At 71.4% G+C, this 57671-nt stretch carries 47 protein-coding genes (2 of these 47 cut by a window edge); 17 read left to right on the top strand and 30 right to left on the bottom strand.

The window, feature by feature from the left end; genetic code table 11:
* A protein-coding gene (locus ACVBD7_RS15610; protein ID WP_458094152.1) for an ABC transporter substrate-binding protein crosses the window boundary here: on the top strand, positions 1-653 show its 3' portion. It extends 463 nt beyond the left edge of the window; 653 of the gene's 1116 nt are visible here — the last part of the coding sequence; its start codon lies beyond the left edge, outside the window; its stop codon occupies positions 651-653.
* A gap of 59 nt (positions 654-712) precedes the next feature.
* On the opposite strand, the gene ACVBD7_RS15605 is transcribed toward ACVBD7_RS15610, so the two are convergent.
* A complete protein-coding gene (locus tag ACVBD7_RS15605) occupies positions 713-1048 on the bottom strand; it encodes an FKBP-type peptidyl-prolyl cis-trans isomerase (protein WP_458094151.1) in 336 nt (111 codons plus the stop codon).
* A 250-nt stretch (positions 1049-1298) separates the two neighbouring features.
* On the opposite strand from ACVBD7_RS15605, the gene ACVBD7_RS15600 reads away from it, so the two are divergent.
* From ACVBD7_RS15600 to ACVBD7_RS15565, 8 genes are all read left to right on the top strand, one after another.
* Positions 1299-4559, top strand: a complete 3261-nt coding sequence (locus tag ACVBD7_RS15600; protein WP_458094150.1) for an alpha-1,4-glucan--maltose-1-phosphate maltosyltransferase — start codon at positions 1299-1301, stop codon at positions 4557-4559.
* Positions 4560-4575: 16 nt separating this feature from the next.
* The gene (gene treS / locus ACVBD7_RS15595) at positions 4576-7845 is read left to right on the top strand and encodes a maltose alpha-D-glucosyltransferase (RefSeq protein ID WP_458094149.1); all 3270 of its coding nucleotides are present in this window, start codon (positions 4576-4578) and stop codon (positions 7843-7845) included.
* Positions 7842-9989, top strand: a complete 2148-nt coding sequence (gene glgB / locus ACVBD7_RS15590) for a 1,4-alpha-glucan branching protein GlgB (RefSeq protein ID WP_458094148.1) — start codon at positions 7842-7844, stop codon at positions 9987-9989. Before treS ends, glgB begins: the two co-directional genes overlap by 4 nt.
* A 16-nt stretch (positions 9990-10005) precedes the next feature.
* Entirely contained in the window at positions 10006-12126 is a 2121-nt protein-coding gene (gene glgX, locus ACVBD7_RS15585) for a glycogen debranching protein GlgX (RefSeq protein WP_458094147.1), read from the top strand.
* On the top strand, positions 12126-13892 hold the full coding sequence (gene treZ / locus ACVBD7_RS15580; protein WP_458094146.1) for a malto-oligosyltrehalose trehalohydrolase: 1767 nt from the start codon (positions 12126-12128) through the stop codon (positions 13890-13892). Before glgX ends, treZ begins: the two co-directional genes overlap by 1 nt.
* On the top strand, positions 13892-15925 hold the full coding sequence (gene malQ, locus ACVBD7_RS15575; protein WP_458094145.1) for a 4-alpha-glucanotransferase: 2034 nt from the start codon (positions 13892-13894) through the stop codon (positions 15923-15925). Before treZ ends, malQ begins: the two co-directional genes overlap by 1 nt.
* A gap of 26 nt (positions 15926-15951) precedes the next feature.
* Positions 15952-18741 (top strand): malto-oligosyltrehalose synthase, encoded by a 2790-nt coding sequence (treY, locus tag ACVBD7_RS15570; RefSeq protein WP_458094144.1) that lies wholly within the window; start codon positions 15952-15954, stop codon positions 18739-18741.
* 68 nt (positions 18742-18809) lie between these two features.
* Positions 18810-20246: a sensor histidine kinase gene (locus ACVBD7_RS15565; RefSeq protein WP_458094143.1), complete on the top strand. Its 1437-nt coding sequence runs from the start codon at positions 18810-18812 to the stop codon at positions 20244-20246.
* On the opposite strand, the gene ACVBD7_RS15560 is transcribed toward ACVBD7_RS15565, so the two are convergent.
* From ACVBD7_RS15560 to ubiA, 3 genes are all read right to left on the bottom strand, one after another.
* Positions 20187-20630 (bottom strand): response regulator, encoded by a 444-nt coding sequence (locus tag ACVBD7_RS15560; protein WP_458094142.1) that lies wholly within the window; start codon positions 20628-20630, stop codon positions 20187-20189. The two genes, ACVBD7_RS15565 and ACVBD7_RS15560, sit on opposite strands and share 60 nt — an antisense overlap.
* Before the next feature lie 107 nt (positions 20631-20737).
* On the bottom strand, positions 20738-21385 hold the full coding sequence (locus ACVBD7_RS15555) for a class I SAM-dependent methyltransferase (protein WP_458094141.1): 648 nt from the start codon (positions 21383-21385) through the stop codon (positions 20738-20740).
* Positions 21386-21536: 151 nt separating this feature from the next.
* Complete coding sequence (gene ubiA / locus ACVBD7_RS15550; protein WP_458094140.1) at positions 21537-22472, bottom strand: 4-hydroxybenzoate octaprenyltransferase; 936 nt, start codon at positions 22470-22472, stop codon at positions 21537-21539.
* Between ubiA and ACVBD7_RS15545 the strand changes: the two genes are divergently transcribed.
* Positions 22465-23193 (top strand): 16S rRNA (uracil(1498)-N(3))-methyltransferase, encoded by a 729-nt coding sequence (locus ACVBD7_RS15545; RefSeq protein WP_458094139.1) that lies wholly within the window; start codon positions 22465-22467, stop codon positions 23191-23193. The genes ubiA and ACVBD7_RS15545 overlap by 8 nt on opposite strands.
* Positions 23194-23201: 8 nt before the next feature.
* Complete coding sequence (locus ACVBD7_RS15540; RefSeq protein ID WP_458094138.1) at positions 23202-24545, top strand: glutamate--cysteine ligase; 1344 nt, start codon at positions 23202-23204, stop codon at positions 24543-24545.
* A 22-nt stretch (positions 24546-24567) separates the two neighbouring features.
* Here ACVBD7_RS15540 and ACVBD7_RS15535 read toward each other — a convergent pair whose 3' ends face one another.
* The 7 genes from ACVBD7_RS15535 to ACVBD7_RS15505 form a co-directional block, all read right to left on the bottom strand.
* The gene (locus ACVBD7_RS15535) at positions 24568-26187 is read right to left on the bottom strand and encodes a methyl-accepting chemotaxis protein (RefSeq protein WP_458094137.1); all 1620 of its coding nucleotides are present in this window, start codon (positions 26185-26187) and stop codon (positions 24568-24570) included.
* Entirely contained in the window at positions 26177-27250 is a 1074-nt protein-coding gene (locus ACVBD7_RS15530) for a TRAP transporter substrate-binding protein (RefSeq protein WP_458094136.1), read from the bottom strand. Before ACVBD7_RS15530 ends, ACVBD7_RS15535 begins: the two co-directional genes overlap by 11 nt.
* 79 nt (positions 27251-27329) lie before the next feature.
* Positions 27330-27767: a GNAT family N-acetyltransferase gene (locus ACVBD7_RS15525; RefSeq protein ID WP_458094135.1), complete on the bottom strand. Its 438-nt coding sequence runs from the start codon at positions 27765-27767 to the stop codon at positions 27330-27332.
* The gene (locus ACVBD7_RS15520; protein WP_458094134.1) at positions 27764-28438 is read right to left on the bottom strand and encodes a TSUP family transporter; all 675 of its coding nucleotides are present in this window, start codon (positions 28436-28438) and stop codon (positions 27764-27766) included. Before ACVBD7_RS15520 ends, ACVBD7_RS15525 begins: the two co-directional genes overlap by 4 nt.
* 71 nt (positions 28439-28509) lie before the next feature.
* Positions 28510-29946 (bottom strand): metalloprotease TldD, encoded by a 1437-nt coding sequence (tldD, locus tag ACVBD7_RS15515; RefSeq protein ID WP_458094133.1) that lies wholly within the window; start codon positions 29944-29946, stop codon positions 28510-28512.
* On the bottom strand, positions 29943-31433 hold the full coding sequence (locus ACVBD7_RS15510; RefSeq protein ID WP_458094132.1) for a PAS-domain containing protein: 1491 nt from the start codon (positions 31431-31433) through the stop codon (positions 29943-29945). The genes tldD and ACVBD7_RS15510 overlap by 4 nt, the downstream gene beginning before the upstream one ends.
* A complete protein-coding gene (locus ACVBD7_RS15505; protein ID WP_458094131.1) occupies positions 31430-32662 on the bottom strand; it encodes a COX15/CtaA family protein in 1233 nt (410 codons plus the stop codon). Before ACVBD7_RS15505 ends, ACVBD7_RS15510 begins: the two co-directional genes overlap by 4 nt.
* Positions 32663-32832: 170 nt before the next feature.
* Here ACVBD7_RS15505 and ACVBD7_RS15500 point away from each other — a divergent pair, with 170 nt between their 5' ends.
* Both ACVBD7_RS15500 and ACVBD7_RS15495 read left to right on the top strand, forming a co-directional pair.
* A complete protein-coding gene (locus tag ACVBD7_RS15500; RefSeq protein ID WP_458094130.1) occupies positions 32833-33633 on the top strand; it encodes a glycosyltransferase family 2 protein in 801 nt (266 codons plus the stop codon).
* Complete coding sequence (locus ACVBD7_RS15495; RefSeq protein WP_458094129.1) at positions 33630-34352, top strand: TVP38/TMEM64 family protein; 723 nt, start codon at positions 33630-33632, stop codon at positions 34350-34352. Before ACVBD7_RS15500 ends, ACVBD7_RS15495 begins: the two co-directional genes overlap by 4 nt.
* Before the next feature lie 29 nt (positions 34353-34381).
* Here the strand turns inward: ACVBD7_RS15495 and ACVBD7_RS15490 are convergent, their stop codons facing one another.
* Genes ACVBD7_RS15490 through ACVBD7_RS15480 form a run of 3 tightly spaced genes read right to left on the bottom strand, consistent with a single transcriptional unit; the run spans position 34382 to position 36125 of the window.
* Positions 34382-34870 carry a hypothetical protein gene (locus ACVBD7_RS15490; protein WP_458094128.1) on the bottom strand — a complete coding sequence of 163 codons (489 nt, stop codon included), beginning with the start codon at positions 34868-34870 and terminating at the stop codon, positions 34382-34384.
* Positions 34867-35460 carry a hypothetical protein gene (locus tag ACVBD7_RS15485; protein ID WP_458094127.1) on the bottom strand — a complete coding sequence of 198 codons (594 nt, stop codon included), beginning with the start codon at positions 35458-35460 and terminating at the stop codon, positions 34867-34869. Before ACVBD7_RS15485 ends, ACVBD7_RS15490 begins: the two co-directional genes overlap by 4 nt.
* Positions 35460-36125, bottom strand: coding sequence for a hypothetical protein (locus ACVBD7_RS15480; RefSeq protein ID WP_458094126.1), 666 nt, complete (start codon positions 36123-36125; stop codon positions 35460-35462). Before ACVBD7_RS15480 ends, ACVBD7_RS15485 begins: the two co-directional genes overlap by 1 nt.
* 75 nt (positions 36126-36200) lie before the next feature.
* On the opposite strand from ACVBD7_RS15480, the gene ACVBD7_RS15475 reads away from it, so the two are divergent.
* The gene (locus ACVBD7_RS15475) at positions 36201-37031 is read left to right on the top strand and encodes an aldo/keto reductase (protein ID WP_458094125.1); all 831 of its coding nucleotides are present in this window, start codon (positions 36201-36203) and stop codon (positions 37029-37031) included.
* Positions 37032-37041: 10 nt separating this feature from the next.
* Here ACVBD7_RS15475 and ACVBD7_RS15470 read toward each other — a convergent pair whose 3' ends face one another.
* A complete protein-coding gene (locus tag ACVBD7_RS15470) occupies positions 37042-37455 on the bottom strand; it encodes a response regulator (RefSeq protein ID WP_458094124.1) in 414 nt (137 codons plus the stop codon).
* A 176-nt stretch (positions 37456-37631) separates the two neighbouring features.
* Between ACVBD7_RS15470 and ACVBD7_RS15465 the strand changes: the two genes are divergently transcribed.
* On the top strand, positions 37632-38438 hold the full coding sequence (locus ACVBD7_RS15465) for an aspartate dehydrogenase (RefSeq protein WP_458094123.1): 807 nt from the start codon (positions 37632-37634) through the stop codon (positions 38436-38438).
* On the opposite strand, the gene ACVBD7_RS15460 is transcribed toward ACVBD7_RS15465, so the two are convergent.
* Both ACVBD7_RS15460 and ACVBD7_RS15455 read right to left on the bottom strand, forming a co-directional pair.
* On the bottom strand, positions 38435-39379 hold the full coding sequence (locus tag ACVBD7_RS15460) for an NAD(P)-dependent oxidoreductase (protein ID WP_458094122.1): 945 nt from the start codon (positions 39377-39379) through the stop codon (positions 38435-38437). The genes ACVBD7_RS15465 and ACVBD7_RS15460 overlap by 4 nt on opposite strands.
* A 46-nt stretch (positions 39380-39425) precedes the next feature.
* Positions 39426-40856: a GTPase gene (locus ACVBD7_RS15455; RefSeq protein WP_458094121.1), complete on the bottom strand. Its 1431-nt coding sequence runs from the start codon at positions 40854-40856 to the stop codon at positions 39426-39428.
* A gap of 20 nt (positions 40857-40876) precedes the next feature.
* Here ACVBD7_RS15455 and ACVBD7_RS15450 point away from each other — a divergent pair, with 20 nt between their 5' ends.
* Complete coding sequence (locus ACVBD7_RS15450; RefSeq protein WP_458094120.1) at positions 40877-41605, top strand: hypothetical protein; 729 nt, start codon at positions 40877-40879, stop codon at positions 41603-41605.
* A 73-nt stretch (positions 41606-41678) separates the two neighbouring features.
* Here the strand turns inward: ACVBD7_RS15450 and ACVBD7_RS15445 are convergent, their stop codons facing one another.
* The 4 genes from ACVBD7_RS15445 to ACVBD7_RS15430 form a co-directional block, all read right to left on the bottom strand.
* Entirely contained in the window at positions 41679-42185 is a 507-nt protein-coding gene (locus ACVBD7_RS15445; protein ID WP_458094119.1) for a hypothetical protein, read from the bottom strand.
* 164 nt (positions 42186-42349) lie between these two features.
* Positions 42350-43759 (bottom strand): TRAP transporter large permease, encoded by a 1410-nt coding sequence (locus ACVBD7_RS15440; protein WP_458094118.1) that lies wholly within the window; start codon positions 43757-43759, stop codon positions 42350-42352.
* Positions 43760-43790: 31 nt separating this feature from the next.
* Positions 43791-44339 carry a TRAP transporter small permease subunit gene (locus ACVBD7_RS15435; RefSeq protein WP_458097712.1) on the bottom strand — a complete coding sequence of 183 codons (549 nt, stop codon included), beginning with the start codon at positions 44337-44339 and terminating at the stop codon, positions 43791-43793.
* A gap of 59 nt (positions 44340-44398) precedes the next feature.
* Positions 44399-45520 (bottom strand): TRAP transporter substrate-binding protein, encoded by a 1122-nt coding sequence (locus tag ACVBD7_RS15430; protein WP_458094117.1) that lies wholly within the window; start codon positions 45518-45520, stop codon positions 44399-44401.
* A 256-nt stretch (positions 45521-45776) separates the two neighbouring features.
* On the opposite strand from ACVBD7_RS15430, the gene ACVBD7_RS15425 reads away from it, so the two are divergent.
* Entirely contained in the window at positions 45777-45992 is a 216-nt protein-coding gene (locus ACVBD7_RS15425) for a hypothetical protein (protein ID WP_458094116.1), read from the top strand.
* A gap of 16 nt (positions 45993-46008) precedes the next feature.
* On the opposite strand, the gene ACVBD7_RS15420 is transcribed toward ACVBD7_RS15425, so the two are convergent.
* The 9 genes from ACVBD7_RS15420 to ACVBD7_RS15380 form a co-directional block, all read right to left on the bottom strand.
* Entirely contained in the window at positions 46009-47877 is a 1869-nt protein-coding gene (locus ACVBD7_RS15420) for a response regulator (protein WP_458094115.1), read from the bottom strand.
* Entirely contained in the window at positions 47874-49622 is a 1749-nt protein-coding gene (locus tag ACVBD7_RS15415; protein WP_458094114.1) for an ATP-binding protein, read from the bottom strand. The genes ACVBD7_RS15420 and ACVBD7_RS15415 overlap by 4 nt, the downstream gene beginning before the upstream one ends.
* A 13-nt stretch (positions 49623-49635) precedes the next feature.
* Positions 49636-50739 (bottom strand): chemotaxis-specific protein-glutamate methyltransferase CheB, encoded by a 1104-nt coding sequence (gene cheB, locus ACVBD7_RS15410; RefSeq protein ID WP_458094113.1) that lies wholly within the window; start codon positions 50737-50739, stop codon positions 49636-49638.
* Positions 50740-50769: 30 nt separating this feature from the next.
* Entirely contained in the window at positions 50770-53046 is a 2277-nt protein-coding gene (locus ACVBD7_RS15405) for a response regulator (RefSeq protein WP_458094112.1), read from the bottom strand.
* A gap of 13 nt (positions 53047-53059) precedes the next feature.
* Entirely contained in the window at positions 53060-54730 is a 1671-nt protein-coding gene (locus ACVBD7_RS15400) for a methyl-accepting chemotaxis protein (RefSeq protein WP_458094111.1), read from the bottom strand.
* 5 nt (positions 54731-54735) lie between these two features.
* Positions 54736-55329, bottom strand: coding sequence for a chemotaxis protein CheW (locus tag ACVBD7_RS15395; RefSeq protein WP_458094110.1), 594 nt, complete (start codon positions 55327-55329; stop codon positions 54736-54738).
* Positions 55330-56838, bottom strand: coding sequence for a CheR family methyltransferase (locus ACVBD7_RS15390; protein ID WP_458094109.1), 1509 nt, complete (start codon positions 56836-56838; stop codon positions 55330-55332).
* Positions 56831-57382: a chemotaxis protein CheW gene (locus tag ACVBD7_RS15385; RefSeq protein WP_458094108.1), complete on the bottom strand. Its 552-nt coding sequence runs from the start codon at positions 57380-57382 to the stop codon at positions 56831-56833. The genes ACVBD7_RS15390 and ACVBD7_RS15385 overlap by 8 nt, the downstream gene beginning before the upstream one ends.
* 97 nt (positions 57383-57479) lie before the next feature.
* Positions 57480-57671: the 3' end of a methyl-accepting chemotaxis protein gene (locus ACVBD7_RS15380; RefSeq protein WP_458094107.1), read on the bottom strand. 1497 nt of this gene lie beyond the right edge of the window; 192 of the gene's 1689 nt are visible here — the last part of the coding sequence; its start codon lies off the right edge, out of view — the gene reads right to left on this strand; it ends in the stop codon at positions 57480-57482.

Raw genomic sequence — 57671 nt, 5'->3', positions numbered from 1 at the left:
GCGACACCCGCCGCAGCATGGCCATCCTCGGTCAGGTGCTGGGCCAGGAGGAGCGCGCGGGCGCCTTTGACGCCTTCTATGCCGCCAAGCTGGAGGGCATCGCTTCCCGCCTTTCCGGACTGGGCGAGGCGCGGCCGAAGGTGCTGGTCCATGCCCATGCCGGCGGCGTGCCGTGCTGCTCCTCGCCGGGGAAGGGCGCCTTCGATTCGATGATCCGCTTCGCCGGCGGCCACAATATCGGCGCCGACCTGCTGCCGGGCGCGCTGGGGCAGCTCGCCCTCGAATACGTCCTCGCCCAGAACCCGGATGTGGTGGTCGCCACCGGCGGGCCCTTCGCGGGCCGCGGCGGGATCGCCCTTGGCCCGGGGGCGGATGCGGAGACGGCGCGGCGGGATCTCATCGCGGTGCTCCGGCGCGAGCGGCTGGACGTGCTGCCGGCGGTGAAGGCCGGGCGCGTCCACGGCATCTGGCACGGCTTCAACGACACGCCGGCGCATGTGGTGATGCTGGAAGCACTGGCACGCTGGTTCCACCCCGAGCGCTGCGCCGGGCTGAATCCTGCCGCGACGCTGGCGGAACTGAACTCCCGCTTCCTGTCCGTGCCGATGGAAGGGGCCTACTGGGCGGACCTGCCGCCCGGTGCCATCCGGTAGAGGGCGCGATCCGATAGGGGCCGTCCCGGCGATCCGGGGCGGCCCCTGCCGTTCCGGCGTCAGCCGACGCCAAGCAGTTCCACGTCGAACAGCAGAGTCGCATTCGGTGGGATGACGCCGCCGGCGCCGCGCGCGCCATAGCCCTTCTCGGGCGGGATGGTCAGGGTGCGCTGGCCGCCGACCTTCATGCCCAGCACGCCCTCGTCCCAGCCGCGGATGACATGGCCCATGCCGAGAGGGAAGGAGAAGGGCTCGCCGCGGTCGCGGGAGCTGTCGAACTTGCGGCCCTTGCTGTCGGGCTTGGAGGGGTCAAGCAGCCAGCCGGTGTAGTGCACCGTGACCTCCTTGCCGGACACCGCCTCGTCGCCCGTGCCGGCCTTGCGTTCCTCGATCATGCGTCCTGTTCCCTTGGTTGACGGCGCCGTTTCTATCCGCGCGCGACGGCATGGCCAAATCCGGGGGCGGCATCTTCTTCATGCCCCGCCGGCACTGGCGACATTTGCGTGAATTCGCGGTGCGCAACGCCGCTTATGACCGTGCCTCACGCCTTGTTGCGCCGGATACGGGCCGCGCGGGGTTGGCCCGCCGCACCGGGGCTGCGATCCCCTGGACCACTGCTGATCGACGAAGCCGGAGACGGGAACCATGACCGCCGACCACCGTTCCTCGCCGATGCGTCCCATCGCCCTTTATCATTTGAACCCCCTCCTGCTCGGTCCCCTGTCGGGCTGGCCGGCGGAACTGGAGCGCGTGGCCGCGCTCGGCTTCAGCGGCGTGTGCCTGCCACCGCCGCTCTCTCCTGGCCGTTCCGGCAATCCGCTGGACGTCGCGGACCATGACCGCGCCCATCCCATGCTGGATGCCGGCACGGACGGAACGGCCGCCATTGCCGCCATCGCCGCTGCTTGCCGCTCGGCGGGGCTGGAGCTGTGGCTCGACCTCTCCCCCGCCAATGTGGCGGCAGAGGGCGCGCTGCCGGCCCTGCATCCCGACTGGTTCCTGCGCCCTGGTGCCGCACTGCCCGATCCGCGCGGCGGGCCGGTACCGCTCGGCCTCGCGCGGCTCGATTTCACGGCCGAAGGTCCGCTCGCCTTCTGGGAGGCGCGGCTGCGCGACTGGGCGACGGCGGGCGCCGCAGGCTTCCGCGCCACGCGCCCGGCCGAGGTGCCCAGCCAGGCCTGGGGCCGGCTGGTCGCGGCAGCGCCCGAGGCGCAATTCATCGCCTGGAGCGCAGGCATGCCCTGGCATGAGGGCGCCGCGCTACGACAGGCCGGCTTTGGCTGGCTTACCTCCTCCATCGCGTGGTGGAACGGGCGCGATTCCTGGTTCCTGGGCGAACGGGAGGCGCTGGGCGCCCCGCTGCTCGGCTTCCCGGAAGCCCCCTTTGGCCAGCGTGCCGCGGTGGAGGAGGGCGACGAGGCCGCGCGCGCCCGCGCCGCCGCCCTCTCGCTCCGCCTTGCGGCGACGCTCTGCGACGGGCTGCTGGTGCCGCAGGGCTTCGAGTATGGCGCCCGCCGTCCGTCCGACCCCGCGCAGGGCCGCCCGGGAGACTGGGCCTGGGCGCGGGAGAACGCGCCCTACGATCTCTCGGCCGAGATCCGCGAGGCGAACTCGATGGTCGCCCGCCTGGCGCCGCTGACTGGGACGACGATCCGGCCGTTGAGCGGCCCTGGCGCACCCGTGCTGGCCGTGATGCGCGCGGCGGAAGACCCGCGGGTGGCGCAATCTGCCACGCTGGTGATCGCCAATCCCGATCGCCGAGCCTCCGTTACCCTGCTGCCCGAGACGGTGCTGCCCGCGATCGGTGGCGGCCCGTCCCTCTTCCTCGGCGTGGACGGCACGGAGAAGCTGACGCCCGGCGAGGCCGTGCTCCTCTCGCCCGGCGAGGTGCGCGTGATGGAAGCGGCCGCACCCAACCCGGTGATCCGCCCCGCCGCTACCCGGATCACGCCCGAGCAGGGCGTCACGATTCCGCGCATCGGCATCGAGGACGTGACACCGCTGGTGGAGGGTGGGCGCTTCCCCGCCAAGCGCATCGTCGGCGAGGTGGTGACGGTGGAGGCCGATATCGTGGCCGACACCCACGCCACCTTCGGCGTCGCGCTGCTGTGGCGGCCGCTGGACGAGAAGGGCTGGCGCGAGATTCGCATGACGCCGCTCGGCAACGACCGCTGGACCGCGAGCTTCCCGTTGGAGCGCATGGGCCGGCACGTTTTCGCCGTGGAGGCTTGGCTCGACGTCTTCGCCGGCTATCGGGACGAGCTGTCGAAGAAGCATGCCGCCGGCGTGCCGGTGACGCTGGAGCTGGAGGAAGGGCGCCGGCTGGTCGCGAAGGCCGCCAACCGCATCGGCGTCACCAAGCGCCCGCTCACCCTGCTGGCCAAGTCGCTGGAAGCGGCGCCGGATTCCGAGCGGCTGACGGCGCTGCTCTCCCCCGAGACCGCACGGTTGATGGCGCTGGCCGACGACCGGCCGCACCGCGTGCGCCAGAACCCGCATGGCGGGATCGAGGCCGAGCGGATCGCTGCGCGCTTCGCCAGCTGGTACGAGGTGTTCCCGCGCAGCCAGTCCGGCAGCGAGACCCGCCACGGCACGCTGGACGACGTGATCGCCCAGCTGCCACGCGTGAAGGCGATGGGTTTCGACGTGCTCTACTTTCCGCCCATCCATCCGATCGGGCGGAAGAACCGTAAGGGGCGCAACAACACCCTTACCCCCGGGCCCGACGATGTGGGCAGCCCCTATGCCATCGGCTCGGAGGAGGGCGGGCATGACGCGCTGCATCCTGCGCTCGGCACGATCGAGGACTTCCACCGGCTGCGCGATGCCGCGCACGCGCACGGGCTGGAACTGGCGCTGGACTTCGCCATCCAGTGCTCACCCGACCATCCCTGGCTGAAGCAGCACCCGGAGTGGTTCGACTGGCGCCCCGACGGCACGATCAAATACGCCGAGAACCCGCCGAAGAAGTACGAGGACATCGTCAACGTCGACTTCTACGCGGCCGGCGCCAAGCCGTCCCTGTGGGTGGCGCTGTACCAGTCCGTGAAGTTCTGGGTGGAGCAGGGGGTGAAGACCTTCCGGGTGGACAACCCCCACACCAAGCCGCTGCCCTTCTGGGAGTGGATGATCAGCGAGATCCGTGCCCAGAACCCGGAAGTGCTTTTTCTGTCGGAGGCCTTTACGCGGCCGAAGGTGATGTACCGCCTGGCGAAGTCCGGCTTCAGCCAATCCTACACCTACTTCACCTGGCGCGAGACCAAGGCGGAAATGGCGGAGTACCTGACGGAGCTCTCCACCACCGCGCCGCGCGAGTTCTTCCGCCCGCATTTCTTCGTCAACACGCCCGACATCAACCCGCGCCACCTGCAGACCGGCGGTCGCCCGATGCATCTGGTGCGCGCGGCCCTGGCCGCGACGCTGTCCGGCCTGTGGGGCGTCTACCAGGGCTTCGAGCTCTGCGAGGCCACGCCGATGCCGGGCAAGGAGGAGTATCTGGACAGCGAAAAGTACCAGATCCGCGCTTGGCCCGATCGCCGGCCTGGCGACATCGTGGACGAGGTGACGCGGCTGAACACCATCCGCCGGGAGAACCCCGCCCTGCAGACGCATCTGGGCGTGACCTTCCTGCCCGCCTGGAACGACAACATCCTGTACTACGAGAAGGCCACCGAGGACCGGTCCAACGTGGTACTGGTGGCCGTGAGCATGGACCCGACCGCCGTGCAGGAGGCCGGGTTCGAGCTTCCGCTCTGGCGCTGGGGCCTGCCCGATGGGGCCGGGCTCGAGGCCGAGGACCTGATGCGCGGCCAGCGTTTTGCCTGGACCGGCAAAGCCCAGCGCATGCGGCTCGACCCCGGCGACCTGCCTTTCGCCATCTGGCGCGTTCGCCCCTTCGGCGCCTGAGAATACGAGACAAGATATGCCCGACGACGCCGCCCTGCCGACCAACGACGCCCTTCCGAACCACCAGCCCGACCCGCGCGATCCGCAATGGTACCGGGATGCGGTGATCTACCAGCTGCATGTGAAGTCCTTCTTCGATGCCAATGACGACGGCGTCGGCGACTTCCCGGGGCTGATGGCGAAGCTGGACTACATCGCCGAGCTGGGCGTGGACACGCTGTGGCTGCTGCCCTTCTATCCCAGCCCGCGCCGTGACGACGGCTACGACATCGCCGAGTACACCGGCGTGCATCCCGATTACGGCGATGTGGAGGACGCGAAGCGCTTCATCGAGGAGGCGCATCGCCGCGGGCTGCGCGTGATCACCGAGCTGGTGATCAACCACACCAGCGACCAGCATCCCTGGTTCCAGGCCGCGCGCAACGCTCCCAAGGACTCGCCCGAGCGCAACCTCTATGTCTGGTCCGACACGGATGAGATCTACCAGGGCACGCGCATCATCTTCCTGGACACCGAGAAGTCCAACTGGACCTGGGACCCCGTGGCCGGCCAGTATTTCTGGCACCGCTTCTTCTCTCATCAGCCCGACCTGAACTTCGACAATCCGGAGGTGGTGGACCGGGTGATGGGCGTGATGCGCTTCTGGCTGAATGCCGGGGTGGACGGGCTGCGGCTGGATGCCGTGCCGTATCTGATCGAGCGCGACGGCACCAACAACGAGAACCTGTCCGAGACGCATGACGTCCTGAAGCAGATCCGCTCGGAGCTGGAGCGCGGCTATGCCGGCGCCGGCAAGATGCTGCTGGCCGAGGCCAATATGTGGCCGGAGGACACGCAGCAGTATTTCGGCCAGGGCGACGAATGCCACATGGCATTCCATTTCCCCCTCATGCCGCGCATGTACATGGCGATCGCGCAGGAAGACCGCTTCCCGATCACCGACATCCTGCGCCAGACGCCCGACATCCCCGAGGGGTGCCAGTGGGCAATCTTCCTGCGAAACCATGACGAGCTGACGCTCGAGATGGTCACGGACAAGGAGCGGGATTACCTCTGGAACACCTATGCGGCCGACAAGCGTGCCCGCATCAACCTGGGCATCCGCCGCCGCCTCGCGCCGCTGCTGGAGCGCGACCGCCGTCGCATCGAGCTGATGAACGGGCTGCTGATGTCCATGCCCGGCACGCCCGTGATCTATTACGGCGACGAGATCGGGATGGGCGACAACATCTATCTCGGCGACCGCGACGGCGTGCGGACCCCGATGCAGTGGTCGCCCGACCGCAACGGTGGCTTCTCCAAGGCCGATCCCGCGGGCCTCGTGCTGCCGGCGATTCAGGATCCGCTCTACGGCTTCCAGGCCGTGAATGTGGAGGCGCAGTCGCGCGACGCGCACTCCCTGCTCAACTGGATGCGGCGGATGCTCGCCACCCGCAAGCGTAGCCAGGCCTTCGGGCGCGGCTCCATGCGTCTGCTCTATCCAGGCAACCGCAAGGTGCTCGCCTATCTGCGCGAGATGGATGGCGAATCCATCCTCTGCGTCTTCAACCTTTCCCGCTCCGCCCAGGCGGTAGAGCTGGACCTGTCCGACCTCGCCGGCCGTGTGCCGGTTGAGATGCTGGGCGGCACGGCCTTTCCGGCGATCGGGCAGTTAACCTATCTGCTCACGCTTCCGCCCTACGGCTTCTACTGGTTCGTCCTCGCAACCGAGCAGGCGCTTCCGCCCTGGCATGTGAAGGCACCCGAACCCTTGCCCGACCTCCGCACCATTGTCTTCCCGACCACCGCGACCGAGATGGGCCCGGCGCAGCGCACCGAGATCGAGCGCGAGGTCCTGCCGGCCTGGCTGCCCAAGCGCCGCTGGTTTGCTTCCAAGGACGAGAAGCTCGAGAGCGTGAGCCTGCGGGCCCTCGCCCCCGTGCCGGGCAGCCAGCACAACCTGCTGGCCGAGGTGGAGGTGCGCCTTTCCGGCCGCACCGAGCGCTACTGCATGCCGCTGGCCGGCCTTGGCGAGGATGAGGCTGGGTCACTCGCCCAGCAACTCGCCCTCTCCCGCGTGCGGCAGGGGCGGCGCGTGGGCTACCTGACCGACGCCTTTGCCTCCGATACCTTTGTCCACCGCATTCTCGGTGCGCTCAGGGACGGCGCCGTGGCCGAGACGGCGGACGGGCCGGTGGTGTTCATCGGCGGCGAGCGCATGGCATCCCTCGAGCTTGGCGAGACGCCGACGGTGCGACGCCTACCCGGCGAGCAGTCCAACTCCTCCATCATCGTGGGCGAGGAGGTGGTGCTGAAGATCCTGCGCAAGGTCTTCTCCGGCATCCACCCCGAGGCCGAGATGACGCGGCATCTGACCGATGCGGGGTTCACCAACATCGCCCCGCTGCGCGGTGAGGTGGTGCGCAACGGGCGCGACGGCGAGCCCGTCACGCTGATGCTGCTGCAGGGCTTCGTTCGCAATCAGGGCGATGGCTGGGGTTGGACGCTGGATTGGCTGGCCCGCGCCGCCGACCAGACGGACGAGGCGGGTGATGCCCTGGCCGGCTATCTCTCCTTCATCGGCGCCCTCGGCCGCCGGCTGGGCGAGCTGCACGCCGTGCTGGCCCGCCCGAGCGACGACGACGCCTTCACCCCGGTGATGGCCGGCGAGGAATCCCGCACCGCCTGGGCGGAGGGCGCTATCGCGCAGCTCGACCCCGCGCTGGACCTGCTGGCTAAGGCTACGCTGGAAGGCGAGGAAAAGGTGCTGGCTGATGGGCTGCTCGCCCGCCGGGATGCGCTGAAGGAGGCCGCGCGGCGGCTGGCGCAATCCGCCGACGGTGCGCTGATGACGCGCGTTCATGGCGACTTCCACCTGGGCCAGGTTCTGGTGGCGCAGGGCGATGCCGTGATCGTGGACTTCGAGGGCGAGCCGGCGCGCACGCTCGAGGAGCGCCGCGCCAAGGGCAGCCCTCTGCGCGACGTGGCCGGGCTTCTCCGCAGTCTGGACTACGCCGCGGCGGCCGCGGCCGGGACGCAGACCACGGCGCCGGCCGAGCGGCGGGAAGCCCTTCTGTCCCGCTTCCGCGCGGAGGCGTCCGGCGCCTTCATGGCGGCCTATCGCGAGGCCGAGGAAGCTTCCCCCAACCAGTGGGCGCCGGAGGCGACGCGCGCCGCGCTGCTCGACCTCTTCCTGCTGGAAAAGGCGGCCTACGAACTGCGCTACGAGGCCGCGAACCGCCCGGCCTGGCTTCCCATCCCGCTGCGCGGCCTGGCCGCGCTGGCAGATCGACTGGTGACCGCATGAGCGACGCGATGAACGACGCGATCGGAGCTCTCGTCGAGGGGCGCCATGGCGACCCCTTCGCCGTGCTCGGCCGGCACGACGGGGTGGTTCGCAGCTTTCAGCCCGGAGCGAGCGCGGTGGAGATCGTGCCCGCGGGCGGCGCCCCCGTTGCGCTGCGTCAGCTGGACGACCATGGGGTATTCGAGGGCGAGGTGCCGGAGGGCCGCTACACTCTCCGCATCACCTGGCCCAACGGAGTGCAGGAGACGGAGGACCCTTACTCCTTCGGCCTGCTGCTCGGCGAGCTTGACCTCTACCTGTTTGGCGAAGGGCGCCATCGTGAGATGGGCCATGTCTTCGGCGCGCAAGCAATGAGCGTGGACGGCGTTCCCGGCGTTCGCTTCGCCGTTTGGGCGCCGAATGCGCGACGCGTCTCGGTGGTCGGCTCGTTCAACTCCTGGGATGGCCGCCGCCACGCGATGCGGCTGCGCGGCGCCACGGGCGTGTGGGAGATCTTCGTGCCGCGCCTCGCGCCGGGCGAGCACTACAAGTACGAAATTCTCGGCCCGCATGGCGTGCTGCCGCTGAAGGCGGACCCGATCGCCGCGCAGGCGGAGTTGGCCCCTGGCACCGCCTCCATCGTCGCGCGCCCGTCCCAGCACCCCTGGAATGACGCTGGCTGGATGGAGCGCCGCGCGGCGCTGCAATCGCCGGATGCGGCCATCTCCGTCTACGAGGTGCATCCCGGCTCCTGGTGGCGGGGCGAGGATGGCGAGGCGCCGGACTGGGACGGACTTTCCGCCCGCCTGGTCCCCTATGTGCGTGACATGGGCTTCACCCATGTCGAGCTGCTGCCGATCATGGAGCATCCTTTCGGCGGTTCCTGGGGCTACCAGCCGCTTGGCCTCTTCGCGCCCACCGCGCGCTTTGGCACGCCCGAGGGCTTCTCCCGCTTCGTCGATCACTGCCACGAGGCCGGGATCGGCGTGATCCTCGATTGGGTACCCGCGCATTTCCCGTCCGACCCGCACGGCCTCGGCCAGTTCGACGGCACGGCGCTGTACGAGCATGCCGACCCGCGCGAGGGGTTCCACAAGGACTGGAACACGCTGATCTACAACTTCGGGCGCACCGAGGTCCGCGGCTTCCTTATCGCCTCCGCGCTGCACTGGCTCGAGCACTACCATGTGGACGGGCTGCGCGTGGATGCGGTGGCCTCGATGCTCTACCGCGACTACTCCCGCAACGCCGGCGAATGGGTGCCCAACATCCACGGCGGGCGCGAGAACCTGGAGGCGGTGGCCTTCATCAAGGAGCTGAACGAGGCGGTGCGCGAGCGCTGCCCCGGCGCCATCATGGTGGCGGAGGAGAGCACCGCCTGGCCGGGCGTGTCCGCGCCCGTGTCCGAGGGTGGCTTGGGCTTTCACTACAAGTGGAACATGGGCTGGATGCACGACACCCTGCACTACATGCAGGAAGATCCGGTCAACCGCCGCTGGCACCACGGCCAGATGACCTTCGGCCTCGTCTATGCCTTCTCCGAAAAGTTCATGCTGCCGCTTTCCCATGATGAAGTGGTGCACGGGAAGGGGTCGCTGCTCCGCAAGATGCCGGGTGACGACTGGCAGAAGCGGGCAAATCTCCGCGCCTATCTCAGCTTCATGTGGACGCATCCCGGCAAGAAGATGCTGTTCATGGGGATCGAGCTCGCCCAGCCGACCGAGTGGAACCACGACTCCCAAATCCCGTGGCACCTGTTGGACAATCCCGGCCATCGCGGCGTGCAGGCGCTGGTGCGGGACCTGAACCGTGTCTACCGAGAGGTTCCCAGCCTCCATGCGAAGGACGCCGACCCCGCTGGCTTCGCCTGGGTCATCGGGGACGACGCGGCGAACAGCGTGCTCGCCTTCCTCCGCCTTACGGAAGGTGCTCCGCCCGCGCTGGTCGTCTGCAATCTCACCCCTGTCCCGCGGGAGGGCTATCGCGTCGGCGTGCCGCAGGGCGGCTGGTGGCGGGAGGTGCTGAACAGCGACGCAGCCGGCTATGGCGGCTCCAACATGGGCAATGGTGGCGGACTGGCGGCAACGGAGGAGGGGGCGCACGGTCATCCGGCGTCCCTCATCCTGACCTTGCCGCCACTCTCGACCATCATCCTGTCGCCGTAAGGAACCCCCCGCACCGATGACGACCGCACCGCCCCGCCTCGAGACCGGGAAGCCCTATCCGCTGGGCGCCACCTGGGACGGGCTGGGCGTGAACTTCGCGGTCTTCTCGGCCCATGCCGAGCGGATCGAGTTGTGCCTGTTCAATTCCGGCGGTCGTCGGGAGGTCGGGCGGCTCGACTTGCCGGATTGCACGGACGAGGTCTGGCACGGCTATCTGCCCGATGCCGGTCCGGGCACTGTCTATGGCTACCGCGCGCATGGGCCCTATGAGCCGGCGCGCGGTCACCGCTTCAACCCGACGAAGCTGCTGCTCGATCCCTATGCAAGGCAGCTCGTCGGCAAGGTCACCTGGTCCGACGCGCTGTTCGGCTACCGTGTCGGCAACCCGCGCGCCGATCTCACGATGGACCGCCGCGACAGCGCGGCCGCCATGCCCAAGGCCGTGGTGGTGGATGACCGTGCCTTCGAATGGGGCGCGGACCGGATCCTCGAGAGGCCCTGGACGAGCACCATCATCTACGAGGCGCATCTGAAAGGATTGACCCACCTGCATGAGGCGGTGCCGGAACCCATCCGCGGCAGCTTCCAAGCCCTCGGCCATCCGGTCGTCATCGACCATCTCGTAAAGATCGGTGTCACGGCGGTGGAGCTGCTTCCCGTCCACGCCTTCCTGCAGGACCGTTTCCTCGTCGAGAAGGGGCTGACCAACTACTGGGGCTACTCCACCCTCGGCTTCTTCGCGCCCGAGCCGGACTACCTCTCCACCGGCGCGCTGAACGAGATGCGCGCCGCCATACGCCGCCTGCACGAGGCTGGGATCGAGGTCATCCTCGACGTGGTGTACAACCACACCTGCGAGGGATCGGAGATGGGCCCCACCCTCTCCTGGCGCGGGTTCGACAACGCCTCCTACTACCGTTTGCTGCCGGATAACCCACGTCATTGCATCAATGACACCGGCACGGGCAACACGGTGAACATGTCGCATCCCCGTGTCGTGCAGATGGTGATGGACAGCCTTCGCTACTGGGTGGAGTCCTTTCATGTCGATGGTTTCCGCTTTGACCTCGGCAGCATTCTCGGCCGGGAGGAGGGCGGGTTCGACCCCGGCGCGGGCTTCTTCGACGCGCTGCGCCAGGACCCCGTGCTCTCTCGGGTGAAGCTCATCTCGGAGCCCTGGGACATCGGCCCGGGCGGCTACCAACTCGGCAACCATCCGCCCGGCTTCGCCGAATGGAACGATAAATTCCGCGACGGCGCGCGCCGGTTTTGGAAGGGCGACGAGGGCATGCGCTCGGACCTCGCCGCGCGGCTCACCGGCTCCTCCGAGCTGTTCGATCGCAGACGCCGCAAGCCCTGGGCAAGCGTGAACTACATTGCCAGCCACGATGGCTTCCCGCTGGAGGACATCGTCTCCTACAGCGAGCGCCACAACGCCGCGAACGGTGAGGACAACCGCGACGGCCATGGCGAGAACCACAGCTACAACTGGGGCGTGGAGGGCGAGACGGGCGACCCGGATATCGCGGAGATCCGCGGCCGGCTGAAGCGCGCCATGCTCGCCACCGTGTTCTTCTCCGCCGGGACGCCGATGCTGCTGGCGGGCGACGAGATGAACCGCACGCAGCGCGGCAACAACAACGCCTACTGCCAGGACAACGAGACCTCCTGGATCGACTGGTCCCGCGCCGCGACGGCGGATGGCGAGGCGCTGATCCGGTACACGGCGCGGCTGGCCCGGCTACGCCACCGCCTCTGCCCGCTGCGCCCGCCGCGCTTCCCGCATGGCCGCTCCGAGCCCGCGCCCGGCCTGTCCGACACGCAGTGGTTCGGCCAGGACGGCCAGCCCATGACGCCGGAGGCCTGGCGCGACCCCGTTGCCAAGACCTTCGCCATGCTGCGCGCCGACCAGGCCGCGGGCGACGGCCCGGATCGCGGCGTGGACACCGTTCTTTTGATGATCAACGCCGACAGCGCCGACCAGCCCTTCACCCTGCCCGCCACGGTGCAGAACTGGACCCTGGTGCTGGACAGCGCCAACCCCGACGAGGACGAGCGCGTGCTGGAGGAGGGCGAAACGGTCGTCCCGGTCAGCGCCCGCTCCGTCATGCTGCTCTGGAGCCGCTTGGACGCCTGATGACCACTTCCGACACCACCCTCTGGGGCCCGCTCCTGCGCCCGGACGGCGCGACCTTCCGCCTCTGGGCGCCCTCCACCGATTCTGTCTCGCTCGAGGTCGAGGAGATGCCGCCGATCCCGATGCGGGCGAAGGGGCAGGGATGGTACGCCATCGATGCGCCCGTCAGGCCCGGCGCGCGCTACCGTTTTCGCACCTCGCCCGACCTGCTGGTGCCGGATCCCGCCGCGCGTGCGCAGGCGGAGGACGTGCATGGCGCATCGGTGCTGGTGGACGACGCCTCCTATCAGTGGCGCAACACGGAGTGGCGCGGCCGCCCCTGGCACGAGACGGTGCTGTACGAACTGCATGCCGGCACCTCGGGCGGCTACAACGGCATCCGCGCCATGCTGCCGCGCCTGCGTGAGCTCGGCGTCACCGCCGTGGAGCTGATGCCGGTCGCCGCGTTCCCGGGCGGGCGGAACTGGGGCTATGACGGCGTGCAGCCCTTCACCCCTGACCCGTCCTACGGCACGCCGGACGAGCTGAAGGCGATGGTGGACGAGGCGCACGGCCTTGGCCTTTCCGTCTTCCTGGACTGCGTGTTCAACCACTTCGGGCCGGACGGCGCCTATCTGCACGCCTACGCCAAGGAGTTCTTCGACGAGGGCATCCACACCCCCTGGGGCGCCTCGATCGACTTTGCCCGGCCGGAGGTGCGCGCCTTTTTCGAGGAATGCGCGCTGATGTGGCTGCGCGACTACCGCTTCGACGGGCTGCGGCTGGACGCCGTGCATGCCATCGCCGACCAGCCCTGGCTGGACGTGCTGGCGCGCCGCATCCGCGCCGAGCTAACGGGGCGCGAGGTGCATCTCGTGCTGGAAAACGAGGGTAACACCGCCTCCAAACTCACCCCCGGCCTCTACGACGCGCAGTGGAACGACGACGGCCACAACGTGCTGCATCCGCTGCTGACGGGCGAGCGCGAGGGCTATTACGAGGACTTCGCCGATGACGGGGCGAAAAAGCTCGCCCGCGTGCTGGGGGAGGGCTTTCTTTTCCAGGGTGAGGAGATGCCGCATCTTGGCCGCGGGCGCGGCGAACCCTCCGCCCATCTGCCGCCCACCGCCTTCGTGCTGTTCCTGCAGAACCACGACCAGGTCGGCAACCGCGCCATGGGCGAGCGGCTGAACGCGCTGGCCGATCCCGAGGCACTGCGGGCCGCGACGGCGCTGCTGCTGCTCTGCCCGCAGATCCCCATGCTGTTCATGGGCGAGGAGTGGGGAGCCACAGCCCCCTTCCTGTTCTTCACCGGCTTCGGCGATCCGGAGCTCGCAAAGGCGGTGCGCGAGGGCCGGCGCAAGGAGTTCGCTCACTTCAAGGCCTTCCAGGACGAGGCCGCGCGCGCCCTCATCCCCGACCCAAACGACCCTGCCACCTTCGAGAAGTCGCGCCCCGATCCGTCCGAGGCCGGGCGCCCGCCGCATGACGCCATCCTGGCGCATCACAAGTCGCTGCTGGCCCTGCGCCAGGCGGAGATCGTCCCGCGCCTGCGCGGTGCGCAGGCGGAGGGCGCGGAACCCGTCGGCCCGGCCGCTGTCCTCGCGCACTGGCGCATGGGCGACGGTGCGCGGCTGACCATTGCCGTCAATCTCGGCAGCGAACCAACGCAGGTGAAAGCGTCGGCGGCCCGCATCCTGTTCGAGGGCGCGTCCGGCCACGCAGCGAGTCTCGCCGCGGGAACGCTGCCGCCCCACACGACCATCGTCCTTTTGGATCCCGCCTGATGAGTGACCACGATCTCCGCGATCTCGCCAGGGCCGCCGGCATCGCGGTGGAGTGGCAGGACGTGAACGGCAATGACAAGACCGTCGGGCCGGAGGCGATGCGGGCCATCCTTGCCGCGCTGGAACTGCCGGCCAGCAGCGAGGCGGAGATCCGCGAGAGCCGCGAGCGCCTGCGCCGCGAACAGGGTGGGCTCCCGCCCCTCTGCACGGCCATCCAGGGCCGCCCCGTGCTGCTCGGCCTGCCCGGCGAGCCGGAATTCCGCCTCACGCTGGAAGGCGGCGGTGTGCGGGAGGGACGTGCCTGGCAGGAGAATGGCCTCTGCACCCTGCCGGCTGTTGCGGAAGCAGGCTACCACCGCCTCGAGATCGGCGGGCACATCACCACCCTCGCCGTATGTCCGCAGCGCTGCCATGGCATCGCGCCGGGCACGCGGCCCTGGGGCCTGGCGGTGCAGCTCTACTCGCCGCGCCGGCGCGGCGATGGCGGGATCGGGGATTTCACGGGGCTGGCGCAGCTCGCCACCTCGGCCGCGCGCCGCGGCGCGGATGCGCTGGCCATCTCGCCCGTGCACGCACAGTTCTCCGCCGATCCCGAGCGCTTCTCGCCTTACGCCCCGTCCTCGCGCCTGTTCCTGAACGTGCTGCATGCCGACCCCGACGCGATGGGCGAGGAGGCCCTGCGTGCCGCCCTCGACGAAACCGGCTTGGCCGAGGAATTCGCGCGGCTGGAAACGCTGGACCTCGTGGACTGGCCGGCGGCCTCGCGCCTTCGCCTCGGCCTGTTCCGCGCCATCTTCGATCGCTTCACCGGCGATCCCGAGTTCGACCAGTTCCGCGAGGCCGGCGGCGAGGCGCTGGAGAGTCATGTGCGCTTCGAGGCGCTGCACGCGCATCTGTACGCGCGCGATCCCGCGCTCTGGCATTGGAAGGATTGGCCGGCCGAGTACCGTCGCCCAGATGCACCCGGCGTCGCCGCCTTCGCGCAGGAGAACGAGCGCGAGGTCACCTTCCACGCCTTCCTGCAATGGATCACGGATGCCGGCCTCGGCGCAGCACAGGCCGCGTTCAAGCAGGCGGGCGCGAAGATCGGATTGATCGCCGACCTCGCCGTGGGCACGGATGGCGGCGGCAGCCATGGCTGGTCTCGGCAGGATCAGATCCTGTCCGGCGTCGGCGTCGGCGCTCCCCCTGACATCTTCTCGCCGCTCGGCCAGTCCTGGGGCATCGCCGCCTTCTCTCCGCGCGGCCTGCGCGATGGCGGCTACACTGCCTTCCTGGAAATGCTACGCGCGGCCATGCGCCATGCCGGCGGCGTGCGCATCGATCACGCCATGGGCCTCGCGCGGCTGTGGCTGGTGCCGGAGGGCGTGGACGCGGCCGAGGGTGCCTATCTGCACTTCCCGGTGGACGACATGCTGCGGCTCGTCGCGCTGGAATCGCAGCGGCACGGCGCCATCGTGGTGGGCGAGGATCTTGGCACCCTTCCCGAGGGCTTCCGCGAGCGGCTGGACGAGACCGACCTGATGGGCCTGCGCGTCCTCTACTTCGAGCAGGAGAAGGACCGCAGCTTCACCCCGCCCGCGCAGTGGACGCCTGGTGCAGTCGCCGTGACCACCACCCACGACCTGCCCACCGTCGCCGGCTGGTGGAAGGGCCGCGACATCGACTGGCGCCGGGACCTCGGCCTGTTCGGCGAGGGCAAGGACGGCAGCGAGCAGCGCGAGGAGCGCGCGGAGGATCGCGCCCATCTCTGGGACGCCATGGTGAAGAGCGGCGCGGCCAGGGGTGAGATGCCCGGCGAGGAGGAGGGAGCCGTGGTCGCGACCGCCGCTGCCCGCCACGTCGCCTCCGCCGCCTGCGCCCTCGCCCTGCTGCCCTTGGAGGACGCCTTGGCGCTGGAAGAGGCGCCGAACCTGCCCGGCACCACCGAGGGCCACCCCAATTGGCGCCGCCGCCTGCCCGGGGAGGCCGCCACCATGCTGGACCAACCGGAAACCGCCGCCCGCCTCGACGCTTTCGCCCAAGCCCGCTGATTGGTCCCCCACAGATGCCCGCACCGATGACCCCGCGCGCCACCGCGCGCCTGCAATTCCACAAGGACTTCCCGATCGATGCGGCGGTGCCGCTGGTGCCGTATTTCCGCGACCTCGGCATCAGCCATCTCTACGCCTCGCCGATCCTGAAGGCGCGGCCGGGCTCCACCCATGGCTACGACATCGTGGATCCCGAGCGGATCAATCCGGAGCTGGGAGGGGAGGAGGCACTGGATCGCCTCGTCACTGCGCTGCGCGCCCATGACATGGGGCTGATCCTCGACATCGTGCCCAATCACATGGGCGTCGGCGGGTCCGACAATGGCTGGTGGCTGGACGTGCTGGAATGGGGCCCGCAATCCCCCTTCGCCCGGTTCTTCGACATCGACTGGAACCCGCCCGACCCCGCGCTGAACGACCGCATGCTCGCGCCCTTCCTCGGTGCGCCCTACGGCACCGTGCTGGAATCCGGCGACCTCGCGCTGCATTTCGAGCCGGAGAGCGGCAAGATCTACGCGGAGTATTTCGAGCACCGCTTCCCGCTCGCGCCCCGCAGCTACGCCACGCTTCTCTCCGCGACCGATGAGCCGCAGCTCGCCGGCCTCGCCCAGGTGTTCCGCGCGCTGGCCGTGGAGGGCGACCGCGACGCCATCCGCGCCGCCTCCGGCCTCGCGCTCGACATGCTGGCGCAGCACGGCGCCACCGCCGAAGGCCGCGCCCAGATCGATGCGGTGATTGCCGCGCACGACCCCAAGGACGAGACGGGCCGCGGCCGGCTGCACGCGCTGCTGGAGATGCAGAACTACCGCCTGGCCTGGTGGCGCGCGGCGACGGACGAGATCAACTGGCGCCGCTTCTTCGACGTCACCTCCCTCGGCGGCCTCCAGGTGGAGCGGCCACGCGTCTTCGAGGCGACCCACGCCCTCATCCTGCGCCTCTACACCGAGGGCAAGATCGACGGCGTGCGCGTGGACCATGTGGACGGCCTGGCCGATCCGCGCGGCTACTGCCGCAAGCTGCGCCGCCGCCTGGAAGGCCTCACCGCCCGCCGCCCGGCCGATGCGCCCAAGGGCCATCCGATCCTGCTGATCGAGAAGATCCTCGCGCCGCATGAGAAGCTGCGCCGCGACTGGATGGTGGACGGCACCACCGGCTACAACTTCATGGACGAGGTCTCCGGCGTCCTGCACGACCCCGCCGGCGCGGAACCTCTCGCCGCCACTTGGCACGCCATGACCGGCCGCCCCGCCGATTTCGGCGAGGAGGCGCGCGAGGCGCGGCGCCAGATCCTGCGCTACAATCTGGCCAGCGAGCTGAACGCCACCTCCTTCGCGCTGCGCCGCATCGCCATGCGCGACCTCGCCACCCGCGACTTCACGCTCACGGCCATCCGCCGCGCGCTGACCGAGGTGCTGGTCCACTTCCCGGCCTATCGCTCCTATCTCGGCATCGCCGGCCGCAGCGAGGCCGATCGTCGCCTGCTGGACTGGGCCATTGCCGGCGCCCGCCGCACCATCCGCGCCACCGACCGCCCGCTGCTGGACCTGCTGGATTCCTGGCTGGGGGGCGACCCGCCGCGCGGCCTGCCGCATGCCCAGCGGCGCGAGCGCCAGCGCGCCGCCATACGCTTCCAGCAGCTCTCGGCCCCCGTTGCCGCCAAGTCGGTGGAGGACACGGCCTTCTATCGCTACGGCCGTCTGATCTCACGCAATGAGGTGGGCTCGGAGCCGTCCCATTTCGCCATCACGCCCAACGCCTTCCACGCCGCCTGCCGAGAGCGCGCGAAGTACTTTCCGCGCGAGATGCTGGCCACCGCCACGCACGACACCAAGCGCGGCGAGGACACGCGCGCCCGTCTCGCCGTGATCTCCGAGATGCCAGAGGACTGGGCGGCCACGCTGACGCGCTGGACCCGCCTGAACTCCGTGCTGAAGAAGGAGGTGGAGGGCGAGCCCGCGCCCGACGCCACCGACGAGATCATGCTCTACGAGTCCCTCATCGGCGCCTGGCCGGTGGAACTGGAGCCCTCGGACGAGAGGGGCGTGGGCGAGCTGATGAAGCGCCTCGCCGCTTGGCAGGAGAAGGCGCTGCGCGAGGGCAAGCGACGCTCCGAATGGGCGGTGCCGAACGAGCCCTATGAGGCCGCCTGCCGCGACTTCCTCACCGCCATGCTGGCGGCCGACCGCCCCTCCCGCCTGCGGGAGGAGGTTGCGGCGCTCGTCCGCCGCCTCTCGCCCGCCGGCGCGGCGAACGGGCTGGCGCAGACCCTCATCCGCTGCACCTCCCCGGGAATTCCCGACCTCTATCAGGGCACCGAGTTCTGGGACTTCTCTCTCGTGGACCCGGACAACCGCCGCCCTGTGGACTTTCCCGCGCGCGCGGCGGCCCTGCAGGCGAACGAGGCTCCCGCCGACCTTCTGCCCCATTGGAAGGACGGCCGGGTTAAGGCGGCCGTCGTCGCCCGCGCCCTGACCCTGCGCGCCCGGCTGCCGGAGCTGTTCGCGGAAGGCGAGTACATTGCGCTGGAGGCCGAGGGCCCGATGGCGGCCCATGTGCTCGCCTTCGCCCGCCGCCAAGGGGATTCTGCCAGCCTCACCGCCGTCACTCGCCTGCCGGCGACCGTGCTGGGCGATGCCACCGATCCCCTGGTGCCGGCAGCGGCCTGGGGCGACACGGCGCTGATCCTTCCCCCCGCCCTGGCCAGGCTGGCCTTCCGCGACGCGCTTGGCCGCGATACGGTAGCAGGGCAGGGAGACCGCTTGCCCGTGTCCGGTCTCCTGGCCCGCCTGCCGGTCGCGCTGCTCGCCACGGGTTGAACGCGTCGCCCGCGTCGATTCCGGCCGATGGGGCGCGGGCCGGGCGGAATGGAGCTGAGTCGCGCCCCTTGTCTCCCAACCCGCCCACCGTCGAGACACGCCCGAGCTGGGCCGAGCAGCGCCTGGCCCTCGCGCTCGAGGCATCCGGAATCGCGGGCGCCTGGGACTGGGATGCGGAAACGGACCTGATCCACGGCGATGCCCGTGCCTGCACCTTGCACGGCATCGACCCCGGGTTCGGCGAGCGCGGCGCCCCAGGGCCGGAGCTGCTGGTCCATGTCGTCCCCGAGGACCGGCCGGCGCTGGACCGGGCCCTGGCCGCGGCACTGGCCGGCCGCGCGCCCCTCAACATTGCCTATCGCGTCTGGCCCCCCGGCGGCGACGTGGTCTGGGTGCTTCTGCGGGGCCAAGTGCTGCGCGACGCCTTCGGCTCCGCCACCCGCCTTGCCGGTGTCGCGCTCGATGTCTCGGAGCAGAAGGAGATCGAGGCCGCCCTGCGCGACAGCGACGCCCGCTTCCGCGCCATTGCCGACACCATGCCGCAGGCTGTCTGGTCCACGCGCCCCGACGGCTACCACGACTACTTCAATCGCCGCTGGTACGAGCTGACCGGCACGCAGGAGGGCCAGACCGAGGGCACGGGGTGGGAGCTCATCATCCACCCCGAGGACCTCGCCCTCACGACCGAGCGCTGGCACCACGCCCTGTCCAGCGGGCAGCCCTACGAGGTCGAGTACCGGCTCCGCATGACCGATGGCAGCTGGCGCTGGTTCCTCGGCCGCGCCCTGCCGGTGCGGGACGCGCGCGGGCGGATCACCCGCTGGTTCGGCACCTGCACCGACATCCATGACCTCCGTTCCGCCGCCGAGGAACGCGAGGTGCTGAGCCATGAGCTCAGCCACCGGATCAAGAACATCTTCTCCGTCATCTCCTCGCTCACCTCGCTCTCGGCGCGCGGCCATCCCGAGGCGGCGCCCTTCGCCGAGGAGCTGCGCGGCCGGATCAACGCGCTCGCTCGTGCACATGAGTTCGCGCGCCCACACAGCGACTCCAGCCGGCCCGGCACTGGCGGCTCCACCCTGTTCGATTTCCTGCGCGACCTGCTTTCCCCCTACGACCCCTCGCCGGGGGAGGAGGGCCGCATCGTCATCGCGGGCCGGGACCAAGGCTTCGATGACTCCGCCGCTACCCCGCTCGCCTTGCTGTTCCACGAGCTGGCGACGAACGCCGCGAAGTACGGCGCCCTCTCAAACCCCTCCGGCCGCGTGGCGATCGAGGTGGCGCGGGAGGGAAAGGAGGTGGTCCTGCGGTGGCAGGAGCGCGGTGGCCCGCCCGTGCCCGGACCGCCCGGCCATGAGGGCTTCGGCAGCCGTCTGGCCACCATCAGCGTGCAGGGTCAGCTGGGCGGCAAGGTCGTCCGGCACTGGCTGCCGGACGGCCTGAACCTAGAGGCGCGCCTGCCCGCAAACGCGCTCGAACGCCGCCGCGCCCGACAGCAGGCGTAGCTCGTCCGGCGGCACGGTGAGGCGGCCTGCCCGGAGCGACAGGGCAAAGCCCACCGCATTTTCCAGCGCGGCCAGGGTATAGGGCTTCGGCAGGATCCCCACCGGCCCGCTGATATCGGGGTTCACCTGCCGCGGATTGGCGGTGAGATAGATGACCGTCGCCCCGAACTCCTGCGCCAGCCGCTCGCCCAGCGCGGGCCCGGTCGGGCCGTCCCGCAGGTTCAGGTCCACCAGGGCAAGGTCCACGCCCTCATGCGCCACGGACAGCGCCTCCACGGAATCGGAGGCGGTGGCGATCACTTCATGGCCGAGTGCTTCCAGGCAAAAGGTGAGGTCGAGGGCGATCAAGGCCTCGTCCTCGACGATCAGAACACGCTGGGACATCCGATCTTAATCCAAGTGAATACGCTCGACAGAAACCAGGGCCCTGTGTGCGGGTTTCGCCTTGCCGATGAATTGCCGCGTTGCGTGCCCGCAGTGCCGCACAGGGTTCAGCGCCACATCATCCGCGACAACGTCACCACCCGCTCGTCCCGATCCTCCAGTTCGCGTGTCACCGGCACATGGTACCGCGCCACCGGCGACAGGCCCTCGCTCGGCACATAGGCGCGGCCCGGATCGGCCAGGATCACCTCTGCCCCTGTAGCGGCCAATCCGCGCAGCCAGGGTAGGATGTGCCGCGTCATCGGCGCCTCGTAGCAGACATCGCCGGCCAGCACCGTGTCCCAGCGGCAGGCGGCGCCCACCACGTCCCCAGGCGCCTCCGTCACCGTCACGCCGTTCAGCCGCGCGTTCAGCCGGGTGGCGGCATGCGCCAGCGGATCGATCTCCGCCGCCTCCACGGACGCCGCCCCGGCCAGCGCGGCCGCGATCGCCGCCAGCCCGCCGCCCGCCGCGAAGTCCAGCACGCGCTTGCCGGCCACCCGCGAGGGATCGTCCAGCACCCAGCGCGCCAGGGCTTGGCTGCCAGGCCAGGCGAAGGCCCAGAAGGGCGGCTCGATCCCCTGCTCCCCGAGCCAGGTCTCCGTTGCCTGCCAGATCGGCGTGATCTCGGTGGCTAGGTGGAGCGGGATCTCGGGCACCAGTGCCGGCCGGGCGATGGTGGTGTGGGTTGCGACGAAGGTCTCGGGGTCGGTCATCGGAAGAAGGCCGAGGGAGGGAAGTCCCCCGGACCCTCTCCTTTCTCTGGAGCGAGGCGCTGGCAATCCGGCTCAGCTGGCGTGTCCCAAGCCCGATGGACGCGATCAGGGGGCAGGGGGAATATCGCCGTCCCGAGCGTTCCGCGCTCCGTCACAGGCGCCCCAGCAGCAGCGCCAGCGCAATCAGCAGCCCGGCATCCCGGTTGGATCGGAACAGCCGCAGGCACAGCGCGGGGTCACGAATGTCCAGCCGCCGCACCTGCCAGGCAAAATGTGCTGCGGGCAGGGCCAGCCCAGCGAGAAATAGGGGGTTCAACCCAGCGGACAGCCCTGCCGCGGCCAGGAGCGCGATGCAAAGGGTGAAGGTGACGGCCAGGAAAGGCCTGGTTCGTTCCCCCAGCGTTAGCGCCGAGGAGCGATTGCCCACCAGCGCGTCGTCCTCGCGGTCCTGGTGCGCGTAGATCGTGTCGTAGGCGAGGGTCCAGAAGAAGCCGGCGGCCCAGAGCAATAGGGCAGGGGTGTCCAGGCCGCCCGTGGCCGCCGCCCAGCCTGTGGGTGCCGCCCAGGTGAACACCACGCCCAGCACCGCCTGCGGCCAGTCCGTCACCCGCTTGGCGAGCGGATACAGCGCGATCGGGATGAGCGAGGCGACGCCGAGAAGGATCGCGGCCGGCGGAAGCTGCAGCAGGATCACCAGCCCCAGCACCAGCAGCCCGGCCAGGAAGACCAGCGCCTGCCACGCCGAAACCGCGCCCGAGGCCAGAGGGCGCCCGCGCGTGCGCTCCACCTGCCGGTCCAGGTCGCGGTCCCACAGGTCGTTCACCACGCAGCCCGCGCCGCGCATGACCACCGCGCCCACGCCAAACAGCAGCGCCAGCCAAAGCCCCCGGCCCCAGGAGGGCGCCGCGACGGCGAAGGCCCAGGGCCCGGGCAGAAAGAGGAGCCAGGACCCGATCGGGCGATCCAGCCGCATCAGCAGCGTATAGGGCACCAGCGCCCCGGGCAGCCAGGCGGAGAGGCCTTCGCGGCGGATATCGGTGTATGGAGCCACGGCCTTCCTGTCCGACGGATCATCGCCCGTGTCCATCCCGCGCCTCTTCACCGCACATGACCTGCGCTCGGGCGAACCCATCGAGGGCGCACCGGGGCAGGGCCGCTATCTCGGCGCGGTGATGCGAAAAAAAGAGGGAGACGAAGTCCTTCTCTTCAACGGCCGGCACGGAGAATGGATGGCGCGTCTCACATTGATCCGGAAGGATAATGCCATCTTCACTCCGGAGACGCAGCGCCGCGCCCAGATCCCGGCCTCCGGCCCCGTCCTGCTCATCGCCGCGCTGAAGCGTGACGCGATGGAGTGGGTGGTGGAGAAGGCAACGGAACTCGGCGCCCGCGCCATCCGCCCCGTGCTGACCACCCGCGCGGTGCCGGACCGGGTGAACCGCGCCCGCCTCTCCCTCATTGCCCGGGAAGCGGCGGAGCAGTGCGAAAGGCTGGACGTGCCCGAGATCGCCGATGCCCAGCCCCTGCACAACGCCCTGTCCGGCTGGGACGGAACGCCCCTGGTCGTTGCCGCCGAACGCCGCCGCGCGGTACCGCTGGCGGCCCTGCCGCCCGGCCCCATGCCGGCCCTAATGGTCGGGCCGGAGGGCGGCTTCACGGGACCGGAACTTGACGCACTGGCAAGGCATCCCTTTGTTGCAATGGCCAGCCTCGGCCCCCGAATCCTCCGGGCGGAAACGGCGGCGGTCTCGGCGCTCGCGGTGATGCAGGCGATCCGCGGCGATTGGACCCACAAGACGGACGAGTAAAGAACAGCATGTCCAATCCTGGCGAGGCCGATCTCACGCCGATCGAATCCGCGCGTGACCTCGCCGGCTGGTTCGCCGCCGGCAGCAAGCCGCGCGACAAATGGCGCGTGGGCACTGAGCACGAGAAATTTGGTTTCCTCCGCGAAGGCTTCACCCCGCCGCCCTACGAGCCGAGCGGCATCGCGGCCCTGCTGGAGGGGCTGACGGCCAAGGGCTGGGAGCGCATCGAGGACACCGGCAAGCTCATCGGCCTCAAGCGCGGTGATGCGAGCGTCAGCCTGGAGCCGGGCGGCCAGTTCGAGCTCTCCGGCGCGCCCGTCGCCACCATCGGCGAGACCGAGGCGGAGCTGGATGACCATCTGCGCGACGTGCGGGAAGTGGCGGAGCCGCTCGGCATCGGCTTCGCCGGGCTCGGCTTCCACCCCATCGCCACGCGGGACGCGATGCCCTGGATGCCCAAGACGCGCTACGCGATCATGCGGAACTACATGCCGCGCGTGGGCGACATGGGCCTCGACATGATGCTGCGCACCTGCACCGTGCAGGCCAATCTCGACTTCGGTGACGAGGCAGACATGGTGCAGAAGCTGCGGGTTTCCCTCGCGCTGCAGCCGCTCGCCACCGCGCTCTTCGCCAACTCCCCCTTCCGCGAGGGCGAGGCGACGGAGTACCGCACGCTGCGCGGCCTGGTCTGGACGCGCACGGATCCTGACCGCACCGGCATCCCCGCCGTGGCCTTCGAGGACGGCTTCGGCTTCGAGCGCTTCGCCGACTGGGTGCTGGACGTGCCGATGTACTTCGTGATGCGCGAGGGCCGGTTCGTGGACGCCACCGGCACCACCTTCCGCGACTTCATGGCCAAGGGCCTGCCCACGGACGCCTCCGTCCGCGCCACCATGGGCGACTGGGCGGATCACGTGACGACGGTCTTCACCGATGTCCGTCTCAAGCGTTTTCTCGAGATGCGCGGCTCCGACATGGGCTCCGCGGCCATGGTCTCGGCGCTCCCGGCCTTCTGGGTTGGCCTGCTCTATGACGACGCGGCGCAGAAGGCGGCGGCGTCCCTCGTTCGCGGCTGGTCGGTCGCGCAGATGCAGGCCCTGCGCGCGGACGTGCCGACGCGCGCGCTGGATTCCGTGATCGGCGACGTGACGCTGCGCGAGGTCGCGCGCGAGGTGCTGACGATCTCCCGCGAGGGGCTGCGCGCCCGCGGCCATGGCGAGGAGCGCTTCCTCGCGCCGCTCGAGCGCATCGCGGCCTCCGGCGAGACGCAGGCGGACCACTGGCTGCGCCGCAATGCCGGCGACTGGGGCGGCGACATCTCCCGCGTGTTCGAGGAAGCGGCGCTGTAGGACAGGGCGTGGCCGGGCAGATCTAGCGCCCGTTCCCTGCCACGCCCTCCACCGCCGTCCGCGTCTCATCCGCCAGCCGCGACAGGTCGATCATCGTCACGGTGATCTCCTCCGCGGCTGTGGCGTTGGACTGGCCGATGCGCGTCAGCACCTCCACGCGCTCGGCGATGCCCGTCACCGTCGCCTCCTGCTGCTCCATGGCGATGGCGGTCGCGCCCGAGAGCCGCGCGCTCTCGCCCACCAGCCGCTCCAGCTCGTCCATCGAGGTGCCCACAGCCGCGGCGCCGCGCCGTCCCTCGCGGGCGCGGATGCCGGCCTGCACGACCACATCGGCGATCTCCTGCGCCAGCGCCTCGGTGTTCACCGCCAGCGCCCGCACCTCCTCGGCCACCACGGCAAGGCCGCGCCCGTGCTCGCCGGCGCGCGCCGCCTCGATGGCGGCGTTGATCGCCAGGATGTTCGTCTGCGTCGCGATGCGTCCGATCTGGCCGGCGATCCGCGTCACGCGCTCGGTGTCGTCGCCCACCGCATCCACCACCTCGACCAGCGCCGCGATCTTGCCCAGCCCTTCGGCCAGAAGGCGGCGGGCGGATTCCGTCTGGTCGTGCGAGCCCTGGGTGATGCGCCCGACCTCGCGGATCGCCTCCGTGCTGTGGCCCAGCATCTCGGCCAGCCGGCGCAGCTCCGCCAGCTGCGTCATCGCGCCGTCCGAGATCTCCCCGATCGCGTGTGACGCCTGGCCGGTCGCCACCGCCGTGCGCCGCGCCCCGTCCAGCGCCTGCTCGCCGAGGCGGCGGGTGGCGAGGAGGTTGTCGCGGAACACCATCAGCGCCCGCGCCATCTCGCCCACCTGGTCGCGGCGCTCGGTGCCCGGCAGCGCCGTCTCGGCCTGGCCATGCGCCAGCCGCTCCATCGCCTGCGCCACGGCCCCCAGCGGCCGCGCGGTGAGCCGCACGAGCACCAGCCAGGTGAGGAACAGCCCCAGCAACCCCACCGCCAGCCCGGCCATGTTCAGCCAGCGCCCCTGTTCGGACAGCCGCGTCGCGCGCTCGAGGTTGGACACCGCCTCCTCCCGCACCAGCCGCCGCGCCTCGCCCACCAGGCTGTTCAAGGTCACCGCCCGCACGCGCCAGGCGTCGTTCAACGGGCCGTAGCGGTCCCGGGCGTCCGCGGCGAAGGCCTGCTGCATCTCGCGCGCCAGTGCCGGCAGGCGCGCCATCATGTCCCGGGTGGTCTCGACCAGCAGCGGGTCCAGCCGCGGCCCGACGCGATCCAGCAGCGCGTTGTGGTAGCCGACCAGCAGCTCCGCCTGCCGCGTGACGCGCCGCGCCGCGACGGCCGGCCTTACCTCGCCCAGGATGACATTCCCGAGGAAGCCGCTGAAGGAGAAGAGGCTGGTAGCGAAGTCGTCCACCGCCTCGGTCTCGCCGCGCTGGCGCACGCCGAGCTCCTCGATGATGCCGGCCTGCCGCGCCCCGATCAGCGCCGCGCCGCCCGAGAGCACGCCGAGCACCAGCAGCATGAGCAGCAGGATCCCCGCCGCGCGCGTGCTGATCCGCCCCGTCCAGGCACCGAAACGTCCCTTCTGCCCGTCATGGCTCCCGGCCTGCGCCGGGCCGGGAGGCGTCGCGTCAGCGGGCACTGGCGCGGATCCCGAGGGTGGAGGCGACGGAGCGGTTCCAGCTGTCGGCGCAGTCCGGCCCGCAACGGTCGATCCAGCGCGGCAGCACCATCCAGGCCAGCAGCCCGCGCCGCCGCGCCTCGTCCGCCGGGGACATCGGCACGCGGGTGAGCTGCCCGCGCGGCCCGCCCGGGCAGTCCGGCGCGCCGGTGGCGCAGCGCATCCCGTCCACCGTCTCCCCCTCCGCCCCCGCCCAGACTGCGCCCTCCAGCGCCTCCAGCCCGCCACGGATGGCGGTGCGCAGGTCCTCCGGCAGGGCAGCCCAGGCCGCGCGGTTGGCGCCGAACATCGAGACGCCCCAGCTCAGCGCCATGTCCTGCACATGCGTCGCCACCTCCTGCAGCCCGATGGCATTGCCGGACAGCGCGCCCGTCACTGCGCATTCCACCGCGCCGTCGCGCATGGCGGGCACGATGCCGGCGAAGGGGATGGTCACGGGGGTGGCGCCCAGCGCCTCGAACACCTCCACCTGCCCAAGGGAGGAGGTGCGGATGCGCCGCCCTGCCAGATCCTTCAGCCCCGCGAAGGGCCGGCGGCACCAGGTGACCTGCGCGGGATAGGTGTAGATCGACAGCAGCTCGATTCCGTAACGCTCTGCCAGCAGCCGCTGCAGATGTGGGCGGTACAGCTGCACCGTGCGCCGCAGCGCCGGCAGGTCCGGGTTCTGCAGGGGCAGGTCGAGCGCCTGGAACTCCGGCTCTTCGGCTGCCGCCTGGGCGAGGAGGATGGTGCCGAAGGGCACGGTTCCGTCCTGCATCAGCCGCAGCATCTCATCCGGCCGGAAGCCGGATCGGTCTGAGGGCGTGATCTCGGCGCTGACTCGCCCCCGCGTCAATTCGGGCAGCCGTGTGCGCCAGAAAGGCTCCTCGTAGCGCAGGTACTGCGAGACCCCGGCAAGGCCGCCGACGACGCGAAGCTGCACCGGCTCCTGCGCCCGCACCCCTGTCCCGAGGAGAAGCGGGACCGCGACCAGGGCTGCGAAAGCCCCGGCCAGTGCCCGGGCCACGCCAACCGCCATCGCCATTTCCCGACTCCACCTCCGCCATCGAAACCATATCCCGGCGGGAGAGCGTGCCGCCAGGGCCCGGCCCCTAGCCGCGCCCCTACAGCCGGCGAAGCATGTGCACGCGCCGGAACCCGTCCGTCTCGCGCCGCTCCACCTCCAAGAAGCCAGCACGCGCATAGATCGCGATGTTCCGCTTCATCCGCTCGTTGGTCAGCAACCGCAGCGCAGGCAGCCCCAGCCGCCGCGCCTCCGCCTCGGCAAAGGCGAGCAGCATGCGCCCGATCCCCTGGCCGTGTAGCGCGGGCTCTACCGCCAGGTCGTCGATCCAGAGGTGGTCACCGCGCTCCTCGATCACCGCGAGCGCGACGAGGACGCCATTGCGCTCCAGCACATGCGCCTGCCCTTGCGCGATCCGCGCGGCGAAGTCGTCGTCCATTGGCGCCGGCCGCCGCCCGAGTAGCGGGACGTAGGCGGCATAGGCGCGCTCCACCAGCGCCTTGATGGCGCCCGCCTCCTCCGCCCGCGCCAGCCTCATCCCGCCACCACGAGCAGGCTGCCCGCGATCACCGCGAGCGTCACGATCCCCGCGCGCAGTCGCGGCCCCGTCAGCCAGCGCCGCGCCGGCCCGGACGCCGCCGCGCCCAGCGCCACCCCGGGCAGCAGCGCCAGGGAGAGCAGGGGCGTTCCCCAATCCGCGCGGCCGGAGGGGATCGCCAGCAGCAGGATCGTCCCCTGCGCGATCAGCCAGAACAGCCCCATGAAGCCCCTGATGGCGGCGGCCGGAAGATGGGCCATGGCCAGGCCGATCAGCGGCCCGTGCACGGCGGCCAGGCCCCCCATCACGCCGGAGACGAGCGCTACCCCGGCCAGCACCGGTGGCCGCGGCGGCAGCGGCCGGCCGAACAGGGTCAGCGCCGCCGCGATGAGGATCACCACCCCGCAGCCGCGCCGCGAGCCGAGCGCCGGCCACCAAGCCGCCAGCGCCATCCCGATCCCGGTCCCGATGACGACACCGATCACCGAGGGCAGCAGCAGCCCCCGGGGCACCTCCCCCGCATTCGCCCGCCACTGCCCGAACAGCAGCACCAGCGCCGCCCCCGCAAAGGCTGCCGGCACCAGCCGCGGGTCGATCGCCAGCAGGAGAGGCGCGCCGACCAGCGCGAGGCCGAGCCCGGCCGAGAGCTGCACGACGGTCGCCGCCGCCATCACCAGCGTGGCGAGAAGGAAGTCGAGCGGTTCCAGGGCCCGGGCCCGACCCGCGCCAGGGACCGCGCGGGCTAGACCGCCGTGCCGCCGATGGTCAGCCCCATCATCTTCAGCGTCGGCTGGCCCACGCCGACCGGCACGCCCTGGCCCTGCTTGCCGCAGGTGCCGATGCCGGCATCCATCGCCATGTCGTCGCCGATCATGGAAACCTGGGTCAGCGCGCTCGGCCCGTCGCCGATCAGCGTCGCGCCCTTTACCGGCGCGCCGAGCTTGCCATCCTCGATCATGTAGGCCTCGGACGCGGAGAACACGAACTTGCCCGAGGTGATGTCCACCTGCCCGCCGCCGAAGTTCACGGCATAGATGCCGCGCTTCACGCTGCGCAGGATCTCCTCCGGCGCGTGATCGCCGCCCAGCATCACCGTGTTCGTCATGCGCGGCATCGGCGCATGCGCATGGCTCTGGCGGCGCCCGTTGCCGGTGGGCGCCACGCCCATCAACCGCGCGTTCTGCCGGTCCTGGATGAAGCCGGTGAGGATGCCGTCCTCGATCATCACGGTGCGGCCGGAGGGCGTGCCCTCGTCGTCCACGGTGAGCGAGCCGCGGCGGTCGGGGATGGTGCCATCGTCCACCACCGTCACGCCCTTGCTCGCCACGCGCTGGCCCATCAGCCCCGCGAAGGCGCTGGTGCCCTTGCGGTTGAAGTCGCCCTCCAGCCCGTGCCCGATCGCCTCGTGGAGAAGGATGCCCGGCCAGCCCGGGCCGAGCACTACCTCCATCTCGCCGGCGGGTGCGGGCACGCTGTCCAGGTTCAGCACGGCTTGACGCAGCGCCTCGTCCACGGCGGATTTCCAGCTCGCCTCGCCCAGCACACGGTCATAGGCGAAGCGCCCGCCCATGCCGTAGCTGCCCGTCTCGCGGCGGCCATCCTTCTCCACCACCACATTCACGTTCAGCCGCACCAGCGGACGAAGATCGGCCACCTCGCGCCCATCCGCGCGCATGATCCGCACCGCCTGCCACTCGCCGTACAGCGAGGCCATCACCTGCACCACGCGCGGATCGCGCGCGCGGGCGAAGGCGTCGATCTCGGCCAGCAGCGCGGACTTTGCGGCGAAGTCCATGGCGTGCAGCGGGTTGGCGGCATCGTACAGCCGCGCATTCGTCGCGCGCGGCGGCTCGGCCACGCGGATCGTGCCATCGCCCGGAAGCCCGCGCACCGCCGCTGCCGCGCGCCGCAGCGCGGGCGCGGACACCTCGCCCGCATGGGCGTAAGCCGCCGCTGCCCCGCGCACCGCGCGCAGGCCGAAGCCGCGCTGGGTATCGAAGGTGGCGGAACGGATGCGGCCGTCCTCAAGGCTCAGCATCTCGCTCTCGCGGTACTCCAGGAATAGCTCCCCGTCCTCGGCGCCCAGGAGCGCCTCGGCGGTGATCCGCCCGGCCTCCCCGGCATCCAGCTCGCGAAAGAACAGGCGGGAGGTGGCGTCCAGCGGCGTATCGGCGGTCATGCCGTATTCTCCTCTACCGGCGGCAAGACGATCCGCGCGGTCGTGCCCTTTCCGGGCGTGCTGTCCAGTGTGAGTGTCAGGCCCATTGCCCCCGCCAGCGCGCGGGCGAGATACAGGCCGAGGCCAGAGCCCGGGTAGCGGCGGGTCAGCCCGACCTCGAGCTGGGTGAAGGCCTCGAAGGCGCGGGGGATATCCTCCGGCGCCATGCCGATCCCCGTATCGGCGACCGTGATCGTCGTCCCTGCCTCGCCCGGTTCGGCCGAGAGCGTCACGATGCCTCCCCTGGCCGTGAACTTCACGGCGTTGGAGAGCAGCGCGTCCAGCACCTGGCGCAGTCGCTGTTGATCGCCCCGGATCGGAGGCAATACCTGGGGGATCTGTGAGCGGAATTCGACCCCCGCATCGCGCGCCATCTTGCTCACGACGAGGGAGGCCGAGCGCAGCGTCGGCCCGGGGTCGAAGGCCGACAGCTGCAGCGACAACGCGTCCGCCTCGATCCGCGTCGCCTCCAGAAGTCCGTCCACAAGGCCGAGCAGCTGCCGCCCCGCCGCCAGAACCTCCTCCGCATGGGCGCGCATCGTCTCGGCCCGCCGCTCCTCCAGGATCGCCTCGGAAAAGCCGATCACTGCGTGGAGAGGCGTCCGCAGTTCATGCGTCATCGTCGCCAGGAAGCCGGACTTGGCGCGGGAGGCCGCCTCGGCCGCGTCGCGCGCCGCCTCCAGCTCGGCCCGGATGCGCCGCTCCTCCGTCACGTCGCGATAGGTGCGGATGATGCCGCCATCCGGCGTCGGATCGGTCCGAACCTCGAGCTGCATGCCGTTGGGTCGGTGGCGGATGTAGCGGCTGCCAGTGGCAAGCGGCTGCGCCCCGCGGGCTGCGATGAAGCCCTGCACCGCGCCCGCATCCCCGCCGAACTCGCCCACCGCGATCTGCTTGTCCCGCAGTTCCAGCAGGTGGCGGCCCGGCGCCATCTCGCCCTCCTGCAGCCCCGTCATGCGCTCTGCCAGCGCGTTGGCGGCGATCAGATGGCCGGAGGCGTCGAACAGCGCCACTCCGTCCGGCTGGTTGTCCAGCATGGCGCGCAGCGTCGCCGCGCGGCGCTCCGCCTGTGCCTCGGCGCGGGCGCGAGCGGTCACATCCGTCATCACCACCACAAGCCCACCGCCGGGTAGCGGCACGACCCGGACGGAGATGACCGTGCCGTTCGGCCGCACCCGCGTCCGCTCGAAGGGTTCGGAAGCGTCAGGCTCCTCCCGCAGCTTCTCCAGGGCGAGCGCCGACTCCTGCCCGTACTCGCCGGCCGCGACCCGCCGGGCCGCGATGTCCGCGTGATGCTCGCCAATCTCTACCTCGGCGCCGATCATGAGGCGCTGGTAGGCCGCATTTACCATCCGCACGCGCCAGTCCGGCCCGTAGACGCAGACGCCATGCGGAAGGGCGGCCAGGACGGCCTCAAGGGGGATTTCGGAGGCGACTGGACCGTTCAAGCGGACCGGCCTGCCGGCGCGGAGCCCGGATCGCGCCGGACGCCCGCGCCGGGCACTGCCGCCATCCTGCCTTGCGCCGGATCTGGGCGCCCGCCCTCCATGCCACCCCCGATCGAGCCACCCGCGGCCACTGCCAGGGCCGGCCGGGGCCGGCGAAGCGCGTGCAGCAGCACCATCACCGCCGCCAGCACCGCCACCGCCACCGTCTGGTGCAGCGTGCCCAGCCAGGCCGGCACCACGCTCAGCAGCGTGGCGACGCCCAGCGCGTACTGCGCCAGCACCGTCGCCAGCAACGCCACGGCCGCCTGGCGCGCGAAGCCCGCCGGCAGCCGCCGCAGCGCAAGCGCCCCGAGCGAGATGGCCGCGACCGCCGCCATGGTGGCGAGCAGCCGGTGGTTGAACTGCACCGTCGCCACGTCCGAGACCAGCGCATGGGCGAAGGACCCGGCGCCATACGCCCCGCCGTAACCCTCGGGCACGAGCTGCCCGCCCATGAGCGGGAAGGTGTTGAAGTCGAGCCCCGCCCGGATCCCGGCGACGAAGCCGCCCGCCAGCATGGTCAGCACCAGAAGCCCGGCCGTGGCATGGGCCAGGGGCCGCAACGCACGCGCCCCGGGAACATCCGCATCAGCCTCCGGCCGCGGCCGCAGCAGGCCGAGCGCCGTCCAGAGCAGCATGGCGAACAGGAACAGCGCGAGGCCGAGATGAATCACCAGCCGCCAGGGCGAGACCGCCGTCCGGTCCGCCTCGAAGCCCGAGGCGACCATGAACCAGCCCACCGCACCCTGTAGCCCGCCCAGGGCCAGCAGCATCAACAGCCGGGCGCCATAGCCGCGCGGAATGGCCCCACGCAGCCAGAACCAGACAAGCCCGGCCGCATAGACCAGACCGATCAGCCGCCCCCACAGCCGGTGCGTCCATTCCAGCCAGAAGATGCCCTTGAAGCCCTCCAGCCCGAAGCCGCGGTTCACCAGCTCGTATTGCGGGATGGAGCGGTACAGCTCGTAGAGCCGGTTCCACTCCGCCTCGCTCAACGGCGGCAGCGTGCCCCGCAGCGGCGCCCATTCCATGATGGACAGGCCGGAGCCCGTCAGCCGCGTCGCCCCGCCGAGCGCGACCATCACCCAGACCATCGCGGCCACGGCCAGCAGCCAGAGGGCCACCGCGCGCCCGCGCCCGGCCGAGGCGGCCAGGGTGGAGGGGTGAGGAGGGTGAGCGTCGAAGGGCATGGTCTCCCGCAAATGGTTCAGGCTGAAAGCAGCCGCAACCGCCGGGAAGTATGATCCGCCATGCGGCGCAAAAGCCAGAGGAACCCATAACCTTCCTATTATGACTTCACAACGAATGGGGGCGCCTGCGCTGGACGCATTCCCCGCCCCCTGCTACCCCCCGCCGCCGCATGTCCCCGCCTCCAACCCCGCCCGGCGCCCCCGCCACGGCGCCCCGCGCTGTCGGGGACGCTGTCACGGACAGCAACGGCGCCCCCCCTGCCATCAGCGTGGTGGTGCCCGTGCGGAACGAGGCACCGAACATCGCCCCCCTCGTCGCCGAGATCACCGCCGCCCTGGCCGGGGTCCCGCACGAGATCCTCTATGTGGACGACGGCTCGACGGACGACACCGCCGCAGCCGTCCGCGCCGCCTCCTCGATCGGTCCGGTCCGGCTGCTCCGCCACGCCTCCTCCTGCGGGCAGTCTGCCGCCATCGTCACCGGCATCCGCGCCGCCCGCGCCTCCTGGATCGCGACTCTGGACGGCGATGGGCAGAACGATCCGGCCGACCTGCCCCGTCTCTGGACCCGAGCCCGGGCGGAGGGGGCGGACACGCTCGTCGCGGGCTGGCGCACCACCCGCAAGGACACGGCGACCAAGCGCTTTACCAGCCGCATCGCCAACCGCGTCCGCGCCCGCCTTCTTGGTGACGCCACGCCGGATACTGGCTGCGGCCTGAAGGTCTTCCCGCGCGAGCTGTTCCTCGCCCTTCCGCATTTCGACCACATGCACCGCTTCCTGCCGGCTCTGGTGATCCGCGGCGGCGGGCAGGTGGTGAGCGAGCCGGTCGGCCACCGCCCGCGCACACGCGGCGTCTCCAACTACGGCACGCTCGATCGGCTGGCCGTGGGGTTAGTGGATCTGCTGGGCATGATGTGGCTGCAGCGCCGTTGGACGCGCCCCCGGCTGCTGCCGGACGAGCGCGCGTGAGCTCTTCGGCCGCCCCGGGCGGCCCCGACACCCCGGAAGGGCCAGTGCCCCGACGCGGGCTGGCCGCGGCCGGCCGGATGGCGCTGCTGGCAGGCGGGCTGGCCCTCGCCGGCTGGATCATCCGTACCCTCGGCCTCGGGCCGGGTGGCGAAACCGGCATGGCCTGGGTGGACCACTGGATCCGCGGCCAGGGCCTGTGGGGAGAGGCGATCTTCCTCGCCATTGGCACCGCCGCCGCGGCCGCCGGGCTGCCCCGCCAGGCCGTGGCCTTCCTCGGCGGCTACGCCTTCGGCGCGGCCCTCGGCGTGGTCCTCTCCCTCATCGCCCAGCTTCTCGGCTGCGCCGCCTCCTTCGGCTGGGCGCGGCTGGTGGGGCGGGACTGGGCGGCACGGCGGCTGGAGGGGCGCTTCGGCCGTCGGCTCCGCCCGCTGCACGACCGGCTGGTGGCCCGGCCTTTCGGCGCCACCCTCGCGCTGCGGCTGCTGCCTGTGGGAAACAATCTCGCCCTCAACCTGCTGGCCGGGCTGTCCGGCCTGCGGCTCGCGCCGTTCCTGGCCGCATCCGCCATCGGCTACCTGCCCCAGACCCTCGTTTTCGCCCTGCTCGGCGACGGGGTGGCGGTGGACCGCACGGCGCAGTTGGTCCTCGGCGGCGCGCTGTTCCTCGTCTCGGTCGTGCTCGGCGCCTGGCTGCTGCGGCGGGAGCCTCAGTCGGGCTGAAGAGGGCGGGCTGATCCGCGCGGCGATCGCTACTGCAGGCTGCCCCAGCGCGCCGTCGCCGGTTCCGCCGAGGCCCAGCGCCAGCGCCCGCCCTGCAGGCAGGCAGTGGTGAGGAACCACTGACGCGCCGCCCCGGGCTCGTCATCCTCGGCCACCGAGAACAGCGCCTCCCGGCAGCGGGCCAGCGCCGTGTCCATCTCCCGCACCAGCCGGACCTCGCCGCCCTGGTCACCGACCGGGATGCTGTGCTCGATCCGCCAGGGGCGGACCTCGCCGGGGGAGAGGCTGCCGATCACCTCCGCCACCGCGTCCTGCTCGCCGCGCTGCCGCACCCGCACCACCCAGTTGAGCCCGGCCGTTGCCGCTGCCCGCGTGGCGACGCCGACGCCGAAGCCCACCGCCGGGTTGGCGAAGGCCGTGCCGGCGGCGACGCCCGCGGCCGCGCCAGTCAGGTCCGCCGCCGCGCCGCAACCTGCCAGCGGTGCGGCGAGGAGGAGGAGCGCCAGGCGGACCTTCACTGCAGGCTGCCCCAGCGCTCCGTTGCCGGCTCGGCCGAGGCCCAGCGCCAGGCGCCGCCGTCACGGCAAATCGTGGCGGTGTAGAAGGCGCGGGGGTCCTCCGCCCCTTTCGGATCGACGGAGAAGACGATCTCCTTGCAGCTGATCGCCCCTGCCCCGATCAGCCGAGCCACCGTGACCTCGCCCGCCTCGTCCGGCTCGATGGGAATGGAATGGCTGACCGCCCAGCGCGCCACGCCGCCGACCGGCAGCGGCCCCGCGGCCTCCGCCACGCGCGACTGCGCCTCTCCGTGCGCCCGCCGCTGGGCGTAGCGCAGTCCGGCCCGCGCGCCCGCCTGCACGCCGAGGCCGATGCCCGTGGTCACCGTCGCGCTGGCGCCCACCGCATCCGCCACGGCCGCGCCGCCGAGGCCGGCCGCGGCCGAACTGCCTTCGGACAGCAATTCCCCGCAGCCGGGCAGGGCAAGGGCACCGAGCAGCGCCAGCAGGGGCACCCGTCCCCGCCATGCCCGAACGCCCGGGTATCCAATGCGATCCATCATCCCCTGGGCATGCCGTATTCCCAGCTCGCAAACAACGCGGCCGTCCATCACGGAGCGTTCAGCAGGCCCAGCAGCCGCGACAGCATCTCCCGAAGGTCCCACAGCCCCGAGGCGGCGGGGGGAGGGGCCGTGCCCTCGGGCTGGCGGGTGCGGAGGCGGGCCAGGGCGGCCGGGGTCTCGGCCAGGCGCAGCTCCGCCGGCTCCAGCATCGCCTGCGAATCCGGCACGAGCAGCCCGGTCACCCGCACCAGTATCCGGTCCGCCGCCGGCAGCTCCGATGCCGCCCTGGCCTGGTCGCCGTCTCGCGGGGCGCAGACGAGGGACCGGCCCTCCATCCCGCAGGGCAGCTCGAACAGGCGATTCGGCGGGAAGCGCAACTGCACGGTACCGGCCAGGGCCAGCACCCCGCGCGCCGCGCCCTCCAGCGACAGGTCGCGGGCGGTGATGAGGGGAACCAGCCGCCCGCCGCGCTCCTCCACCTCCAGCGCCAGGGCCGCAAGGCCGGGGGAGGCGGGTTCCACGGGCATCCGGTGCAGCATCCGGCAGCCGGACAGATCCGTCATCCGGTCGGTCGCGCAGGAGAGGATCCAGGACCCGATGGTCTCGGTTCCAGTCCCGGGGCCGCTCTCGGCAGCCGGGCCCTTGCCTTGGGCCAGCGCCGCGGGCGCCACCAGGAGGAGCAGAATCGGGAGAGGGGCGACAAGCCGCTTCATGCCGCCCATCTTCGCACGGACGCGCGGCCCCGTCGCGGATCACATCGGGCCGCGCGACCGCGTGAAGGAACCGCCATGAAGCATGTCACCCTGCCCGACGGCACCACGATCCCCGCCCTCGGCCAGGGCACCTGGCATATGGGGGAGCGCGGTGCGGACCGGCGCGCCGAGGCGAATGCGCTGCGCCTGGGCCTCGATCTCGGCCTGACGCTGATCGACACCGCCGAGATGTATGCGGATGGCGGTGCCGAGGAGGTGGTGCGGGACGCCATTGCCGGCCGGCGGGAGGAGGTTTTCCTCGTCAGCAAGGTCTATCCCCAGAACGCCTCCCGCACCCGCATGGCGAAATCCTGCGAGGCCAGCCTGCGCCGCATGGGGGTGGAGACGATTGATCTTTACCTCCTGCACTGGCGCGGCGGCGTACCGCTGGCCGAGACGGTAGAGACCTTCGAGCGGTTGATTGAGGCCGGGAAGATCCGCCGCTGGGGCGTTTCCAACCTCGATGTGGATGATCTGGAGGAACTGGGCGCCGCCCTGCCGGACTGCGGGACGGACCAGGTGCTCTACAACCTCGAGGCGCGCGGCCCGGAATACGACCTGCTGCCCTTCTGCGCCGACCACCGAATGCCCGTGATGGCTTACTCCCCCGTGGGGCAGGGCGGGCGGCTGCTGCGGAACCCCGCGCTACGGGCGGTGGCGGCGCGCCACAGCACCGGCCCCGCGGCCATCGCCCTGGCTTTCACGCTGCGGCGGGAGGGAGTGATTGCCATCCCCAAGGCCGGCGACCCTGCCCATCTGCGCGAGAACGCCGCGGCGCAGGACATCGTGCTGACGGAGGCCGATCTGGCAGAGCTGGACGCCGCCTTTCCGCCGCCGCGTCGCAAGCAGGCGCTGGCGATGCTCTAGCTTCGGGGTTCTAGTCGGCCGGGAGGGCGGCCACGTCCGGCGCGGGCGGGTTCACGCCGAGGCTGCGCATCGCATCCACCAGTTCCCGTGTGCGGAAGGGCTTGCGCAGGAACCGCTCGTTCGGCCCGAACAACCGGTTGTTTCCATAGGCCGGCTGGCCGGTGAGATAGATAATCGGGAGCTCGGGATGCCGGGCCTGGGCGGCCTTCGCGGCCTCGAAGCCGTTCGGCCCGGGGCCGAGGTCGATATCGGTCAACAGCAGGCTGCAACCGGCGCTCAATTCCAGATGGGCGAGGGCAATGTCCGTGGTCGCGGCGGGACGAACGGCGAACCCCTCGGCCTCGATGATGTCGGTCAGGACATCGCGAACCAGGTCGTCGTCTTCCAGCACCACTACGTCGAACATCGGTTCTGCCAAGGCCATCAGAAAACCCCTCTGCGGCCATTAACGCCTGATGGGTAGAAATGTTGGACCGTTGAGAACTGCAGGTCCAGGTGTGGCGGAGGTGTCACGCACGCCGTCCCCATGCGCCGCGGCCCGATCTCCGCTATGCCCGCCCGCGTGCCGGGCCATCCCGGAATTGAACGAGAGGAGCCATCATGAGCACCAGACCGCCCCTGCGGATCGCCGTCGCCGGTCTGGGCGCCGTCGGCATGGCTGTCGTCGCGGCGCTGGAGGCCGGAATTCCGGGCTGCGAGCTCACCGCCGTCTCGGCGCGGGACATGGAGGCCGCCCGGGCCCGCCTGCCGCGCCCGGTGCCGGTCGTGCCTGTGGAGGAGCTGGAGCCGTTGGCCGATATCGTGGTGGAAGCCGCCCCGGCCGCCTTGCTGCCCGCCATCGCCGAGCCCTTCCTGCGCGCCGGCAAGGGCGTGGTGGTGCTGAGCGCCGGCGCGCTGCTGCGGGCCGAGCACCTGATCGACCTCGCCCGTACCCATGGCGGCCAGATCACCGTGCCGACCGGCGCGCTGCTCGGGCTGGACGCGGTGGTCGCGGCCGCGGAGGGCACCATCCATTCCGTCCGCATGATCACGCGCAAGCCCGTACGCGGGCTGGTGGGCGCGCCCTACCTCGTCGAGAACAACATCGCGATCGAGGACATCAAGGAGCCGCTGCGCATTTTCCAGGGCACGCCGCGCGAGGCCGCGATCGGCTTCCCCGCCAATCTGAACGTGGCGGTCGCGCTGTCCCTGGCCGGCATCGGCCCGGACCGCACCGAGCTGGAGATTTGGGCAGACCCCGCGCTGACGCGGAACACGCACCGCGTTGAAGTGGACTCGGATTCCGCCAGCTTCTCGATGACGATCGAGAACATCCCGAGCGAGAACCCGAAGACCGGGCGCATCACCGCGCTCTCGGTCATCGCCTGCCTGCGCAAGCTGGGCGCGCCGCTGCGGGTGGGAACCTAGGCCACCACGCTCGAGAGGGGGCGGCCGGCGAAGAAGGCCGCAAGGTTGCCCAGCAGCACCGCCTGCTGGGCGGCCTGCGCGGATTCGGCATAGGCGCCCATATGCGGTGTCAGCACCGCGTGGCCGATGGCGCGCAGCCGCTCCGGTACCTCCGGCTCGTTCTCATAGACATCGAGCGCGGCGCCCGCGATCACGCCGCCCTCCAGCGCGTCGCACAGCGCGGCGGTGTCCACCACGCTGCCGCGCGAGACGTTCACCACATGCCCTGCCGCGCCCAGTGCGGCCAAAATGGGCGCGTTCACGGCGTGGCGGTTCTCCGGCGCGGCCCGCACGGTGACCATCAGCACGTCGCACCACCGCGCCAGCGACTCCAGCGTCTCGTGATAGGCATGGGTCACACCCTCGGCCGGGCGGCGATTGTGATAGCCGATCTCCATCCTGAAAGCGGCAGCGCGGGTGGCGACGCGCCGGCCGATCGCGCCCAGCCCGTAGATGCCCATGCGCCGCCCGAGCAGACCGGCCACCAGCGGCATCCGCTCAATCGCATGGCCGCGCCAGCGCCCGGTGCGGACGTACCGGTCACCCTCCGCGATCTTGCGGGTAGAGGCGAGCGCGAGACCCATGGCGAATTCCGCCACCGCCTCGGCATTGGCCTCGCCCGCATTGGTCACCGCGATGCCGCGTGCGGCGGCCGCGGCGCGGTCCACTCCCTCGAAGCCCGTGCCGTAGCAGAGGATGAGGCCGAGCTGCGGCAGCGCCCCGATCAGCACCTCGCCCGCGCCCAGGCTGCCCAGGGTGACCAGCGCCCGCGCCGCCTCCGCCCCTGGCGGCAGGCGGTCCACCGTGGCGCCCTCCATCGGGCCGAGAAGGGTGTAGTGCTCCGCCAGCCGGGCCACGAGCGGCTCGGGCAGGCGCGGGGCCATCAGGATCGCGGGCTTCATCGGGGCTTCCGGGCCGGTTGACGCGGCGCAACATGCACCCGCCGCGCTACCCCCGGAAGCGCCCGAGGAAGGCCACGACCTCCCCGAGGCTCGGCGGATGGTGCAGCACCGCCCAGCGATCCTTCAGGAAGGCGAGATAGGCCTGGCCCAGCGCCGTGGTCAGCCCGTAGGCCACCCCTGCATTCAGCGCCCCGCCGGCCACCGTACCCACGCCGGGGATGAATTTCAGCAGCGTGCCGACCGCCCGCGCCGCCACGCGCCCGCCCACCCCGGCGGCGGCGGGGCCGAGCAGGGCGGCGGCCACCGCCTTAACCGGCATCTCGGCCGCCGGCGTGCCCATCCGCACCGTCACGTCCACGATCATCTTGGCCTGCACGCCGAAGACCAGTGCGGCATCGGCAAAGGGAATTGGGGTGGCAGCCAGGGCAGCAGCGATCCGGGCATGGGCGGCAATGGCGGCCTCAGCCTCCGCGATCTTGGGGGCGAGGGTGACGAGGTTGGCCGCCGCGGCAGCCGCCCGGCGCGCCTCGGGCAGGGCCTCCACCGTCGCCTCCACCAACGCCTCCAGCCCCTTCGCTTCCACCCGCGCTCCGCCCGGGAACAGGCGGGGGGCCGAGACCACGCGCAGCACGGCCGAGGCCTCTGGGATCAGGCTGCTGACGGTGTCCGACAGCCGGTCCTCGCCCCAGGCCTTGGTGAGCACCACGATCACGGGCACGCCATTCCTCGCCAGCAGGCGTGCCAGGTCCTGGTCTGCCGGCTCCAATCGCTCGCCCGCCGCGTCGATGCACAGCCAGGCCAGGTGCAGCCGCTCCTCCTCGGGCAGGGTCGCCAGGCGGGCCAGCTCGGCCTCAACCGCCTCCCGCGTCTCCCGGTAGGCACCCGGCTCTAGCCCACGCGTATCAGCAAGGTGGAGCGGCGCGCAGGGATGGCGGTACCAGCTGGCGGCGGCGGAGACGGGCGCGCCTTCCCCAGTCTCGGCCACCACCCGGCCAAAAACGGCGTTTACCAGCGTGCTCTTCCCCGCGCCGGACCGGCCGGCCAGCAGGACGTTGCAGCGGCGCATCCCGGCCAGCCGCTCCTCGATTCCCGGCACCGCGCCCACTGCCTCATCCAGCAGGGTGGTGCCGCGGCCGAGCAGCCGCCCCACCCAGCTGCCCCGCCGCGGCGCCGGCCGGGTGAAGCCGCGCGCCACCGGCGAGGTATCGCCCAGGGCCGAGAGCTTTCTCACCCGCAGGGCCGTCAGCAGCGCCAGCAGGGCCGGGGGCGCGCCGGCTCCCTCCACCAGCAGGGGGCGCAGGGCGGTAGCGAGCGGCAGCGGCTCGGTCTCCACCAGGTTCGCGGCGGCCGCGATCTCCGCCCGCTCGGCCCGGGTGCAGACCAGCAGAAGGGGCAGCGGATCGCCGCCCGCCACGGCCCTGCGGGCGTGGTCCAGCGCGACGGAGATTGGATCCGGCTTGACGGTGTTGCTGAACATCGGGGAGGAGTCTGCCCGGCATGGCCCCACCCGTCCAACCCGAGACCTCCCGCCTCTCGGCACCCCTGCCGGAAGGGGGCAGCACATCCCTCATCGCCGCGCTTCTGGCGGGCAGCGAGGGGGAGCTGGCAGCCGAGCTGGAACCGGCGGTGGAGGCCTTCATCGGCAACGCCGTGTTCCGCTACGTCGCCGAGGAAGCGCTGGTGGCGATCGGCGTCACCGCGGTGTTCTTTGGCCTGGCAGCTATCGCGCCCTACCTGCCCAGCCTTACCTGGGCGGTGGTTGGGGCGGGGCTGGTGCTGTTCTGGTACCTCGTCCACTTCGCCCAGGGGCTGGTCTCCACCTGGCCGCTGGTGCGGGCGCTGGTGCTACTGCGCGGCGCGCCGGTGTTCCGCTTCGCCCTGTTCGTCCTCGCCCGCTACGCCCTCACTACGCTGGAGGCGAAGATGGAGGAGATCGGCCGCAACGCCACGCTCATCCCGCGCTTCGGGCTGCGGCTGGCGCGCGTGGTGTACCAGGACGACCGGGACCGGGTAGCCCTGGCCCTGGCCGATGCGCTGGGCAAGCCGGTGCGGCGCGAACTGCTGTGGACGGCGGCGCTGGGCCTACTGCCGATGCTGGTGGTGATGTTCGGCTTCCGCTCCGCCCTGATGTGGAAGGCGGGGCTCTACGGCGTGGCCCATATGGCGTGGTGGGAACTGCTCATGCTGCCCTTCCAGGGCGGGCTGCCGGGGCTGGGGCTGCCCTGACCGCGACGGGGGCGAGGCGCTGGCTGGCCCGAGGTGATCGGCAGAATGCGGCCCGGGCCGCCGGCGCCGTGGATCAGCCTGCCGCGGGCAGAAAGGGCCGGGAGGCCTCCCACAGCGCGTCCACCCCATGGGCGGGGATCAGCACCGTGCCATCTTCCCCGACCAGCGGCCGCGTGTTCACGGCGACCACCGGCGCCTCGCCCATCACCGCCCCGATCTGCGCTCGCAGCCCCGCATGGGCCTCGGCGCCCGGCTCCGCATGGGTCAGCACGACAAGGTAGGGGATCGATTCCCGCAGCAGCGTGGTGGCCAGGGCGGCCAGCGTGCCCTCGCCGGCGAAAGCCCGCCCGCCCTCGGCATTGATAACCAGCCAGACGAGATCGGGCCGCCTAGTGGGGCCGAGCGCGGTCAAGGCCGCCTCGAAGGCCGCCACCTGCGCCTCGCTCTCGGCGGCCTCGAGCCCGCGCGTGTCGCCGAGGGCGACGGGAAGGCCGGAATCCTGGCCATACCAACTGGTGCCCGCCGTCACAGGCGCCCCGGCGCCGGAGAGCGCCGTTCCCTCGCCGAGCAGGGCGTTCACCAGTGCGCTCTTGCCCGCCCCCGTCGGCCCGACGAGCAGGATCCTCGCGCGCCCTGCCGCCCAGTCGGGCGTTCGGGCGGATGCGGTGGTGCCGGAACGGAAAAGGCCCGGGATGGCGCCGCGAAGCGCCCCCCAGGCCCATCCAAGAGCTCCTGCCACTGGTGTCAGTTGAAGGTGATGGGCGGTGCGTCCTCGCCCATATCGGGCATGGGGACCTCGATGCGGACGGAGTTGGGATCCACGCCGGTCCCCTTGTCGATCCAATAGGTCACGCTCTCCGGCCACAGGATCACCACGCCCACCAGCACCACCTGCAGCAGCAGCCAGGGGATCGCGCCCCAGTAGATGTCGCGGGAAAGCACTGATTTCGGCGCGATACCGCGCAGGTAGAACAGCGCGAAGCCGAAGGGCGGATGCATGAAGCTGGTCTGCAGGTTGATGCAGAGCAGCACGCCGAACCACACCAGGTCGATGCCGAGCTTGGCGGCCACGGGGGCCAGCAGCGGCACGATGATGAAGGCGATCTCGAAGAAGTCGAGGAAGAAGGCCAGGAAGAAGACGAAGATGTTGACGAAGACGAGGAAGCCGATCTGCCCGCCCGGCACCTTCGCCAGCAGGTGCTCCAGCCACAGCCCGCCATCGACGCCCTGGAAGACCAGCGAGAAGACCGTGGCGCCGAGCAGGATGAAGATCACCATGGAGGTGATCCGCATCGTGTTGCCCATGGCTTCCCGCAGCAGCGGCCAGGAGTAGCGCCCGTTCGCGACGGCCAGCGCCACCGCGCCCACCGCACCCATGGCGCCCGCTTCCGTCGGTGTCGCCAGGCCCATGAAGATCGTGCCGAGCACGAGGAAGATGAGCACGATCGAGGGCACCATGCCCTTGGCCACGCGCCAGATCAGCGGCCAGCCGCGGGTGCCCAGCGCCTCGTCCGGCAGGGGCGGTACCTTGTGCGGCGCGAAGATCGACACACCCGCAATGAACAGGATGAACAGCACGATCTGCAGGATCGAGGGCCCGATCGCGCCGGCATACATATCGCCGACCGAGCGCCCGAGCTGGTCGCCCAGCACGATCAGAACCAGCGACGGCGGGATGAGCTGCGTGATGGTGCCCGACGCCGCGATCACACCTGTCGCGATCCGCATGTCGTAGCCGTACTTGATCATGATCGGCAGGCTGATCATGCCCATTGCGATGACCGAGGCCGCCACCGTGCCGGTGATGGCGCCGAGCACGGCGCCCACCAGGATCACGGCATAGGCGAGGCCGCCCGGGATCTTGCCGAAGAGCTGCCCGGTGCCCTCCAGCAGGTCCTCCGCCAGCCCGCAACGCTCGAGAATGGCGCCCATGAGCGTGAAGAAAGGGATGGAGAGCAGCAGGTCGTTCGACAGCGTGCCGAAAACGCGCAGCGGCAGGTTGCCGAGATAGGCTGTCGTGAAGAAGCCCAGCTCGATCGAGATGAAGCCGAAGAACAACCCGACCGCGGCCAGCGAGAAGGCCACGGGGAAGCCGATCAGCAGGAAGACCACCAGCCCGCCGAACATCAGCGGCGGCATCAAATCCTCGGTCATGAGAAGTCCGATCCAGTCGTCGTCCGGTGGTTCACTGTAGCGGCCGCTCATAGGCGACGACCGCGTCGCTCTCGGGCCGCAAGCCCCGCAGCAGGGCGATGCGCTTGATCAGCTCAGACAGGCCCTGCAGCGCGATCAGCGCGAAGCCGATCGGCAGGATGAGCTTGACCGGCCAGCGGATGAGGCCGCCCGCGTTCTGGCTACCCTCGCCACGTTGCCAGCTGTCGAGGAAGAAGGGCCAGGTCATCCAGGCCAGCAGAATCATCGCCGGCATCAGGAAGACGATGATGCCCAGGATATCCACCCAGAGCCGCGCCCGCTCGCCGAGATTGCCGTAGACGATGTCCACCCGCACATGCTCGTTGCGGAACAGCGTGTAGCTGGCACCCAGCATGACCATGCCGGCGAAGAGGTACCACTGCACCTCCAGCCAGGCATTGGAGGAGTAGGACACGCCGTAGCGCACGAAGGCGTTGCCCGCGCTGATCGCGCAGGCCAGCAGCGTCATCCAGTCGGCCAGACGGCCGATCCGGGCGTTCAGATCATCCACGACCCGGCTGAAGGTGAGCAGGGGCTTCATCGTCACTCCACATTCTCAGGGGCCGCACCCCGGGGGCGCGGCCCGCTTACCGTTCCGGCTCAGCGCCGCGGCTGGTTGGCCTGCTGCTGCTGCTCCTGCGCCTGCATCAGGTAGACGAAGCTGTCATAGGAGTTCTCGGCCACCCGGAACCACTGAAGCTGGGTATCGCGGAACGCCTTGAAGTGATCGTACACCTTCTTGAAGCGCGGGTTGGCGGCCGCCGTCTCGTCATACAGCTCGAAGGTCGCGCGGTAGCAGGCCTGCATCACCTCGCGCGGGAAGGCGCGGAGCTGGGTGCCAGCCGCCAGCAGGCGCCGCAGCGCCGGCGGGTTCTGCGCGTCGTACTTGGCGATCGTCTCGACAGTCGCATCGCGGCAGGCGCTCGTCAGGGCTTCCCTGTAGAGCGTCGGAAGCTCGTCATACTTCGCCTTGTTGATGTGGAGCGACAGGTTCAGCCCGCCCTCCCACCAGCCCGGGTAATAGTAGTAGGGCGCGACGCGGTTGAAGCCGAGCTTCTCGTCGTCATAGGGGCCGATCCACTCGGCGGCGTCGATCGTGCCGCGCTCGAGGGAGGCGTAGATGTCGCCGCCCGCGATCTGCTGCGGCACGGAGCCGAGCTTCTGGATGACGTTGCCGGCGAAGCCACCGATGCGGAACTTTAGCCCCTTCAGGTCATCGACGGTGCGGATCTCCTTGCGGAACCAGCCGCCCATCTGGGCGCCCGTGTTGCCGGCCTGGAGGGAGACGATGTTGTAACCCTCGAAGAACTCGCGCATCACCTCATGCCCGCCGCCGGCGTTCAGCCAAGCGTTGAGCTGGCGGAAGTTCATGCCAAAGGGGACGGTGCCATCGAAGGCAAAGGTCGGGTCCTTGCCGACGAAGTAGTAGGACGCGGTATGGGCGCACTCGACATTGCCCTGCTGCACGGCATCCACCGTGCCAAAGGCGGGCATGATCTCGCCGGCGGCGAAGGTGCGGATCTGGAACTTGCCGTCCGTCAGCGCGGCCACGCGCTTCGCCACGATCTCCCCGGCGCCATAGATCGTGTCCAGGCTTTTCGGGAAGGAGGAGGCCATGCGCCAGCGCAGCTCGGGCGCGGGCTGGGCAATGGCAGGGGCGGCGAGCGTGGTAACGGCCGCGGCGGCCAGAGGCGCGCCCGCGACGAAACGGCGTCGGTTCATCGGATGTTCAGCTCCCTCGCGGCCCGTCATTGCGGGCGCTCATTCCGCCATTAACGCTCCGGGCCCTCGCTGCCTAGCGCCCATCGCGCCCCCGAGAGGCCGGGGGCGGGTTACGGCTCGGTCATACTGCGAGAGGGCCAGGGAACGGTGCAGCCAGGCGCAAACCGCGCGCATCCGTTCACCCTCCGTTCATGATCGATGTGGAGACTGACCGGGCCGGAAGATCCGGCGACCTCTCAGGATGAGACCGACAGCCATGCTCCTGTCCCAGACCCGCTCGGCCCAGCCCGCCATCCTGCGGCCCGTCCATTCCGCCGCCCTGTTGGAAAGCCCCTCCGGCGTGGCGCTGCACCTGCACGGGGCCGATGGCGCGATGACCCAGGTGCCGCTCACCATCGCCGCCCTGCGCGAGATCGCCGCCCTGGCCGGCGCCGCCATGTCCGTTCATGCCGAGCTGCCGCCAGGCAGCTGAGGCGCCCGGCCGGGGCTCAGGCCAGCAGCGCCGCGACCTGCTCTGCCAGATCGGCTTGGCGATAGGGCTTGTGCAACACCGGAATATCGGCCGCCAAACCGGCCAGTTCGGCATAGCCTGTCACGAGCAGGATCGGCAGGTTCGGCCGCATCGCGCGCGCCCGCTCAGACAGTTCCGCACCGGTCATCCGCGGCATGGCGAAGTCCGCTACCATCAACCGGATGGAGGGATCGCCCTCCAGGACATGCAGCGCCGACAGGCCGTCGTCCGCCTCCACCGTGTCGTGGCCGAGATCGGAGAGAAAGCCGGCCGTCACCTCGCGCACGGTGGCGTCGTCATCCACCACCAGCACCCGCACGGGATCCTGGGCCGGGGCGATCTCCTGCACGTCGCCCGCCTCCCGCGCCGCTTCCGCACCGCCGGCAGGCAGATAGAGGGACACGCGCGTCCCAAGGCCGGGCGTGCTGTCGATGGTCATTCCGCCGCCCGACTGCCGTACCAGGCCATAAACCATGGGCAGGCCGAGGCCGGTGCCCTTGCCGACCTCCTTGGTAGTGAAGAAGGGTTCGAAGACCCGGGCCAGCACCTCCGGCGTCATTCCCGAGCCCGAATCGTCCACCGTGACGCAGACATAGTTTCCCGCCGGCAGCTCCGGCACTTCCTCGGCCCCGAGAACGGCATTCCCGGTGGCGAGGGTGATGGTGCCGCCAGCCGGCATCGCATCCCTGGCATTGATGCAGAGATTGAGGAGGGCAAGCTCCAGCTGCCCGGAATCCACCATGACAGTGCCCGGATCCGCCGAGAGTTCCCGCCGTACTGCGACGGTGCCGCCCAGGGTGCGGGCCAGCAGGTCCCCCATGCCCAGGATGAGGCGGTTCACCGAGACCGAGCTCAGCGACAATTCGTTCTGGCGTGAGAAAGATAGCAGCCGCCGCGTAAGGGAGGATCCCCGCTCCGCGGCCATGGTGGCGTTGCGCAGCAGCCGCTTCAGTCCCGACTCGTCGTCCGGCACCCGCCGCCCGGCGAGTTGCAGGCTGCCGAGGATGGCGGTCAGCAGGTTGTTGAAGTCGTGCGCCACGCCGCCGGCCATGGTGCCGAGCGCCTGCATCTTGTCCGCCTGGCGCAGCCGCGCCTCCATCTGGCGGGCCTCCGTCACGTCGCGCCCAATGGTCACCAGCACACCGCCGCCCAGCGCCACGCGGGTCACCTGCGTCCAGCGCGGCATGCCCTCGGGCCCCGGCCGCTCCTCCAGCTCCGAGACCGCGCCCTCCGCCATGGCCGCGCGCTCCGCACGCGCCAGCCGGGCGGCCGCCTCGGTATCCAGGAAGGCGTCCTCGCGCTGGCCGAGGCAGGCCTCCACCGTCGCCCCCAGCGCCGCCGCCTTCGTCGCGTTCAGCCGCAGGAAACGGCCCTCGGCGTCCTTGAAGCAGAGCTGGTCGGGCAGGTTCTCCAGCAGGCCGCGCATCAACGCGCGCTCGGTCTCCAGCGCGCGGCGCAGGGCGTGGCGGTCCCGTGCCGCGGCGACCATGGCCAGCAGCCCGGCGGGTTCCCAGGGCTTGGCGGCATAGCCCGCGATGCGTCCGCGGTTCACCGCGCCCACCACCGCATCCAGCTCGGCATAACCGGTCAGCAGCAGAGCCTCAGCGTCCGAATGCGCGCGGGCGCGCTCGAGAAAGGCGTCGCCCGTCAGCCCGGGCATGCGCTGGTCCGATAGAATGACGGCAGGGTCCAGCCCATCCGCCAGCATTTCCAGCGCCCGCTCCGGCCGGGTGGTCGAGACGACCTCGAACTCATCCTCCAGCAGGTCGGTCAACGCGGTGAGGATCTCCGCCTCGTCATCGACGAGGAGGATGGTGGCCCGCTGTCTGTCGAGCACGATGCTCACCCCGTGCCCTCCGCCGGCACGCGGATGGTGAAGCGCGCGCCGCCATCCGGCGCGTCATCCACCAGGATCGCGCCGTGATGCGCCTCTACCACGGCATAGGCGATGGACAGGCCGAGCCCCGTGCCGGACCCAACCGGCTTTGTGGTGAAGAAGGGCTCGAAGATGCGCGCGCGGATGGCTTCTGGCACGCCCGGGCCGCTGTCGCTCACCTCGATGACGTAGTCCCCGTTCTCCAGCCGCGTCGCCACTCGGATTCGCCCGGATCCCGCGATCGCATCGGCCGCGTTGCCGACGATGTTCATCACCACCTGGTTCAGCAGGGCCGGGGAGCAGTGGAGGACGCGCGGCGCCGCCAGTTCCTGCTCCACCACGATGCGGTCGGAAAGCTTGTGGGTCAGCAGTACGAGCACCGTGCCGATGGCTTCCGGCACATCCACCTCCTGAGCGCCGCCCTCGTCGAGGCGGGAGAACTTGCGAAGGTTCAGCACCAGCTCCTGAATGCGGCGCAGACCGAGCGTCATGGACTCCGCCCGTGCCGATGCCTTTTCCACGGCGCGCGCCGCCTCGGCATCGCCGGCCACACGCGGCCCCACCTGGGCCAGCAGGCGCGTCACCGTGCCCTGATGCGCCAGGATGAAGGCGAGCGGGTTGTTGATCTCATGCGCGATGCCCGCCACCAGCTCGCCGAGCGAGGCCATCTTGGCCGCCTGAACCAGCTTGCCTTGGGTGTCGCGCAGCGCTTGGTTGGTCGACTCCAGTTCGGTGTTGGCACGCGCCAGGGCGCCGGCGAGCGCAGCGCGCGCCTCGGCGGAGGCAGCCTCGGCGCGGGCGCGTTCTACCTCCCGCAGGCGCTCGCGCATGGCGCCCTCGATATGTCGGTTCTCCTCGCGCAGCAGCTTGCGGCGGACCAGGGCGCGCACCCGCAGCCGGATGGCCTCCGCCCCGGCCTCTGCCGGCAGCACGTCGTCGGCGCCGGCCTCGAAAGCGGCGGCGGGGGTGGAGCGCGCACCCTCCAGCGCGACGATGCGGAAGTCTCCGCCCTCGCCGCGCGCGCGCACGGAATCTAGGCGGCGGCACAGCGCCAACCCCTCCGGCCCCAGTCCGGCCAGATTCACCAGCACCCCATCCCAGGGCTCCCCGGAGGCGCCGGCGCGGGTGGCCGCGGCCTCGGCGCCGGCGGTGCCCACGGCTTCCACGCTATCGCCATCGCCGCGCAGCAGGGAGGAGAGCCACAGCCGGTGCGTCGGACTGTCATCGACCAGCAGCAGCCGGGCGCGGCGGAAGCCGGCGCCGGGCGAATCCGGCATGGAATCGGCCTCGTCGCCGCCGCGCCGAAGCAGCGCGCGCAACCGCAGCAGGATCAGCTCCCGCCCCGCCGATTTCGGCGCATAGGCGTCGGCGCCGCTCTCCAGCCCCTGCCGCTCCAGCTCGCCGCCTTCGGCGCCGTCCGGCGCGTCAGTCAGCATCAGCACGGGCAAGGCGCGGGCGCGGACATTCAGCCGGATGCGGCGCACCAGCTCGTCGCCATTCATCCCGGGCAGGTGGTAGTCAGCGATGACAAGGGCAGGCAGGGGGCCGTTCAGCCCGTCCAGCGCCGCCTCGGCCGTGGCGGCGCGCGAAACGGAAAATCCCTCGGCCTCCAGCATCCGGCGGAGCTGAAGGGCCTGGGTCTCGGAATCCTCGACGAGCAGGATCCGCGGGGCCTCGCCCGCCGCGCCGTCCTGCCATGCCGCCTCTGCGCTCAAGATGGCTCCGTTATCACTGGGATTCAGTCCAGGCATCGGGCCTGGTGGCCTTCAGAAGCCGCGGCCCTATCAGGTCCAGCGGTAGTTGGGCCGAAACCCCGCCCATCCGCGCGGCGGCCGCCGGCATGCCATACACCACGGCGGTCGTCTCGTCCTCGGCCAGGGTCAGGCCACCGGCCTCGTGCAGGGCGGTCAGGCCGCGCGCCCCGTCCTCGCCCATTCCCGTCAGGAGGATTCCCATCCCGCGCGGGCCGAGATGGCGGGCCATGCTGGCGAACATCACATCCGCCGCAGGGCGCTGACCGCCCACCGGCGGCGTCTCACTCACCTGCATCAGCCCGCCCGCGGTGATGGCCAGGTGCCGGTCGCCGGGCGCGACATAGACATGGCCAGGGCGCGGAATGGCACGATCCTGGGCGATCTGCACACGGGGCGCCACCAATCCGTCGAGCCAAGCCGCGAAGCCCTCCATGAAGGGCGCGCCCATGTGCTGGACCAGCAGCACCGGCACGGCGAAATCGGCAGGCAATGCCCCCAGCACGCGCGCGAGTGCCGGCGGCCCGCCGGTCGAGGCGGCGATCCCGAGCAGGGCCGGGCGCGTCCTCGGCGCCGCTAACCACTGGGAGCCTGCCAGCGCACCGGGCGCGGGGCTGCCTGTGGCACCGCCGGCCACCCCAAAGCCGAGGCCCGCCGGGCGGCGCCGGATCACCGGCACCTGGCTCATGATGTAGAGCTGCGTGCAGATGGACTCCGCCACCCGCTCCCATCCCTCGCGGGAGGGACCGAGCGGCTTCTCCACCACCGAGAGCGCGCCCGCCCGTAGCGCGTTCATCGAGATGCGAAGCCCGGTTTCCTCCACCGCATCGGCGATGACCACGATCGGCGTCGGCCGCTCCGCCATGATGCGGCGCGTCGCCTCCAGCCCGTCCATCCCCGGCAGGCGAATGTCCATGGAGATCACGTCGGGTCGCACCCGCTCCAGCTCCGCAATTGCCTCCTCGGCCGAGGGCACGGCGGCGGCGAGGCGGAGGCGGGCATCGCGCGAGACGATATGGGCAAGGAGCTGCCGCACCACGGCGCTGTCCTCGACGATCATCACACGGACGGGGGCGGGCATCGCGCCAGAGGATCCGGTCAAGGCTCGGTCTCAGATCAGCTGGCCGATGGCGGCCAGCAGCGCGTGCTGATCGAAGCCCTGCTTCGTCAGATAGGCGCTCGCGCCCAGCTCCATGCCCCGCTGCACATCGCCCGGGCTGTCGCGCGAGGTCATCAGAATCACCGGCAGCCCCGCTAGGTAGGGATCGGCCCGGATCGCTTCGACAAGTCCGAACCCGTCCATGCGGGGCATTTCGACGTCCGCGAGGACGAGGTCAATCGTCGCACCGGGATCACGCAGAGAGTTGAGCGCGTCCACCCCGTCCACGGCCAGGGTCACGCGGTAACCCCCGGCCTCCAGGATGCTGCGTTCCAACGTGCGGGTGGTGATGGAATCGTCCACCACCAGCACATGGCGCCGCCCCATCGCCGCGGCCGGGGCGGGGCGGGGAGCGACCGTGCGGTTGGCCTCGCGCAGCCCACGTTCCAGAAGTCCTTCCGGCCGCAGCACGAGCGCGACGGCCTCCCCTTCCAGCAGGGCGGCGCCGGAAACCAGGGTGGTGTCGAGGCCAGGAGCGTCCACCTCGGTTACCACTAGGCTGCGGGCATCGCGCAGGGCTGTGACCGCCAGCGCCAGCCGCGCGCCCCCGCGCGACAGCAGCACCGCCGGCACCGGTCCCTCGGCCAGACGCTCCTGCGCGTCCTCCGGCCGGCCGAGCAGGCTGGCAAGATGGGCGACCGGCACCAGCGCCGAGGCGCCGTCCAGCACCAGCCGCACCACCGGCCGCCCCTCGGCGGTGGTAAGGGCGGCCGGATCCAGCCGCAGCAGCGGCCCGACGGAGACCAGCCCAGTGCCGCCGGGCAGTCCCAGCACCTGCCCACCCGCCTCGACCAGCACCAGGGAGCGTCGCCCGGTGGAGGGAGGCAGGGCGATCACCACCTCCGCCCCCACGCCGCCCGGCCCAGATGCCGAATGGGGGCGCAGGGCGGCCCCGCCATGCAGGGCCAGCGCGGCCTGCGCCACAACCGAGAGCCCCATGCCGCGACCGGAGAGGCGGTCCACCTCCGTCGCGGTGGAGAAGCCCGGCTCGAAGACGAGGGCGAGGAGCGCGTCGGCCGGCGGCGGCGGCGCTCCGGCCGAACGGGGCGCCAGCAGGCCCTGGCGGATGGCAGTTGCCTCAATGGCGGCGAGATCGGGGCCCGGCCCGTTGTCCCACACCGTCACCACCAGCCCGGCATCGCCTGCCGCCACCCGCAGCCCGATCTCGGCGCGCCCCTCCGCCGCCGGCCGCCGATAGGCGCCATGGCCAAGGGCGTTCCGCAGCAGGTGCAGCACCGGATCCTTCAGCGCCTGCAGCACGCGCCGCTCGGCCTGCGCCTCCATCCCCTCGGTGCGGACGGTCACCTCCCGCCCGGCCTCGCGCGCCATTTCCCGCGCCGCGGCGGCCAGCGGGCCGAGCACGGTGCCGGCGGGAACCAGGGCGATCGCCTCCACCTCCTCGCGCAGGGTGAGGGCGGCGCGGTCCAACGCGTCCTCCATCGCGCGGCCCTGGCGGGAGAGGCCGGCAACCCGCCGCGTCACCTCCCCCAGTGCGGCCTCGAAGCCGCGAAGCCGGGTGGCGAGGGCGGGATCCACCGGCAAGGCCGCGCGCAGCCCCTCCCAGCCCCGGCGAAGCGCGCGCAGCTCTGCCTCCACCCCGCGCAGCCCGGCGGCGGTGGAGTCGCCGCGCTGGATCAGCCCCTTCAGCCCGTAAAGTGCGGCGGAGAGCCGCTCCACCCGCGACGCCTCCACGCGCAAATAGCCTTCGCCGACAGCAGAAACGGCCGGCGTGGTGGCCGGGCCTGCCTGGCCGGATCCCGTTTCGGCCGGCGCGGGCGCGGGCTCGGGCGGCGTGGCTGCGGCCCGCGCCGGCACTGCGGCCTGCCCTGGCGCGGTCGCCGCCCGCAGCGCGGCGAGAACGGCCTCGACCGGCGGCGGGGCCTGGCCCTCGGCCATGGCGGAGGCCTGGGCCTCGATTGCGTCCAGCCCGCGATGCAGCAGGGCGAGGCGGGGTGGGTCCAGAGGCGCGGGGCCGCCGGCCGCCGCCTCCATTGCCTGCGCGAGCAGCGTCTCCACCGCATGCGCGACCGCCTCCAGCGCCGGCAGGTCCACAGCGCGAGCGGCGCCCTTCAGCGAATGGGCGCGGCGGAACACCTCACGCATCGCGGGCGCATCGAGCGTCACGCCGCCGGCGCCGTCCTCGGCCAGCAGCGTCTCGCGAATTGCGACCAGGTGCTCGCGGTGCTCGGCGGCGAAGGCGGCCAGCAGCTCCGCGCGGAAGTCGGACACGGGCGCGCCCTGGCTACAGCCGGTACCGCTCGGCGATCCGCACCAGCCCCTGGCTCAGCCCGGCCATGTTCGCCGCGGCTTGATCGAGCTGGCGCGTGCCGGCGGCGGTCTGCTGGCTCGCCTGGCGGATGTTGGTCAGCGCGCCCATCACCTGCTCGATGCCCAGCTGCTGCTGGTTCGTGCTGGCGACGATCTGCTGGAAGGTCTGCACCGCCTCCTGCACGCGGGCGGTCATCTCGCGGATCGTCTCATGCGTGGTCGCCGTGCGGTCGCGCCCGGCAGCGGCGCGCTTCACCGCCTCCTCGGTCAGCATCACGGAGGCGTTGATGCCGCGCTGGATGTCGCCGAGATTGGCGCGCACCTGCGCCGTCGCCTCCTTCGCCTGGTCGGCGAGCGACTTCATCTCGGAGGCCACCACTGCGAAACTGCGCCCGGCCTCGCCGGCGGCAGCGGCCTCCAGCGCCGCGTTCAACGCCAGAAGATGGCTGCGCTCGGAGATGTCGTTCACCGTTGCGGTGATCTCGCCGATCGCCTGGGTGCGCTCGCTCAGCGCCACGATGTTCTCTGCCACGCGCTCCGCCTGCTCGCGGATGTTGTCCATCGCGCGCACTGTCTCCTCCACGGCGCGCAGGCCCGTATCGCTGGTGCGCACGGTGGCCTGGGCAGCGGCAATCACCTCCTGCGCGCGCTTGCCGATCTGGGCGCCGGAATGGGTGATCTCGTCCACGGTGGCCGCCGTCTCCTGCACGGCCGCCAGCTGCTCCTCCACGCTCGCCGCCTGCTCCTGCGTGCTGGCGCGGATCTCGGCGGTCGAGGCATCCAGCTGCTGCGTCGCGTCCCGGCTCTGCCGGGCGAGGTCGCGCAGGCTCTCCACCATTGCGTTCAGCGTCGCACCCAGCCGGCCGAACTCGTCGCGCCCCTCGCGCGCCGCCACCCCGGCCAGCTCGCCGCGGCCGATGCGCTGGACAAACTCCATCAGCGCCTCCAGCGGCCGCGCGATGGCCCGGCGCACGAGGACGGAGACGAGAACGGCGATCAGCACCGCGACGCCGAGCCCCGCGAGGATGAGGGTGCGCGCGCCATCGGTGATCTGATCCACCCGCTGCTGGCCGACGGTGGAGAGGCGCTCCAACGCCTCCTCCACTCGCGTCACGGAGCCGTCCAGTTCGGCGGCGCTGGTGGCGACGCCCGGCTCGGCCGCCAACACCGCTGGGAGGTCGTCCGCCTCCATTGAGCGCAGCTTCGCCTCCACCCGCTCGCGGTGCCGGGCGAGGGTGGTGCCGACCTCGTTCAGCGAGACGACGACGCGCTGCCACGCCGCGCTCCGGTCGGCCGCGATGGCCTGGGCGGCGAAGGTCTGCGCGGCGCCGAGGGCTGTGTTCAGCCGAGAGGTGGTAGCGGCGCTTACGCGCTGCCATTCGGGAATCGGGACGGGTCCCGTCATCGTCCCCGGCGCGGCGTGGCGGCCGAGATAGGCGATCATCATCTTCGCCCGCACATCGCGCATTTCGATCTGCCCGTCCCGCAGGTCGCTCACCTGCCGCGTGACGGTGCTGTCGCGCGTGGCCACCATGCGGCTGGCGTTCCGAACCGTCTCGAACTGATCGAGCCCCCAGAGGCCGAGCAGAAGCGTCAGCAGCGTGAGCGTCACGAAGCCCAGCAGGGCGCGATTGGTAATGGACACGCGGGTCAGGCTCCGGGGTCGGGGAGAGGGGTCGGGACGGCGAGGGGACGCAGCAGGCGGTCGATATCGAGCACCGCGAGAATGGGGGCTTCCTGCCCCTCCGCGGCGGAGAGGGTGGCGTGGAAGGCGACCGCACCGCCCGGGCTGGCCGGCGCGCGGTCCGGCGGCAGGGGCACGGGCGATTCCGCCGAGAGAACCCGCCCGACCCGCAGAGCCAGGCGCCGCCCCGGCGGTGCGCCGGGCAGCGGCCGCAGCAGGATGTCATGCCCGGCTTCGGCCTGCCCGCCCGGGAGGCCGAGCAGCGCCGCCAGATCCAGCACCGCGTGCAGCCGCCCGGCGCGGGCGCGCAGGCCCAGCACCGTGGGCGGGCTGCCGGGCAGCGGGCATGGCGGCTCGGCGGAAAGCACCTCCGCCACGCGGTCCAGCGGGATGCCGAAGGTCTCGGCGCCGACAGCGAGGACGAGGACAGGGGGCGCCACGGGCGGCTCGGGCGCGCCGCGCCGGGCCAGCACCTCGGCTCGCTCATCGAGCAGCCGTGCCGCGCGGTCGTCATCGATGGCACCGAGGATGCCGGGATCGGGCAGAAAGCGCAGCGCCACCTAGCTGGCCCTCCCTTCGATACCTGCTGTCTGGCCCTGGCCGAGATGCTGCTGCGCGAGGCCGAGAAGGGTGGCCGCCGTCATGCCGTCTCCCTCCTCCAGCACCGCCCCGGCGGGCAGGGCGCGCGCCAGCCGGGCGGCGTTCGAGATGCTACGGCGCCCCGCCTCGGCCGCGCCGCGGTCCAGCAGCAGAAGGCCAAGCTGGTAGTGCGCTGCGACGAAGCCGCTGTCGAGGTAGAGGGCGCGCCGCAGCGCCGCCTCGGCCACCGCCGCCTCGCCCAGTGCGCGGGCGACCAGCCCGTCCAGCAGGTGCAGCGGCGCGGAGGTCGGGTGGGCGTGCAGGCCGTCGCGCAGGATGGCCCGGGCGGAATCCAGCGCCCCGGAATCCGCCTCCGCCCGGGCGCGGTCGAGCACGGCGCCCGCGGCCTCGATGGCTGGATCGGGGCGGGGAGCGGTGGGCGGGAGCGTGGCGGGGCGGGGTGCCGGTTCGGGTTCCATCCGGGGCCCGGGGCCGGGCAGCTCGCCGCGCGCGGAGGGGGCCGCAGCCCGCGCGGTCGGCGCGGCCCCCTCCCGGACCGGTTCGGGGAGTTCCCACGGGAAGGACGCCGGACCGACGGTCGTAGGGACTGCCTCCTGGGCATAGGGACGCCAAGCCGTCGTTCCGGCCAGGGCGACGGGCCGCAGGAAGGCACCAAAGGCAGGGTCGGGCTCGGCATGGCCGAGCAGCATCCAGCCATCGGGTGCCAGCCGCTCCCCAAGCGCGCGGACCAGCGCCGGCACGCGATTTCGTTCGAAATAGATCAGCACGTTGCGGCACAGGATCAGGTCGAATCCGGTCATGCCCAGGGGCAGGCTGCCATCCAGCAGTCCCAGCAGGTTCTGCCGTTCGAAGCGGAGGGTGCCGCGATGCTCGGGGCGGAGCTGCCAGGACTGGCTCCCCCCGAAGGACGCCTCCACCGAGATGAAGTCCTCGGCACGGGCGGCCGCCTCCATGCCGCGCAGCGCCCAGGGGCTGAACCGCGCTGCCCGTGCTGCCTCCAGCGCCGCCTCGCTGATATCGGTGCCGAGGATGGAGATGCTCCACTCCCGGTGCTCGGCGCCCAGCAGGCGGCGGAGCAGGATGGCGACCGAATAGGGTTCCGCCCCGGTGGAGCAGCCGGCGGACCAGATCCGCAGCCGCCTGGAGGACGCGCGCCGGGCGATCAGCCCGGGCAGGATGGTGTCACGGAGGGCAGCGAACTGCCCGGCATCGCGGAAGAAGAAGGTCTCCCCGATGGTGACGGCGTCCTCGAGCGCGGCCCATTCGGCCTCGCCCTGCACGGGGTGGCGCAGCAGGGCGGCGTAGCCCGCGGCGTCCCCCGCCGCCGTCGCCCGGATTCTCGGACGGACCCGCTCCCACAGGGCGGAATCCTTGTCCTCGTAATAGGCATGGCCGGTGCGGGCGATGATCAGGCGCTTCAGCTCGGCATAGCCGGCATCCCTGGCGCGTCCGTCGCCCAGATCACTCATGCGGTGCCGGCCAGGCCGCCTCCGGCGCCTCCCAGCGCGCCAGCCGCTCCTGGGCCTGGCGGGCCAGGGCGTCGAGCACGGCCGCCTCCTGCGTCAGCAGCAGCCGGGCGGGATCGAGAAGATGCGCGGTGCTGCCCCCTGCATCGATCGCGCCGGTGACGACCTCCGCGACCGAGAGCCCGGCTTCCGCCACGCGGAGCGGCTGGCCGGGCGGCAGCACATCGGCGACCCGGTCCACCAGAAGCGCGACAGGCGGGCCGGAGGGACGGTCGAGCAGAATGAGGTGGCGATAGGCATGTGGCTCACCCGCGGGCAGGCCGAGGAGGGGTGCCAGTTCCACCACCGGCACGGCGGTGCCGCCAAGGTTGAGAAAACCGGCCAGCGGCGGCGGCAGGCCCGGCGGCGTGTCCAGCCGCGGCAGGGGCAGCAGGGCGCGCACGGAATCGCGCGGCAGGGCGCAGAGCGTCGTCCGCGCTGTTCCGCCCAGGGCAAAGAGAATCAGCGCGCCCGAGATGGGCTCCTGAATCCGGGGCGGCGCGGCCATCGTCGTCCTCGTGTGGAACGAGGGCGGTAACACGGGGCCGTGGCGTCGGCCAAGCCGGCGAGGGAAGGGGCGCCCGATCCCGGCGCCCCCTCGGTTTTCAGGCGGCGCGAATCTCGCTGAGGAAGCCGTCGACGCGGCCACGCAGAGTCTCGGCTTGCCGGGCAAGCTCGCCGGAGGCGGTGCGGAGCTGGTTGGCGGCCAGGCCCGTGCGCTCGGCGCCTTCTGTCACCCCCGCGGTGTGGCGCGAGACGTCCTGTGTGCCGGACGCTGCCTCGGCCACCGCCCGCCC

The organism is Roseomonas sp. WA12, from assembly GCF_054165765.1.
Note: the sequence above shows the minus strand (reverse complement) of the source record. Positions and strands in the feature narration are given on the sequence as shown.

What these genes read in the sequence shown, in the direction of transcription:
- ACVBD7_RS15605 (WP_458094151.1), bottom strand. Translation starts at nt 1,048, where the DNA reads ATGATCGAGGAACGCAAGGCCGGCACGGGCGACGAGGCGGTGTCCGGC.
- ACVBD7_RS15600 (WP_458094150.1), top strand. Translation starts at nt 1,299, where the DNA reads ATGACCGCCGACCACCGTTCCTCGCCGATGCGTCCCATCGCCCTTTAT.
- treS (WP_458094149.1), top strand. Translation starts at nt 4,576, where the DNA reads ATGCCCGACGACGCCGCCCTGCCGACCAACGACGCCCTTCCGAACCAC.
- glgB (WP_458094148.1), top strand. Translation starts at nt 7,842, where the DNA reads ATGAGCGACGCGATGAACGACGCGATCGGAGCTCTCGTCGAGGGGCGC.
- glgX (WP_458094147.1), top strand. Translation starts at nt 10,006, where the DNA reads ATGACGACCGCACCGCCCCGCCTCGAGACCGGGAAGCCCTATCCGCTG.
- treZ (WP_458094146.1), top strand. Translation starts at nt 12,126, where the DNA reads ATGACCACTTCCGACACCACCCTCTGGGGCCCGCTCCTGCGCCCGGAC.
- malQ (WP_458094145.1), top strand. Translation starts at nt 13,892, where the DNA reads ATGAGTGACCACGATCTCCGCGATCTCGCCAGGGCCGCCGGCATCGCG.
- treY (WP_458094144.1), top strand. Translation starts at nt 15,952, where the DNA reads ATGACCCCGCGCGCCACCGCGCGCCTGCAATTCCACAAGGACTTCCCG.
- ACVBD7_RS15560 (WP_458094142.1), bottom strand. Translation starts at nt 20,630, where the DNA reads ATGTCCCAGCGTGTTCTGATCGTCGAGGACGAGGCCTTGATCGCCCTC.
- ACVBD7_RS15555 (WP_458094141.1), bottom strand. Translation starts at nt 21,385, where the DNA reads ATGACCGACCCCGAGACCTTCGTCGCAACCCACACCACCATCGCCCGG.
- ubiA (WP_458094140.1), bottom strand. Translation starts at nt 22,472, where the DNA reads ATGGACACGGGCGATGATCCGTCGGACAGGAAGGCCGTGGCTCCATAC.
- ACVBD7_RS15540 (WP_458094138.1), top strand. Translation starts at nt 23,202, where the DNA reads ATGTCCAATCCTGGCGAGGCCGATCTCACGCCGATCGAATCCGCGCGT.
- ACVBD7_RS15530 (WP_458094136.1), bottom strand. Translation starts at nt 27,250, where the DNA reads ATGGCGATGGCGGTTGGCGTGGCCCGGGCACTGGCCGGGGCTTTCGCA.
- ACVBD7_RS15525 (WP_458094135.1), bottom strand. Translation starts at nt 27,767, where the DNA reads ATGAGGCTGGCGCGGGCGGAGGAGGCGGGCGCCATCAAGGCGCTGGTG.
- ACVBD7_RS15520 (WP_458094134.1), bottom strand. Translation starts at nt 28,438, where the DNA reads ATGGCGGCGGCGACCGTCGTGCAGCTCTCGGCCGGGCTCGGCCTCGCG.
- tldD (WP_458094133.1), bottom strand. Translation starts at nt 29,946, where the DNA reads ATGACCGCCGATACGCCGCTGGACGCCACCTCCCGCCTGTTCTTTCGC.
- ACVBD7_RS15505 (WP_458094131.1), bottom strand. Translation starts at nt 32,662, where the DNA reads ATGCCCTTCGACGCTCACCCTCCTCACCCCTCCACCCTGGCCGCCTCG.
- ACVBD7_RS15500 (WP_458094130.1), top strand. Translation starts at nt 32,833, where the DNA reads ATGTCCCCGCCTCCAACCCCGCCCGGCGCCCCCGCCACGGCGCCCCGC.
- ACVBD7_RS15485 (WP_458094127.1), bottom strand. Translation starts at nt 35,460, where the DNA reads ATGGACGGCCGCGTTGTTTGCGAGCTGGGAATACGGCATGCCCAGGGG.
- ACVBD7_RS15480 (WP_458094126.1), bottom strand. Translation starts at nt 36,125, where the DNA reads ATGAAGCGGCTTGTCGCCCCTCTCCCGATTCTGCTCCTCCTGGTGGCG.
- ACVBD7_RS15475 (WP_458094125.1), top strand. Translation starts at nt 36,201, where the DNA reads ATGAAGCATGTCACCCTGCCCGACGGCACCACGATCCCCGCCCTCGGC.
- ACVBD7_RS15470 (WP_458094124.1), bottom strand. Translation starts at nt 37,455, where the DNA reads ATGGCCTTGGCAGAACCGATGTTCGACGTAGTGGTGCTGGAAGACGAC.
- ACVBD7_RS15465 (WP_458094123.1), top strand. Translation starts at nt 37,632, where the DNA reads ATGAGCACCAGACCGCCCCTGCGGATCGCCGTCGCCGGTCTGGGCGCC.
- ACVBD7_RS15460 (WP_458094122.1), bottom strand. Translation starts at nt 39,379, where the DNA reads ATGAAGCCCGCGATCCTGATGGCCCCGCGCCTGCCCGAGCCGCTCGTG.
- ACVBD7_RS15455 (WP_458094121.1), bottom strand. Translation starts at nt 40,856, where the DNA reads ATGTTCAGCAACACCGTCAAGCCGGATCCAATCTCCGTCGCGCTGGAC.
- ACVBD7_RS15450 (WP_458094120.1), top strand. Translation starts at nt 40,877, where the DNA reads ATGGCCCCACCCGTCCAACCCGAGACCTCCCGCCTCTCGGCACCCCTG.
- ACVBD7_RS15440 (WP_458094118.1), bottom strand. Translation starts at nt 43,759, where the DNA reads ATGACCGAGGATTTGATGCCGCCGCTGATGTTCGGCGGGCTGGTGGTC.
- ACVBD7_RS15435 (WP_458097712.1), bottom strand. Translation starts at nt 44,339, where the DNA reads ATGAAGCCCCTGCTCACCTTCAGCCGGGTCGTGGATGATCTGAACGCC.
- ACVBD7_RS15430 (WP_458094117.1), bottom strand. Translation starts at nt 45,520, where the DNA reads ATGAACCGACGCCGTTTCGTCGCGGGCGCGCCTCTGGCCGCCGCGGCC.
- ACVBD7_RS15425 (WP_458094116.1), top strand. Translation starts at nt 45,777, where the DNA reads ATGCTCCTGTCCCAGACCCGCTCGGCCCAGCCCGCCATCCTGCGGCCC.
- cheB (WP_458094113.1), bottom strand. Translation starts at nt 50,739, where the DNA reads ATGCCCGCCCCCGTCCGTGTGATGATCGTCGAGGACAGCGCCGTGGTG.
- ACVBD7_RS15390 (WP_458094109.1), bottom strand. Translation starts at nt 56,838, where the DNA reads ATGAGTGATCTGGGCGACGGACGCGCCAGGGATGCCGGCTATGCCGAG.
- ACVBD7_RS15385 (WP_458094108.1), bottom strand. Translation starts at nt 57,382, where the DNA reads ATGGCCGCGCCGCCCCGGATTCAGGAGCCCATCTCGGGCGCGCTGATT.